Source organism: Malacoplasma muris, from assembly GCF_046774425.1.
Classification (GTDB): Bacteria; Bacillota_I; Bacilli_A; order Mycoplasmatales; family Mycoplasmoidaceae; genus Malacoplasma; species Malacoplasma muris.
On record NZ_CP177248.1, the window covers coordinates 1 to 57,671 of the forward strand.

Sequence of the window (57,671 nt, forward strand, 5' to 3'; positions counted from 1 at the left end):
TTCACTTAATGTGAATATTTTTTTATTGTAATAAATATAGAATATATAATTATTTACATGAATAATATTACTTTAAAGAATTCTTGAGAAAAATTAAAAATAGATATAAAAAGCGAATTTAATAATGCTTTTTTTTATAATAGTTTTTTGAATACAAAATTTCATAAAATTATAAATGATAAATTTTATGTAATTACTGATAGTGTTTTTTCAAAGGAAGTATTAACTAAAGATTATTTAAAAATAATTAATCATAAATTATCATTATTAACTTCTAAAACGTATAATGTTATTTTTATTTTAGATGAAGAAAAAAACTTATTAGATAAAAATATAGAAATAAAAAATAATATAAAAAACACACTAGATGATTTAGATGAAAAATTAATCTTTGAAAACTACATTGTTGGTAAATTTAACAAAAATCTATATGAAGCTGCAAATGCAATAATAGATAATAATAGTTTAAATATTAATCCTTTATTTATTTATGGATCTACAGGATTAGGAAAAACACATATTTTAAATGCTATAGCTTTTAAATATCATAATTTGTATCCAAATAAAAAAATAAAATACATATCAACTGAAGATTTTTTAAGACAGGCTTACTCTTCTATATCTCAAGGTGGTCTTGAAATAGAAGAATATAAGAACAGTTATAATGATATTGATTTATTTCTTGTTGATGATATACAATTTTTAACTAATAAAGACAAGTTAAATGAAATATTTTTTAGTATTTTTAATTATTTAAAAAAGCATAATAAAACAATAATTATGACTTCAGACAAAAGTCCTGAAACACTTAAAATTGATCAAAGAATGATATCTAGATTTAACTCTGGATTAACAATAAAAATACCATCTCCTGACATTGATACTATAAAAGAAATTATTATTGATAAAATAAATAAATCACTAAGAAAAAATCAATTTACTAGTACATCTATAAATTTTCTTGCAAATAGATTTAATACAGATATTAGAATTTTAGAAGGAATACTAAATAAAATATTATTTTATTCAATAAATAATATGGAATCAGATCAAATAATTAATGAGGAAATAATTAAAAATATATTAAATTTAGAAATTGAAAATGGATTATTAAACAATAATTATAAAATAAATCCAAATGTAATAATTGATAATATTTCACTAGCTTATGGTATAAATCCATCATTAGTTACATCAAAACAAAGAAAAAAAGAAATTGTATTTCCAAGAAAAGTCTGTATGTACGTATTAAGAGAAAAATTAAATATGTCTTATAGTGAAATTGGAAAGTATTTTTCTAATAGAGATCATTCAACTGTCATTGATTCGGTAAATACAATTTCAGAAAAAATTAAAACTGATACACAATTAAAAATTTTTATAGAAAATATAATAAAAAGAATATAGTTTTCCACATATCCACATTATTAACATACATAATAATAAATAAAATAATTTAAATAATAAAAATAATTAACATAAGGAAATAAAATGAAATTTATACTTAATAAAAAAAATATAATTGAATCTATTAAAACATGTAATTCATTAATTGATAGTAATATTATTTCACCTTTTATTCAAGGAATGTTACTTCAAGCAAAAAATAATAAAATTACTATTATAACAAGTAATGGATTTGTTTCATGTAAATCAGAAATAAAAGAAAATGTAAAAATAATAGAAGAAGGATCTGTTTTAATAAAATCAAAATTATTCGCTACAATAATAACAAAATTAAAAAACGAAGATATATTATTTGAAAAAGTTGATAATTCAGTTTTAAAAATCAAAACAGAGTCTTTTGATTCAAATATTAATATTATGGATGATGAACAATATCCAAATATAAACTTTGATTATTCTTCATGAGAAAAAATAGAATTAGAACCTATAATTTTTAAATCTATATTAACAAAAATTGTTCATTCTGTTTCTCAAAATAAAGAAAAAATAAGTATATTAAATGGGGTATTTATAGAATCTAAAGATGGTAAACTTCATATAGTAGGAACAGATTCATATAAACTTTCTTATATAACATATGATTTTGATGGTCCATCATTTAAAATTACAATTGATTCAAGCGTTTTTTATTTGCTATCTGACATAGTTGACTTCAAAGAAAATGTTCATCTATATTTATCAGATAATAATTTGATGATTAAATTAGGTAATTTTGTTTTTTCAACAAAAATTATGGATGGTGATTATCCTAATATTTATGACATTATTAAATCTCCAAGAGATAGTTGATTAGTAGTTGATAAAAAAGAAATGATGGATGCTTTAGAAAGAGGAATAGTAATTGCTATGGTTGAAAAGAAACCTATAGTAAAACTTAATATGAAAGAAGATTCTATTATTGTTAGCTTCAAAAGTATAGAACTAGGAAATTCTGATGAAATAATTAAAGTAAAAGAATTTAGTGGTTCAAATCTTTCATTAATGTTGAATGCATCATTTTTGATTTCACTACTTAAAGTGGTAGATAGTAACGAAATTAAATTAAGTATGTCAAAGGAAAATAGGCCAATGATTTTAACTGACAAAAAGGAAGAAAATTTTTTACAGTTAATTTTGCCATTGAGAAATTCATATTAAATTTTTTATTCTAGTGCTGTATATCAATAGTTTTTTAAAAAAATGAGAAAAATCATTAATTTTATTTTGTTTTTAAATGTATAATTTTAATAGTTTGTTTTTCTTATTATTGGAGTTAATTTTGAAAGAAATTTTTATAAAAACTGAATATATTAAATTAGGGCAATTTGTTAAATTTATTAATTTGATATCTAATGGCAGTGATATAAAAAGTTTTTTGCATCAAAATACTATCCAAGTTAATGGTGAAATTGAGAACAGACGCGGAAGAAAGTTATTTAACGGTGACCAAGTTAAAATACTTGGTTTAACTTATTTAATAAAGAATAATTAATAGATGGGGGTTAATATGCCAAGAGTAGCAAAAAAAGTAGAAGAAAATAAAGAAAATAATATAGCTACTACTTCTACTGTTGAAACAATTAAAAAAGAAAGAAAAACAACATCTAGAACAAAATCTTATACTTCAGATAGTATTAAAATCCTTGAAGGATTAGAGGCTGTTAGAAAAAGACCGGGTATGTATATTGGATCAACAGATTCAAAAGGTTTACATCATATGATTTGAGAAATTGTTGATAATTCAATTGATGAAGCCATGGGCGGTTTTGCTACTAAAATTGATGTTATTGTTACCAAAGAAAATTCAATTAAAGTTGCAGATGATGGTAGAGGTATTCCTGTTGAAAAACATCCTAAAACTAAAAAGTCTACTGTTGAAACAGTTTTAACAGTGTTACATGCTGGTGGAAAATTTGATAATGAATCATATAAGGTTTCTGGTGGTTTACATGGTGTTGGTGCATCTGTTGTAAATGCATTATCATCTTGCATGAAAGTTTGAGTTTATAGGGATAATAAAGAACATTTTATAGAGTTTAGAGATGGTGGTAAACCAGTTCATGAACTTAAAATAATTAATGAAAAAGCTTCAATAAAGCATGGTACTATTGTTGAATTTTTTCCTGATTATTCTATTATGGAGAAAGTTGATTTTGATCAAACAACAATAATTGACAGACTAAAGCAATTGGCATATTTAAATAAAGGAATTGTAATTAATTTCATTGATGAAAGAGATGATTATAAAGAAAAATTTCATTTTGAAGGTGGAATTAAACAATGAGTTGAAGAACTTAATAGTGAAAAAGAACCTCTAGTTCAATCTATTATTTATGACGAGAAAGAAGAAACAGTAAAAGCTGCAAACACAAATGATAAATATAGTATTAGAGTTGAAGTTGCTTTTCAATATAATAAAACTTATAACAATTCTACATTCACTTTTTGTAATAACATTAACACAACAGAAGGTGGATCACATGAAGAGGGTTTTAAATTTGCATTAGCAAAAGTTATTAATAAATTTGCTATTGAAAAGAAATTGTTAAAAGACACTGATGAAAAAATAACAAAGGAAGATGCTATTGAAGGCTTAACTGCTATTGTGTCTATTAAGCATCCTAATCCACAATATGAAGGTCAGACAAAAAGAAAACTTGGAAATAGCGAAGTAAGACCATTAGTAAATAATATAACAACTGATATATTTGAAAAATATTTACTTGAAAATCCTGATGATGCAACAATTATTATTAAAAAATGTTTGCTTGCAATGGAGGCAAGAAAGAAATCATTTGATGCAAGAGAAGCAACAAGAAGAAAATCACCATTTGAATCTAATTCATTACCTGGTAAACTTGCTGATTGTTCTACAAGAGATAGAGAGATATCTGAATTGTATATTGTCGAAGGTGATTCAGCAGGTGGTTCAGCAAAATTAGGTAGAGATAGAGTATATCAAGCTATTCTTCCTTTAAAAGGAAAAATTTTAAATGTTGAAAAAGCAAAATCAGACCGTATTTTTGGTAATGATGAAATAATAAATTTAATAACTGCAATTGGCGCAGGTGTTGGTCCTGAATTTAAATTGGATAAATTAAGATATAACAAAATTATTATTATGACTGATGCTGATGTTGATGGGGCGCATATTAGAATATTGTTATTAACATTTTTATATAGATATATGCTTCCTTTAGTTGAAAATGGTAATGTATATATTGCTCAACCTCCATTGTATAAATTTAGTGTTGGTAAGTCTGCAAAATATGCTTATGATGAAAAAACTTTAGATGATTTTAAAAAAGAAGCATCTAAAGCAAAATATACTGTTCAAAGATATAAAGGATTAGGTGAAATGAATCCAGATCAACTTTGAGAAACAACAATGGATCCTACAAATAGAGTATTGTTAAAAGTTACTATTGATGATGCATTAAAAGCTGATAAAAATTTTTCATTATTAATGGGTGATGATGTTGCACCAAGAAAAGAATTTATTGAAAAAAATGCTAAATATGTAAAGAATTTGGATATTTAATTTGTTATTGATTGAAAGAGGAGTTAATGTATGTCTACAAATAATTTTGAAAAAATAAAAGAAGTTTTATCAAAGAGTAAAATTTATGATAAATCAATAACAAAAGAAGTTGAAAATTCTTTTATGGAATATGCAATGTCAGTTATTGTTTCTCGTGCATTACCTGATGTTCGTGACGGTTTTAAACCTGTTCATAGAAGAGTTCTTTATGCTGCATATAATTTGGGGATGACACATGATAAGCCACATAAAAAATCAGCTAGACTTGTGGGTGAAGTTATTGGTAAGTTCCATCCACATGGTGATACTGCAGCTTATGAAACAATGGTGAGAATGGCACAAGATTTTTCAATGAGATATATGTTAATTGATGGGCATGGTAATTTCGGTTCTATTGATGGTGATGGTGCTGCTGCTATGAGATATACAGAAGCAAGATTATCTAAAATATCTGGAGAAATGTTAAAGTACATAGATAAAGACACAATTGATTTTGCAGATAATTATGATGGTAGTGAAAAAGAACCTGTTGTTTTGCCTGCGTTATTTCCTAATTTATTAGCTAATGGTTCTTCAGGAATTGCAGTTGGTATGGCAACAAATATACCACCTCACAATTTAGGAGAAATTATTGATGCTGTATTACATTTAGCAAAAAATAAAGATGCTACTGTATCTGAATTAAAACAATATATAAAGGGTCCAGATTTTCCAACAAATGCTGAAATTGTTGGTGAGCAAGGAATTATAAATTATTTTGAAACAGGTAGAGGGTCTGTAACAATTAGATCTAAAGCTGAAATAATAAAAAAAGATACTGGAAAGAATATTATTATAATTAAAGAAATTCCATATCTTGTTAATAAATCTTCTCTTATTGAAAAAATAGTTGAATTAGTAAGAACTGATGCAATTGAAGGAATATCTGATTTAAGAGATGAATCATCAAGAGAGGGAATAAGAATTGTAATTGAAGTTAAAAAAGAAGTTGTTCCAGAAGTCTTACTTAATAAATTGTTTAAAATGACTCCATTACAAACAAATTTTAGTGTTAATATGCTAGCTTTAGTTGATGGAGAACCAAAATTATTAAACATTAAAGAAGTACTTCAACAATATTTAAAACACCAAATAAATGTTTTGGTTAGAAAAACAAAATATGAATTAAAAAAAGCTGAAGAAAGAGAACACATTCTTGAAGGGCTTTTTATAGCAGTGAAAAATATTGATGCTGTTATTAAGATCATTAGAGAATCAAAAGATAATGATGATGCTGAAAAACAATTAATAACTAAATTTAAGTTGTCAAAAATACAATCTAGAGCAATTTTAGATATGAGATTAAGAAATTTATCTGGACTTGAAAGACAAAAAATTGAAGATGAATTAAAAGAAATAAAAAAATTAATTATTGAACTTAATAGCATTCTAAAATCAAATGATAAACAAATTACAATAATTTCAAATGAATTGTTAAACTTAAAAAAATTATATGGTGATGAAAGAAAAACAGAAATTTTATATGGTGTAAATGCATCAATCGATGAAGAAGATTTAATTCCTGTTGAAGATGTAGTTATTAGCATGTCAGCTAATAATTATTTAAAGAGAATTCCTATTGATACTTATAAATTGCAAAAAAGAGGTGGTGTTGGAGTAAAGGGAGTTAACACATATAATGATGATGCTGTTGATGATATTATTACAACAACAACTCATACTGATTTGCTATTTTTTACAGATGCAGGAAAAGTATATAGAATTAGAGCACATGAAGTTCCACTTGGTAGTAGACAAGCTAAAGGTGTGCCTGCAATTAATTTAATTAATATAGAAAAAAATGAAAAAATACTAGTTATGCTTCCAGTTGATGATTATTCAAAAGGATTTTTATTTTTAGCAACTGTTAAAGGTATTGTTAAACGTACAAGTCTTTCTGAATATAATTCTATTAGAACCAATGGTAAAATTGCTATTACATTAAGAGAAGATGATAAATTATTGTCAGCTTTTGTTACACGTGGTAAAGATGAAATTTATCTTGGAGCATCTAATGGATTACTTGCTAGATTTAATGAACAAGATGTAAGAATCATGGGAAGAACTGCAAGTGGTGTTAAAGGAATTAATATAAAGGTTGAAGCAGCTGGAAGAAATAAGAAAAAAATTGATACTCAAATAATTGTTGTTGGAGCATCATGTTCTCAAAAAGGAGACTTAATTCTTTCAATTGGTGAAAAAGGTTTAGGAAAGATTTCAGAGGCTGAAAATTATAGATTAACACGTCGTGGATCTAAAGGTGTAGTTACCCTAAGACAGAATGATAAAACTGGTAAGATGGTATTTTCATCAGCTGTTAAGGGTGATGAAGATATATTAATTGTTACAAGTTCTGGTAAAATTATTAGAACTTCATTAACAAAATTAAGAATTATTGGTAGAAGTACATCAGGTGTTACTTTAGTAAAATTACAACCAAAAGAAAAAATTGTTTCTGCTGCTTTATTTAGCCCTGATAATAATGATGAAGAAAATGATGAATAAAAGAGTTTTTATTAAACTAAACCAATAATAAAAAATAGCCATTATATGATATTATTATTTAGTATTAGTTTAGTGGTTTTGTACATATTTATAATAATAATATTGAGGAATTAATATGAAAAGAACATATCAACCAAATAAAAGAAGAAGAGCAAAAAAACATGGTTTTTTGTCTAGAAGTAAAACTTCAGATGGAAAAAATGTAATTAGAAGAAGAAGACAAAAAGGAAGACATAAATTAACTGTTTCTGATAAGTAATAGTTTCTTATGAAGAATAAATATATGCTTAAATCAAGAAAGGATTTTGATAATCTTTTTTTGAAAAAAACATCATATTATTCTTCTTTTTACATTATATATTATGCAAAAAACAATATTGGAAAACCTCGTTTTGCAATTTCTGTGAGTAAAAAACTACAAAAAAAAGCAGTTATTAGAAATATTGCTAAAAGACAAATTAAATTTATATTAACTCGATTTTGTAACTTAAATTTTGGGATTGATATAATTGTAATTGTGAAGCCAAAATTTTTTGATGTCGATTTTAAAACTAAAAAATGTGATCTTGAATCAATATTATCAAAAGTATTTAATTAGAATTTAATTCATTTTTAGAAAGGAGTAAAACTATATGTCAACTGAATCAAATATTCAAAGCTTTGTAGCTACTCCTTTTTGACAATCACAAAATGACCCTAAAGCACATAGAAAAAATGAAACAAAAAAAATACTTAAAGTAATTTTAAAATGACTTAAAATTATTATTTATGCTTTTTTAACATTAATGGGATTATGAGGTTGTTTCCAAACAATGATAGAACCTGAGACAAAAACTAATGTTCTACTTGGTCAAGGTATGGAGTTTGGTTATTTATGAGGAACAACAGGTGATTTTAGATATGATTTGTTTGGTAATTTAACAGGAGAATATTACACCTTTAGTGAATGAGGTTTTCAATATGGTCCATTTTTTGCATTTTTTGTTTGACCTGGTGCTAGATTAGTTTTGGAAATAATGTATGCTACTAGAAATTGATGAGGTGGATTAAATGCATTATTAGCGATTTTTATATTGCTATTTATTATTAGAGGAATTACTTTATTAATTTCCATTAGATCAACAGTTCAATCTGAAAGAATGTCTGAAATTCAGGGTAAAATAGCTGAAATAAATGCTAAATATAAAAATGTAAAAGACATGGCAGGCAAGCAAAAAAAGCAAATGGAAATTAATGAATTATATAAGAAATATAATATAAAACCTTTTGCAATGTTTGAACAAATATTTGTAACAATGCCAATTTTCTTAATTGTGTATCGTGTTGTCACAATTTTGAGACCAATAAAATCAGCTAGTTTATTTTCTATATGAGATCTTGGTAAGACACCATTAACTGAAATTTTGAATAATTTAGTGAATGGAGGTTGAGTATTTATATTTTTCTTATTGATAGTTGTTCCTGCACAGATAATATCTCAAAAACTACCACAATGACTTGCTAAAAAAAGAAATAATAATGCAATTGCATTAAGTGAAGAAGGTAAAAAGCAAGCAAAAAAAACACGAATGATTCAGACAGTTATGATGCTAGTTTTAGTATTTATCGTTATATCATCACCAACTGGTATTGGATTATATTGATTTTTATCTTCATTATTTTCTATTGCACAAGCTTTCATTATTCATAAGCTTATTTTGAAAAAGCGAAAAAAAGGAATTACTCTTGAAGAAAAATTAAAATATTTAGGAGTTTACTAATTTATTATGGAAAATAATCAAATTATAAAATTTTTGAAAGATAACAACTTTTTTCCATCTAAAAAATTAGGTCAAAATTTTTTGTTATCAAATGATTATAAAAATAAGATAGTTAATTTAGTTCCTATTGATAGCAATGACTTTGTTTTAGAAATTGGTCCTGGATTTGGAGCTTTAACAGATTTTATAATAAAGAAAACCCATAACCTTACTTTAATTGAATTTGATAAAAGATTATATGAATTTTTAAATAAAAAATATAATCAAATAAATATTATTAATCATGATATTTTAAAATTAAATCTGAATGAAATTTTAGATAAAAATAAATTTAATAAATCCATTGTAATTTCAAATTTACCTTATAGTATTTCTTCGCAAGTGTTAATTAATTTATTAAAAACTTCAAGAATAGATTGTATGGTATTAATGGTTCAAAAAGAGATGGCAGATAGAATAACATCTAAAGTTGGATCAACAAAATACAATGGATTTTCTATCCTAATATCTCTTTTAGCTGATGTTAAAAAAGAATTTGATGTTCCATCAACAGTTTTTTATCCAGAGCCACATGTAATATCTACAGTAATTAAGGTTATCCCAAAGAAGAAAATAGATTTTGATTTATATAAAATGGAAAAATTTCTAAAAATTTGTTTTTTAAATAAAAGAAAAAAATTAGTAAATAACTTAAAAACAAATTTTAGTAAAAAAACAATATATAATTGTTTTAATGCTCTTAATTTAGATGAAAATGTAAGGCCAGAGCAATTAGATAAAAATCAATATGTTTTATTAATGAAGGAGTTAAAATATGGAAATTAAATCTTATGCTAAGGTTAATTTATATTTGTTAGTTCATAAATATAATAAAAAAATTGGATTACATAAATTAGATAGTGTTTTGACAAAAGCAGGAAATTTATACGATACTATAAATATCTATAAAAACGAAAAAGATGACACTAGTAAAATTAGATATTTTACAGGTAGTGGTCAGTTAATAAAATTTGAGGATTGTGTTGTTAAAAGAATTTTAAATTTGTTAAATGATTTTGGAATCAAAACAAATTATAAAATTGATATATATAAAAAGATTCCTATTCAAGCAGGCTTAGGTGGAGGGTCTTCAAATGCTGCTGCTGTTGCTAAATATATATTAGATGAAAATAAAATTAAACCCACACCAAAATTATTAAGAGAAATAGTAAAAATTGGAAGTGACATTCCATTTTTCTTATCAAAATTTACTGTAGCAAGAATCACTTCTTATGGTGAAAAAGTAAAACAAATAAAATTACCTTTTAATATTGAAATTGAAATTGCTAATAATGGAATTGCTTGTAATACTAAAACAGTTTTTGATAAATATAGATCTTTAGAAAAAAAAGAAAAAATTAAAGGAGATAAACAATTGAAATTACTTAAAGAAAAAAATTTTAATGCTTTAAGAAATCAATTGCAACAAGCTTGTTTTATTGCTTATCCTGAGGTAAAGGAATTTACTGCAAGATTAAATGAAAATATTAATGGAAATAGATTTAAACTATCAGGAAGTGGAAGTACTTTGTTTAGAGTAATAGAATAAAGGAATATATTTATGTCTAATTTAATAAAAAATAAAATTATAAGAACAAGATATGCTCCAAGTCCTACAGGATTGTTCCATATTGGTGGTGCTAGAACTGCATTATTTAATTATTTATTTGCTAAAAAAAATAATGGTGATTTTGTTGTAAGAATTGAAGATACAGATATTGAAAGAAATGTTGAAGGCGGGGCTGAATCACAATTAAATAATCTTAAGTGACTTAAAATTTTTCCTGATGAGTCATTGTTAAATCCTGGAAATTATGGTCCATACAAGCAAACTGAAAAGCTCTCTAGATATAAAGATTTAGCTATTAGATTATTGGAAGAAAAAAAAGCTTATAGATGTTTTTGTTCCACTGAAAAATTAGAAATAGATAGAAAAGAAGCATTACAAAAAGGTATTACTCCTAAATATAATAGAACATGTTTGAAATTAACTGAAGAACAAATCAAAGAAAATTTAAAAAATAATTTGCCCTATTCTATTCGATTAAAGATAAATGATAAAGATGAATTTAAATGAGATGATATTGTTAGAGGACAGATTGTTGTTCCAGCTTATGCTTTAACTGATCCTGTTATATTAAAGTCTAATGGTTATCCTATGTATAATTTTGCTGTTGTGATTGACGATTATGATATGAAAATAACACATATTATAAGAGGAGAAGAACACATTTCAAATACTCCTTATCAAATTGCAATTAAAAATAGTTTAGGTTTTAAAAATGAAATTAGTTTTGGTCATTTATCATTAATAATTGATGAAACAGGTAAAAAATTATCAAAGAGAAATATTGAACTAAAACAATTCATTGAAGACTATAAAAATATGGGATTTACTCCAGAAGCAATTTGTAATTTTATGTATTTACTTGGAATGAGTGCTAATGAAAATCAAGAAATATTTGATATGGTGACTGCAATCAAAAATTTTGATATTAATAAAGTTAGTAAATCATCAACAACATTTGATTTTAAAAAAATGGAATGGATTTCTTCAGAACATTTTAAATTAATGAATGATACAATGTTTTTAGCTTTTGTTACTCCATTTATTGAAATCAATTTAAATCATCTTGAAGATAGAAAAAAAGAATGTATTCTACTATTTAAGAATCAAATTTCATATGCAAAACAAATTAATCACTTGTTAAATGAAACATTTCTAGAAAAAGTTAATTTAAAAAAGTTAATTTCTGAAAATGAAATGTTAAATGTTAAAGATAAAGATTTATTAGAATTTATAAATTTATTTAATAACAAAATTTTAGAGTCTAATGAATTTAATGAGGAATGTATAAAAACAATAATTTCTATTTTGAAAGAAGAAACAGGCAGAAATGGTAAAAATTTATTTATGCCACTAAGATTATTTGCAACACATAGGTCACATGGACCTGAATTAGCAAAAACTATATCATTATTTGGTAAAAATATTGTATTAGAAAACATCAAATTATTATTGAAAGAACTGTCAAATAAAAGTACACCAACTAATGATGCAAAAAAGAAAACAGTTACAAAGAGAAAAAGTACAGTTAAAAAATCAAAAAATAAAATATAGTAAAATGGTGACAATATGTCAAATAATAGAAAATTTAATCTGTTATTGTATGTTGATAGAGACCTAACAATAAAAGATCCTATTCATAGAGAAATTAATTTTTATAATGAAAAATGGATTTTAGATTTTATTGCAACTCCTGAATTTAAAAGATTAAAATATGTGATGCAATTGGGAGTAAGTTATAAAGTTTTTCCATCTGCAACAAATAATAGATACATGCATTCGATTGGAGCTTTTCAAGTTGCTTCAAAATTTATGAATGAATTATTTCCAAAAGTTTCTACAGCTGAGAAAAAATTATTTTTAATAACAGCATTATTACATGATATTGGTCATGGACCCTTTTCGCATGTTTTTGAGAAAATATCAAACACATCTCATGAATGCATCACAAAACAAATTATTTTAGATAGTAATTCACAAATTAATAAATTACTTATTAAAAATAATATTAAGCCTAAAGAAGTTGTTGATGTTTTAGATGGTGTGTCAAAATATGATTGAATTAATAAATTAATTTCATCAAATTTAGACATTGATAGAATTGATTATATGCTTAGAGATTCATATTTTTTAGGTACACATTATTCAACAATTGACATTGACTTTTTAATAAAAAGAACACATTTTATTGATAATGACATATATTTTGCAAGCAGCACAATAAATGTTATTGAAAGCTTTTTATTAGGAAGATATTATATACATCAAGATATATATAATAATAAGCATTCTTATATATATGAATGAGCACTAGTTTCTATTTTTTCTAGATTAAAAGAGATTAAAAACCAATTCATAAAATATAAGGAAAAAATTTATTATTATCACTTATATTCTAAAATTGTTTTAGAAAATAAATTTGAATTTGATTTAAATACATTTTTACACTTTACTGATACAACTTTTATAAGTTTTATAGATTCATTAAGAATTATGAATGATAAAATAATAAATTCATTTCTTGATGCATTTTTTAAAGAAGATGGTGTTGTATCATTAGACTATTCTAAAAGAAATCATATTGATGAAATTATAAAAGATATTACACATAAAATTGATGAAAAATATTTAATAAATGAACTATGAAAAGGTGAAAAAATTGTTTATCTTGATGATGAAAAATATCATATTAACATTATTGACACTAAAACAAATAAATTATATAAGTTTGATCATAGTAAATTTGTTCATTTTAATAATGCACGCAAAGAAAATAAAGACAAAATTATTTTAGTTAATAAAAACCTAATTATTTAGTTTAAACTTATTATTGTTAAAAAAGGATTTATCATGGAAAGACACTTAATTGAAAAAGCATATCATTGTGCTAAAGTAAATTTTAAAAAATCATATTTTACTTTTAAAGATTTATACAATATTTTAGTAAAAGAAGAACCATCTATTAAGAATTGTTCAGCAGATTTATATATTGAAATCCTTCAAGATATTAGATTTATATCTTTAGGAAAACAAAAATGAGCCCTAAGAGAAAATTTTACAGTAAATGAGATAAATAAAATAACCTCTTCAATGTTTGGACTTGATGAATATCATGAAGAAGATGCAGATCAATACATGTCTGATGTTGAAAAATATGAATTAAAATCAAAGATTGAAAAAATTGATGATGATTTAATTATTGATGATACAGAAGATGATGACAATATTAAAAAACCAAATATGAGAAAAATTGGTTCTGATGATGAAGAAGATGAAATTGAAAAAACTAATTCAATAGATTCTATAAGATCAAATTCTGAAATAGATGATGATTCAGATGATATAGATAGTGATGAAGATGATGATTCACTTGTTGGTGTCGATGATGAAGAATCAGAAGAAAATGAAGATGATGATTCACTTGATGATAATGATGAATAATTCATTATAAGTGTATTTTGTAAGGGGTAATAAGTATGTCAGTTTCTCGTTTGGTTAATGTTAAACAAATGGTTGATAAAGCAAGAATGGGTAAATATGCAATTGCTCATATCAATACTAATAATTTAGAGTGAGTTAAATCAATTTTGGATGCAGCACAATCAACAAATTCACCAATAATAATTGGTGTATCAGAAGGTGCAGTTAAATATCAATGTGGATTTAAAAATGTAGTTGATATGGTTAACAATGTTATGGAATTTATGAATATTACTGTTCCAGTTGCATTGCATTTAGATCATGGGTCATATGATGGCGCTATTAAAGCGTTGGAAGCAGGATTCAGTTCAGTTATGTTTGATGGGTCACATTATCCATTTGATGAAAATGTTAAGAAGACAAAAGAAATTATTGAGCTTGCAAAAAAATATAATGCCTCTGTTGAAGCTGAAGTTGGATCAATTGGTGGTGAAGAGGATGGTGTTATTGGTGAAGGTGAGTTGGCTAATGTTGAAGAATGTAAAGTAATGTCAACTTTAGGTATTGAAATGTTAGCTGCTGGTATTGGTAATATACATGGAATATACCCACAAAATTGAAAAGGACTTAATTTTAAGGTTTTGGAAAATATAGCTTGTTCAACAAATTCGATTCCACTTGTTCTTCATGGTGGAACTGGAATTCCTGAAGATCAAATTAAAAAAGCAATTAGTTTAGGTATTTCTAAAATTAATGTTAATACTGAATGTCAACTTGCATTTGCTAGCGCAACAAGAAAATATATTGAAGATAAAGAAGATTTGAATACTGCTAAAAAAGGTTTTGATCCTAGAAAATTATTAAAACCAGGAGCAGAAGCAATTAAAAAAACAATAATTGAAAAAATGACTTTATTTGGTTCTTTAGGCAAAGCATAATAATTAAAATGTAGCTTTTATGTTACATTTTTTATATTTCCAATTTTTATTAAGGAGAATTTATGAGTTTATCAACAGGGATAATAGGTTTACCAAATGTTGGTAAATCTACATTATTTAATGCGATTACTAATTCAAGAGTAGAAGCAGCAAATTACCCATTTGCAACTATTGAACCAAATGTTGGTATTGTTAATGTTAATGATATTAGAATGGAAAAATTATGTGAACTAATTGAACCAAATAGTATTGTTTATACTACATACAAATTTGTAGATATTGCAGGACTTGTTGCTGGGGCTTCAAAAGGTGAAGGTTTAGGAAACAAATTTTTACAAAATATTAGAGAAGTGGATTCAATATGTCATGTTGTTAGATGTTTTGATGATTCAAATATAACACATGTTAATAATAGCGTTGATCCAATTAGAGATCTTGAAATAATTAATTTGGAATTAATATTAGCAGATTTAGAGGTATTGAATAATAGAATATCAAAAATAGCAAAAAAAGCACAATCTGGAGATAAAACTTCAATCATAGAAAAAGAAATTTGTGATAAATTATTGGATTGCTTAAAGAAAGAAAAATTATTGAATACTTTAGAATTAAGTGAAGATGAAAAAAATATTATTAAGTCTTATAACTTATTAACATTAAAACCAGTAATTTATGTTGCTAATATTGATGAAAATTCTGTAATCGATATTAGTAGTAATACTCATTATAATTCTCTTTGTGAAAGAGTTGGTAAGAATAATGTAGTTCCATTATCTGTAAAATTAGAATTTGAAATATCTTTATTAGATAAAGAATCTAAAATAGAATTTATGAAAGAATATAAAATGGAACAATCTGGTTTAGACAAGCTTGTGTTTAAATCTTATACATTATTTGGACTATCTACATTCTTTACTTATGGTAAAAAAGAAGTTAGAGCATGAACTTTTAAAAATGGTATGTTAGCACCAGAATGTGCTGGAATTATTCATTCAGATTTTCAAAGAGGATTTATTAAGGCAGAAATAATCAAATATGATGACTTGATATCTTTGAAAAGTGAAAATGCTGTTAAAGAATCTGGAAAACTGAAGTTAGCAGGTAAAGATTATGTTATGCAAGATGGTGATATTTGCACATTTAGATTTAATGTTTAATTAGGGAGAATATATTATGGCAAAATTTAATGCTTTTGGAAAAGAAAAAGGATGAATTGAATTAATTTGTGGTCCAATGTTTGCTGGTAAATCAGAAGAATTATTAAGAAGATTAAAAAGACTTGAATATGCTGATGTATCCTACATTGTTTTTAAACCTATAGTAGATACTAGAAGTAAGAAAGAAATTAAGTCAAGAGATGGAAGAAGTTCTTATGCTATTGAGTTTGAACATCCATATCAAATTTTAGATTATGTTAAGAAAAATATTGTTCTTCCACAAGTTGTAGCAATTGATGAAGCCCAATTTGCAGATACATCTATAGTCGATGTTTGTGAAGCATTAGCAGATTCTGGAGTAATTGTTTACGTTGCAGCATTAGATAGAGATTTTAAAAATGAACCTTTTATGGTAACAGCAAAAATTTCTTGTTATGCTGAACATATTACAAAGTTATCTGCAGTGTGTACAGAATGCGGAGCACCTGGAACAATATCATTAAGATTAATTAATGGTATGCCTGCCCACTTTGATTCTCCTGTAGTTCAAATTGGTAATCAAGAGTCATATACAGTTAGATGTAGACATCATCATAAAGTTCCTGGTAAAGTTTATGATTTACCAATTAAGGAATTTAAGACAAGTTATAAAAAAAGCATTAAGAAATAAAAAATATTATGTTCATATTTGAACATAATACTTCCCTGAATGAAATATGAAGTGCAACATCATAATAGCACAACTTATAACTCATAACCAATAAAATGGTTATGAGTTTTTATTTTCTTTCTATATAATGTTTATTTATTTCATAACTTGATTTAAAACAAAACATTTTTCTTGGCATGAAGTTTATTCTATTTTGTAGTCTAACTACATCATCATCTGTTAATAAATCAAAGTCTGTTCCTTTTTTATATATTCTTCTAATAAGATCATTTGCATTTTCATTGCTTCACCTTTGAAATGAAGCATATGGTTCACAATAATAAATTTTGCAATTTAATCAATAGGCAAGGATTCCTATTTTATTAAACTCAATTCCATTATCTATTGTGATTGTTTTTACTTCTAAATTATTTTCTTCAACCAATTTTTTAATTGTTGAATTTATTGTAAAAGAATTTTTATTTTTGACTTTAATAATATATGTCATTCTTGTAACTCTTTCTACTAGAGTTAGCAAATTACTATATCCAGCTTTTCTTTTTCCAATAATTAAATCTGCTTCAAAATGTCCATATTCTTCTCTTTTTTCTATTTTAGAAGGTCTAGCTCAAAAAGGAAATACATATTTTTCATCAAATTTAGAAAACATACCTTTATGTCTTTTTCTTCCTTTTACATATCCTTTTCTAAGTCTATCTGATCTTTTTAATTTTCATCTATTGGATTTTATTCAATTAAAAAACCTGTCTAGAACTTGGTGTTTTGACACAAGGATAATTTTTTTAATATAATGACAAGTTGCTTCAACTCCATGATCTATTTTTCTAAATTTATCTAAAAATAAATCTGTAAAGCTTTTGAATCTATCAAGATAAAAAGCATGAGAATTTCATTTTCTATTTAAGTATTTTTTGTGAGTATTATTAGAATTATATATTCCACAAGATTCATTTATTTTTAATTCTCTTGATATTGTAGATCTATGTTCATTCAATTCTTTTGCAATTGAATTTAAAGATCTTCTTTCTTGGTAGAACATAAATTCAATTAATGCTCTTTCTTTTTCTGATAAATGGTTGTATAACATAGTGGGTGTCTCGTTGTTATGGAAAACTAAGGGCACCTTTTTCTTTTGTCCTATTTTTGTAAACAAAAAAAATGAAGTGCACATATATTTTACAATATGTGTTGCACTTCGTATTTCAATCGAGCGTATTATGTTCATATTTGAACATAATACTTTTTACTTACTATATTTATTTTGTTCCAAACAATCTATCTCCAGCATCTCCTAATCCTGGAACAATATAACATTTGTCATTTAATTTTTCATCTAATGAAGCAATATAAATATTAATGTCCTTATGATCTTTTAGAATTTTATTAAGACCTTCTGGTGCTGCAACTAAACACATAAATGATATAGATTTAGGGTTAAATGATTTAACAATTTTTATTGCTTCACTTGCTGACCCCCCAGTTGCTAACATAGGGTCTAAAATAATAGCATTACTATCTTTTAAACAATCTGGCATTTTACAATAGTATTGTTTTGGCAATGCAGTAGATTCATCTCTGTATAAACCAATATGTCCAATGCTTGCTGTTGGAATTAATTGTTTTAGTCCATCAACCATTCCAAGGCCTGCTCTTAATATGGGAATTAATACTACCTTATCTTTTAATTTTTGACCAACAGTTTTTGCTACAGGAGTTTCTATTTCTATATCTATCATTTCAAAATTTTTTGTAACCTCGTAGGCCATTAATTGACTAATTTCATTCAAATTATCTCTAAACTTTGTTGATTGAGTTTCTATTTTTCTCATTCTAGTTAGTTTATCCTTAATTAAAGGATGATTGAAAACTTTTACCATGTTGTATCCTCCAAATCCATATTAATTTTATACTTTATTATTATATATATGACTTTAAATTAAATATTTATGTGAAAATAAATATACATTTTTTGTTAAAAATATATTAACTTATATGGTATTATAATGAAACATATAAAATATTTGTTTGTTTGTGTTCTTTAAATTGAAAAAGAAAGAGTTATTATGTGAACGATTATTAAGTCTGTTTTGAGATTTTTTAAAAATAGTAAATTATCAATAATAGGTTTATTTCTATTAATATTTTTCTCTTCTTCTATTTTCACTCTTTTAAATAGCACAACAACAAATTTACAAAGATCATATAATAATATTTCAACAAATGGAAATTTACATGATTTTGTTATCAATGAGCATTTTTCTTTAGGGTATGCCAACTATAATGCAAAGTATTTATCAAAGTCTACTTCTACTGAAAATAATCCAGATGGTACTACAACTACAAAATATTATCTAACTTATCAATTTTATCCATCAGGTGTGGTTTATACTGATGCAAATAATATTGATTATTCAAAAATAGATTGAACTAACTCTTATTTAAATGTTTTTGAAAAGGAGAGAAACATTCAATCTTATATTGATAATTATTTAATATTTCAGAATCAATTTGAAGTCACAAAGGATGATTATGATAAAATACCTACTACTTCTGACAAATTACCAGATTATGTACTCAATTTTATAAATACAAAAAAAGTTAATTTAACAAATTATACCAATAGTGCAATTGTTAAGATTTTTGATGATACTTTAACAAAAGATGAAAAATTACCAATTGAGTTTAGAAGATTTAAATCTTTAGATGTTAATAATACTCAGCAAAAAATATTTTTTAAAGTAGTTGAAAGTTCGCCTCAATATACAATTGATAAAGTAGTTTATTACTCTGGTAATCAATTATCAGATTCAACAAATTATTATAATTATTTTTTTGATGGTTTAACTCAAGAGATGCTTGGTGCTAATGCAACAGAGCAAGACAAAAATCTTATAAATCAAAGAACAAGAGATTTGGTAAATTATTTGTCTAGAAGCAAATGAACTCAATTAAACACTAGCAATCAATTTATTAATTTTGACAAATATATAAAAACAGCTTCTAATGACTTTAATCCATATTTTTCAGAAATACCAAATGACACAAATAATACACAATTAACTACACAGTTAAAAAATGCACAAAAAAAATTAAAAGCATTTGTTGACTCTGTTTTAAAACCAAATTATAGTGGTTCTTATTCTATAATTAATAAAAATTATCAAGTTAGGTTTAGTTTTGAGGACTTAGGAATTCCAGTATCTGGATATATAGATGATTTTTCTTCATATCAAATGGTTATATCTCCATATTATGCTGAAAAATTAGGTAAGAGTCCTATTGATATTGAAGATTGAAAAAAACATACTAGTGATTCACAAGAAGATTTTATTCAATATATAAGAGGATTGCCGGATAATAATAAAGTAAAAATAGATGAAATTGAATATGTAGTAGTTGGTACTGGTGTATCTCCAGATTTCATGTATCCAATTTTAACATTTGAAAATCTTGTTCCTAATAAGGAAAAAGAACAAGTAGTTTATGCTAATCCAAATGGCTATGAAAAAATATATGATGCATTTAGAGGAAATAATACAGAAAATTTTGTTGTTGGTAAATTTATAGGTAATTTGAATAAACAACAAAAAACACAAATTTTAGATAAGATTAATGAAGTGTCTAAAAAATACATGTCATGACCTGCTAATATTGATGCTGCTTATTTCTTTGATAGCACTAAAAATACTTTAACACCTGCATCATTAAGAGTGCAGTTTATACCTCAAACTGTTCAAGTTACAAATGTTGTTTCATTATTTATGACATCATTTGTATTATTGCTTTCAATATTTGTATCAATAATTATTATTAAGAGATTTATTGAAACAAATAGAAATAGTTTAGGAATTATGCAAGCTAGTGGTTATAGAAAAAGAGAAATTATTGGAGCTATTAATTTCTTGGTTTCTATTCCTACAGTATTAGCTTCAATATTAGGATATATATTAGGATTTTTATTACAAAGTAGTGCAATAAAAGTTCTTGGAAATTTCTGAACTATTCCTACAAGTTTTGCTTCATTTTCATTTATATATTTAGTACTTATAGTTTTAGGTTTATCACTATTATTCTTATTAGTATCAACACTATTTGCATGGTTATCATTGCGTGGTGAAACATCTGAGTTTATGAAAGATGATGCTAAATATAAAATGAGTAGAATTTCTAGAATAATGAAATATCCATTCATGAAATTTAATATAATTATTAGATTTAGAGCAGCTATTGCTTTTTCTTCACTATGAAGATTAATTGCTTTATCAATAATGTCTGCATTTTTAATGTTATCTTTAACATTTTCGTTTGCAGTTTTAAATAAGTACGATGCTGCTGCTAAAGATTCATTTGCTCCAAGAAATTATATATATCAAATGAATTTGATTACTCCAACTGTGCAAGGTGGACAATATTATGCTGTACCATATGATAATCAAGGTATGACTTTAAAAAATAACATTTACTTTAATACAAGTATTTATAATAATGAAGACATTACAGCAAACGTTAATGACTATAGTTATGTTGGATATCAAAATGAAGGTATATATCAAAATGCAGCTAATAATGATCCAATTCTATTAAAATATATGAATGAATTAGGGAATTATCAATTAGTTTCTGCCAAAGATAACAATGACATGAATAGTGATATTTTATATACTAAAAACAAAACATCATCAAAAGCTTTTATTGATCATTATTTAGGGATTGGTAGTATTTCAACAAATCCATGAGCATTAGCTGAAAGCATGATGCCACCTAATAATGCAAATTATGCTAATAAACATTATAATAGCTTATTAGGTAATGCTTATAATGATACAACTAGTAAATTAATGATTAAATTTAAAAATGATGTACATGCAATAGAGCGTACTTATGCAGATACATTAAAATATTTTACAAAAGAAAGTGATGGTAATTCATCATCATCATTTTTAGATGGTGGTTATAAATCTTCAGTAGATGAAAATGGAACTGAAATTAAAATACCAACATATAGAGAGTTTGATACATCAAAAACTGCAGATATAGCAAGTATTAGACCTGAATTTTTAATATTTTTATATCATTTATATACAAATCCAAAATATAAAAATGATTTATATAGTATTAACTATAATAAATTAGTTATTAATCCAACTGATGAACCATATACCTATATGGATTTCAATATTAAAAAAGTTAATGGTTTTGAAAAGGATATTGTAGACAATTTAATTGCTACTGGAATATCACAAAATTCACTAAGATTAGATTTAAAAGATTCAAGTGGTAATAAAATTAATGATACTTTATTAGCCACAGATTGTTATCCATTAATAATTAATGAATTTGCTAGAAAAAAATATTCATTAGAAATTGGTGATGAAATTCAAGTTGAAGTTTCAAATAGTGTTGATAGATATTCAAGATCATTGCATGGCATCGACAGTAAAGTAACAGCTACTTTAAAAGTTGTGGCAGTTGCAGCTACATATCAAGGTAGTGAATTCTTTATAAGTCAATATGATGCAAATAAAATTTTAGGATTAGATATTAATAATTTTAAAGCAATTGTTCCAACAAGTCCTGAAATGATATCTAGTGAAATTAAGTATAATTTAACTGATGGAACTACTTTACCAACTAAGAATGAATTTATCACTAATAGAAGTGGATTTAATGGAATATTTACTATAGATCAAAATGAATTAGTTGAAATCACAAATGGTGTTTCATTATATTCACCAAGTGGATTGTATCCAGCTATTGACAAATTTAGTTCTTCGCCGACATTAATAAGTGTTATTGAAAGCACAAATAATACAACAAATGTATCTAATAAAACATTAATTTCACAAATATTAGGCAGCAATGAAATTGCAAATAAAAGTACAAATGAAATAATTCAACAAATAGCACAAATATTTGGAGAAAGTACTCAATTTACAATTGTATCTGAAGCAACTTCTCGTAATGCATTATTAAGTGTGTTCACAAGTGTTACAAATACAACATCTAATATTCAAAATATTGTTTTATCTATAATAATAATTGTTTCATTAATTATTGTTGTAATTATTTCTGGAATAATTATTAATGATTCTATTAAACTTGCAGCAATTTTAAAATGTCTAGGATTGCGTGATAGTAAAAATGCCTTAACATTTTTATCTGTATACTTGCCTGTATTATTATTAGGGTTATTGATTGCAGTTCCATTTAGTTATTTAATAAATACTATTTATGTAAATGTTATCTTTAGCTTTGCTGGAATATTACTTACTATTCCAATGATATGATGACATTATCTATTATCAACATTTGCAATAATTGTTATTTTCTTATTATCATATTGAATTGCATGATTTAGAATTCATAATATGAATTTACCACAGGCAATTAAGTAGGTGTTTTATGAATGATAAAAATAAAAAAAATACAAAAGATTCTTTGAAAAAAAGACAAATACAGCAAGAAAAAACTAAAAAAATTTATGCTGTAAATGATTTTGGTAATGAACTTACTAAAAAGGATATTAAGAAAATAATAAATGACAATAAACCACATAAGGGTCAAAAACAAGTTAATAACACTGAAGGAAATATTATAGAATTAACTAATGTTGAAAAAACATTTACTAATGGTTATATTGCTAATCATGTTTTAAAAGACATTAATATCACTATTAAAGAAGGACAATTTGTTGTTATCTTGGGTAAAAGTGGTAGTGGTAAAACAACACTAATGAATATACTATCGGGATTATCAAGAGCAAGTTGTGGTAGCACAATTGTTGCAAACACTAATTTGATTAATCTTACAAATAGTGAACTTACACTTTTTAGAAGATCAAACATAGGTTACATATTTCAAGAATATGGTTTACTTGGTACATTAACAGTTTATGAAAATGTCTTAACTGGCTTTAATTTAAATAAGAAAAATAGAGATAAAAAAATTGTTGATGAAATTATAGATATGGTTGGTTTAACTTTATATAAAAATAAATTTCCAAGTGAACTTTCTGGAGGTCAGCAACAACGTGTTGCAATTGCAAGAGCAGTTGCTAAAAATCCAAAAATTATTTTTGGTGATGAACCTACTGGAGCTGTAGATTCACAAATGAGTAAAAAAATATTAACTCTTCTTAAAAAAATTAATAAAGAAAATAACACTACTATAGTAATAATTACTCATGATAAAAATATAGCTAAAATTGCAGACCTTGTATTTATTATTTCAGATGGTCAAATCAAAGAAACTATAGTTAATAAGAAATCTTTAGATGTAAAAGATTTGTAAATAAAAAAATCCATAAATTAATTATGGATTTTTTTATTTAATAAATATTTAAAATTATTATGTTACTTAGTTATTTATAAGTATAGTAATATATTGTAAAAAGGATTTTTTATGTATTTAATTGGCAATGGTATAGATATTCATAGGATTGAAAAACAAAGCGATAAAACTATTCAAAAATTAGGTGGTGTTGAATTTAATTTAGACTACAAGGTAATTGCGCACTCTGATGGCGATATTATATTACATTCTATAAGTGATGCAATTCTTGGAGCATTAGCACTTGGAGATATTGGAAATTATTTCAAAGATACTGATGCTAAAAATAAAGGAATTAATTCTAAAATCATTTTAAAAAAATGTTTGTCTTTAATGCATAACAATAAATATAAAATTTCTAATATAGATATAACAGTAATTTCAGAACATATTATTTTTGCAGATCATAAAGAAGCTATTGTGAATAAATTGAAAGATCTTTTAAATTGTAGTCATGTTTCTTTTAAAGCAACTAGATGAGAAGAGAATAAATTATTTATCCAATGTAATTCATCTATATTATTAAAAAAATATTAATATTAACATAATTGTTTTTTTGTGGTTTAATGGTAGTATTAATATTTAACTTTTGTTAAGTATATTTTTGCTATAGTTTCCTTTTATTTATTTAGAAATAAATTTTAATAAAATTTATATTTTTTACTTTAATTTTATTTTTTTGTTGTTAAAATTGAAACTTGAAAACCATTCTTTATGGATTTCATAAAATAAATTGAAAGGATTTTAATTATATAAATATATGAAAGCAAAGCGATATTTGTGAAAGACTATTATTGGTTCTTTTATGGTAATAACACCAGCCATTGCATTAACAAGTTGTGGATCATCAACAAGTACAACTAAAAGTTTTGCAGAACTTGTTGTTTCTGATGATACATCAGTTTTAAAAGATAAAGCTTTTAATGAAAATACATATTCTGGTTGACAACGTTTTATGGTTTCAAGTGAAGTTAATAATGAAGGAGCTAATCCTAATAAATATACTAAAGAAGTATTTAATATGCCAGATATTAATTCTAATAGTAAAGATTTAGATTTAGCTAAAGGCTATTGAAGAAGACCTGGTGGTTCTAGAGAAAATACTTATAGACAGATATTTAATGGTGGTGCTAATTTAATTATTGCACCTGGTTTTAATCAAAAAGAATCAGTAGAAATAGTCGCAAATCAAAACAAAGATAAGGGATTTATTTTGCTAGATAGTAATGTAGATACAAAAAAAGGTAATTTTACAAATGTTGCTTCTTTTACATTTAGAGCTGAACAATCAGGCTTTTTAGCTGGAATTGCAACAGCAGAATTTCTAAATGCTAACAAAGAAATTTTTAAAACAGGACAAGATGATGATGGGAAATTAAAAGTTGGTGGATTTGTAGGACTAGCTTTTCCATCAACAGTTGATTTTTTAGTTGGATTTCAATCAGGGATAATTGCATATAATCTTAGTGTAGAAAACAGTAAAAATACTACAAACAAAAAGGAAAAAGTTGAATGAGTGAGTTTAGGACCTAATATTTCAGATTATTCATCAGGAAGTTTTGGTACAGGTCAAGGTGATATTAAGTCAAAACAACTATTAATTACAGAAAAAGTAGATGCAATTATTCCAATTGCTGGACCACAAACATATGATGCAATTTCTGTAATTACTGGACATTTAAATAGACCTGCAATTGTTATTGGAGTAGATTCTGAACAAGAAAATAACTCTCAGTTACAAAAAGAATTAACTGATAAACAGTTAAATAATATGACATTAAAAGATTCTAATGGTAATCCATTAGGAAACAAAAATATAATACAGTTTTCAGCAATTAAAAAATTAGATGAAGCAGTATATAAAACACTAATTGCAATATTTAATGAAAAAGATCCAAATAATGCAAATTATAAAAACACAGTTAATCTTTTTTCTAATGATTCTGGAAATGATAAAAATCCAATTCAAGGTTTTGGATATAACAACATAGGCACTTTATCTAATGGTACTGTTGGTATATCAAAAGCAGGTTTAGAATGAATTAAGCTATTCAATCAAAGTTGGGTTAATCAGGATAATAGTCTTAATCTGAGTGAGTTATATAAAAATGAAGCATATGTAAAATTAGAAACTAGTGGCTTGTTATATAATGATAATTTATATAAATTAACTAATATAAATGAACTAATAGATAATAAAGCAGTAAATGCAATTGGTCTTATTGATAGTACAAATAGAGTAGTTAGTGAATTAAAAAACAATAACCCTCCTGCAACACTAAATAAAAATACTGATTCTCAATCTTTAAATGGTTCTATATGATCTTTGGAAAAAGGTAAAGTAAAAAATAGTAATACAGAACTACAAGAACTAAAAAAATATAGTATCTAATTTTCAAAAATATAAAATTTATATAAGTATAAATTTTATATTTTTTGTTATAATCCTAAAAACATTTTTAACTTTTTATTAATGTTTGAAATAAAAGAAGAAAAATTAGTGAAAAAAATAAAGAAATTATTAAGAACAAGCTTGTTAGTAGCTATAGCACCAATATCATTATTATTAATTACAAGTTGTAGTAATGATGGTAGTCCAACTAAAAGTTTTGCAGAATTAGTTGTATAAGATGACACTGCTACATTAAAAGACAAATCTTTTAGTCAAACAACATATAATGGATGATATCAATTTGTGACTTCATCTAAAGTAACAAATAAATTTTCTAATACAAATGAATATAATAAAGAGACTTTTGATATGCCAGATATTAATTCTAATAATAGAGATTTAGAGTTAGGAAAAGGTTATTGAACAAGACCAGTCAATTATAATAGAGAAAATACTTTTAGACAAATATTTAATGGTGGAGTAAATTTGATTATTGCACCAGGATTTAATCATAAAGATGCTGTAGAAAAAGTTGCCAGTCAAATGAAAGATAAAGGGTTTATTTTGTTGGATTCTGATGTCGATGCAACAAAGGGTGATTTTATAAATGTAGCATCATTTACATTTAGGGCTGAGCAATCAGGGTTTTTAACTGGTATTGCAACAGCTGAATTTTTAAATATGAATAAAGAAATTTTTGCCAATATAAGATAAAGGAGATAATGAATTAAAAGTTGGTGGTTTTGTAGGACAAGCAATTCCTACAACTACAGACTTTTTAGCTGGTTTCCAATCTGGAATTATTGTATATAATATAAAAATTAATAATGAAAATCCAAAACAAAAAATGTCTATAAAGTGGGCAAATTTAGGTAATGATATTTCAAGTTTATTCATCTAACAGTTTTAGTGCAGGAGAAGGGCGCAAATTGCTTTAGAATTATTAATTAAAGAGGAAGTTGATGCAATTATTCCAATTGCTGGACCACAAACTAGAGATGTTATTTCAATTATTTTAGAAAATAATAAGCCAGCAATTGTTATTGGTGTTGAATCAGAGCAAGAAACAAATGATGATGTACAAAATCAACTACAAAAAAGCACTTAGGGGATAAAGTATTAAAAAATGTTAATGGTGAACCTTTAGGAAATTCCAATATATTACAATTTTCAGCAATTAAAAAATTAGATGAAGCAGTATATAGAGTATTAGTTTCTATATTCAATGAGAATAATCCAAATAATGTGTTAGAGGAGAACAATAATAATATTTCAGTGCATGGATTTGGATATAATAATTTTGAAACATTAGCAAATGAAACAATTGGTGTATCAAAAGCAGTACTAGAATGAATTAAATTATTTAATGAAAATTAAGTTACAAGTTCTATTGATATTTTGTTATTTAATCCAGATGGCGGAACATATGATAATTTTGTCTCTAATTTATTAGAGAATAAGGGATTAATGTATTTAGATGATATTTCTATTATAAAAAATATATCAGAATTAGATAATAAGAATTATGTTTCATCAAAGGTATTTCCTTATGACGATAATAGGGTTAGTTAGTCAATTGTTAGATAAGAGTCCAAAACCAAGTTTAAATAAAAAAGAAAAATCAATTTCTTTAAGTGGTTCAATTTGATCTCTTCAAAAAGGAAAATTAAAATCTCAAAATTGCTATTCATTAGAACCAAAAAAATACTCAGTTTATTAAATTAGATTTGTTTTTTTAAAAAATGATAGTGAAAAGTACAATTTTTATAGTTTAATTATTATAACTATATTTGGCATTATTGCTAAATATTCTTTTGTTTTGATAATGATTATTATCATTTTTTTGTTTTATAAAAAATTTTTTATATTTTTGAATTTATTTATTTTTTTGTAGTTAAAATAAAATTGAAAGTCATTATTTTAGTGGTTTTCAAATATTTGTAGGAAGAATGAATAAATATGAAAATTAAAAAACATTTATGAAAATTTGGATTAGGAGCAATTGCTGTTGCAATTCCTTCAATTGCATTAACAAGTTGTGGAACTACTATTTCTAGTAAAACATTTGCTGAACTAGTTGTTTCAGATGACACATCAACATTAAAAGACAAATCTTTTAGTGAGACAACATATAATGGTTGAAGAAACTTTATGATTGAAAGTAGTGTAACAAATCAATATGGTATTCCAGATCATTATACAAAAGAAACTTTGGATATGCCAGATATTAATTCTAATAGTAAAGATTTAGATTTAGCTAAAGGCTATTGAAGAAGACCTGGCGGAACTAGAGAAAATACTTTTAGACAGATATTTAATGGTGGGGCAAATTTAATTATTGCACCAGGATTTAACCATAAAGAAGCTGTAGAAAAAGTTGCTAGCCAAATGAAAGACAAAGGATTTATTTTATTAGATTCTAATGTAGATGCAACAAAAGGTGATTTTACAAATGTAGCATCATTCACATTTAGGGCTGAGCAATCAGGATTTTTAGCCGGCATTGCAACAGCTGAATTTTTAAATACTAATGCTGATGTTTTTACAACAGGACAAGGAGATGATGGAAAATTAAAAGTTGGTGGATTTGTAGGACAAGCATTTCCATCAACAACAGATTTTTTAGCTGGATTTCAGCATGGAATAATTTCTTATAATCTTAGCATTAATAAAACTACTTCTAAAAATAGTGCTGCAACAACAAAGAAAGAAGTTGAATGAGTTGGTTTGGGGAATATTATAGGAAATTATGCAGTGGGAAATTTTGGCCCTGGACAAGGAGTACAAATATCTCAAAAACTTATAAATGATGGTAAAGTTGATGCAATTATTCCAATTGCTGGACCACAAACATCTGATGCAATTGGTGTTGTTACTTCAGGTAAAAGACCTGTAATTGTTATTGGTGTTGACTCAGAACAAGAAAAAATTACAGAATTAAATAAACCTTTAATTGGACAATTAGGAGGAAAAGCATTAAAAAATTTTGATGGTAAAAATATTGACAATCCACAAGTAATGCAATTTTCAGCAGTTAAAAAATTAGATGAAGCAGTTTATAAAACATTAGTTGCAATATTTAATGAGGCAGATCCAAACAATCAAAATTACAATAATACAACTAATCCAGCATCTAATGACTCAACAAATGTGGAAACAGACAAAGCTCCAGTTCAAGGGTTTGGATATAATAATATAGGTACATTATCTAATGGAACTGTAGGTGTATCAGAAGCTGGTTTAGAATGAGTTAAATCATTTAATTCAACATGATTTGGTGCTGATGGCAATCTTAATTTGGAAGAATTATATAAAGATGAAGCATATAAAAAATTAGAATCTAGCGGTTTATTATATAATCATAATTTATCTAATTTAACAGATATAAATACATTAGATGATAGTAAAGCAGTGCAGGCACCACAATTTATTGATAATACAAATAGAGTAGTTAGTGCATTACCAAATAATAATCCTCCTGCTACTCCAAATAAAAAAGAAGGTTCTACATCATTGAATGGTTCTATTTGATCGCTTAAAAAAGGTGAATTAAAACAAAAACCTGAATCTACTGAACCAAAAAAATACACAATTTAATTGTTAATATATTTAAATAAGAATTTATCATTGATAGATTCTTATTTTTTAATATTTTGTCAAAAAATAAAAAATTTTAAAAAATAACAATAATTTACTTTATACTTTTTTATATATGAGTTGTGAGGGTTTATGCCAAAAAAACTACCTTCTTTTGAAGAAAATAAAAAGCAAGATAATGAGAAACATAAAGATCATGACTTGGTAACAGAAATGAATGTTAATTCTGATATAGCAATTAAGCTTTCTCATATTACTAAAACATTCTTAAATGGTGCAGTAAAAGCTAATACTGATATTAGTTTTGAAATAAAAAGAAATGATGTTCATGCATTAATAGGTGAAAATGGTGCTGGTAAGTCAACATTAACATCAATTATTTTTGGTTTATATGAGCAGGATTCTGGTGAAATTTTTATTAATGGAGAGAAAGTTAAATTTAAATCAGCAGCAGATGCTAGAAGGCACAAAATTGGAATGGTTCATCAACATTTCAAATTAGTTGAAAATTACAATGTTATTGATAATATCATTCTTGGTGTTGAACCATCTAAATTTGGTTTTATAAATTATTTTCAAGCTAGAAAAAAACTTAAAGAATTAATTGCTAAATATAATTTCAATATTAGGCTTAATGACAAAATAAGTGCACTAAGTGTTGGGCAACAACAAAAAGTTGAAATATTAAAATTGTTATTTATAGATGCAGATATATTAATTTTTGATGAACCAACAGCAGTTTTATCAGATATTGAAATTAAATCATTTTTACAAATGATTCTTGATTTTAAGTCTATGGGGAAGACAATAATTATCATTTCACATAAACTTAATGAAATAAAAGAAGTAGCAGATAATGCAACAGTTATTAGACATGGTAAAGTAGTTGGTCATTATAATGTTAAAAAATCAACAGTTAAACAATTAGCTGAAGCAATGGTTGGTAGAACGTTAAAAGAAATTCATAATACTGGTTCTACAAAATTTGGAGATGTGATTGTTAAAGTGAATAATCTTCCATTAGCATTGTTAAAAAACCCTAATGCAAGAGTTGGTATACATAAAACAACCCAATGGTTATTAACTAAATTGCATTGATCTTCTGTTACATTTGAAATTAGAAAGTTTTTTATAAATAATTTTGTTTGTTTGCCAAAATTTTGATGAGAGACACTTTTATATAAAACTAATATTTTAAAAGAAGAGCCAGTACTAAACTATAAATATGGAAAACAAGATAAATTAGATTTTGAAAATGAAAATATTTCATTAGAAATTAGAGCTGGAGAAATATTTGCAATAGCTGGTGTTGAAGGTAATGGTCAATCTCAGTTTGTAGAATATATATCTGGATTGAAAAAAGCACCATATGGAACAGTATTTATTAAAAGACCTGTTAAGGAAAATAAATACAAAAATAAGAATGAAAAATTGGATAAAAAACTTTATGAAATAAGAACAAACTCTTTTGTTAGTTGAATGTTAAAGTTTACTAATAATGATCATTTGTTGATAGATGATTACATTGATGTAAGTTATAAACCAATTTTAAAGAAGTATAAATGAGGTTTGTCATTTATACCAGAGGATAGACACAAACATGGTTTATTTTTAGATGAAAGTATAGCATTTAATACTGTTTCAAATCAAATGTATAAATGAAGTTACAATAAAGTTGGTTTTATGGATTTTGGATCTATAAATCATAATGCATTAAAAGTTATTAATGACTTTGATGTTAGAGGTGTTGCTTCTTTACAAGATCATGCAAGAGGATTATCTGGTGGTAATCAACAGAAATTAATTGTTGGTAGAGAAATGAATAAAAACACTGATTTCATAATTTTTACTCAACCAACAAGAGGATTAGATTTGGGAGCAATCGAATATATACATTCTAGAATTCTTAAATCTAAAGAAGAAGGCAAAGCAATTTTATTAATATCATATGAGTTAGATGAAATTTTATCTTTAGCTGATACAATAGCAGTTTTTAATAAAAATAAAATTTCTGGTATGGGAAGTAAAAAGGAAATGACTAGAGAAAAAATAGCTGAATGTATGGTTTCAGATAGTATAGCAAAATCAGAAGAAATAAAAAAAGGAGTGGATAATGTCTAATTTAGAACAAAACACAGTTAATGTAAATAAGAAATTTTCTTTCTCTGATTTTACTAAATTATTTTCACAAACTATTCAAATAAAAAGTCAACAAGTTTTCTATAGCAAAAATGTTCGTAGATCAACTAAAAATACAATATTTATTGTTATTTTTATATTAATTGCTTTTTTTCTTTCTTTTTTGATAATGTCACTTAGTAGTGGAGTAGGTATCGATTCATATCTTAGTCAAATGTTTTCAAATATATCAACATCCACAAATACTTGAGTGATTGATGCAAGCATTTTAGGAATTGCAGGATTATCCTTCTTGTTTGCTCATAAATCTGGGCTCTTTAATATTGGAATAAGTGGTCAAATGTTAGCAGGTGGATTAGCTGTTGTTGGATTATCAAAAACATTAACTGAATCAAATTCTCCAATACTATCAGCTGATGCTGGAAACACTGGTGTGATTTTGTCATTAATAGTTGCAATGGCTTCTGGTGCATTAGTTGCTTTAGTTACTGGTATATTAAAAAACTTTTTTAGGATAAATGAAGTAGTTAGTGCAATCATGATAAATTGAATAGTGTTCTATTTAGCAAAATTTTTAATTACTAAAGGTTCGATAGGAGCAGGAGCTGGGTCTCTTGCTGGTGGTAATATTGGTAATTCTCTTGAAATACACTCAAATTTAAGTTTACATGACCCAATGGGAAATGGTATGGTTGGTGCAATTATATTACTAGTTGTTTTAGCAGTAATAATTTATGTAGTATTTAGATTTACAACATATGGTAAAAAAATATCATCTATTGGAAAATCGCAAAGTGCAGGAGTTTATTCAGGATATTATACAAAATCATTGCAATTATCTGCATTTGTTATTTCTGGAGCAATTTCTGGAGTTTTAGCAGTAGTAGTTTTTGCATCAAAAGATCAATTGAATATTCCAAGTTCATCAGTTGGTTCATCTAGTATGGTACCTGTTGAAGGATTTAATGGAATTGCTATATCTCTTGTAGCATTTTCTCATCCTATTCTTGTTATTCCAATTTCATTTTTATTTTCCTTACCACAAGTCACATTAGAAAGTTTAGCAACTGGTATAAGTAGTTTGACATTATCTTTATCAATGTATGCTGTTGCAATTTTTGTAATAATTTATAGAATACAGCCTATTAATTTTATAAAGAAACTTTTGATTAAAAAAGAAAAATGTAAATCATCTTATTATGTCAATCAGTATAGTGATGATAAGAATAATTATGTTAATGGTGTAAGAAAAGAGATAGCATCAAGAAACATTAATATATTTGTTAAAAAGCAAGAAAATCAAAATTTAAATTTTAAAAGTAAATTAAACAATAACTTATTAGACATATTATCTATTAATGAAGAATATTTTGATAATATTAAAAAATTAAAAAATAACTTTTCTGAATCAAAAAAATCATTTAACACAAACATAATAACAAATGAAGGAGGTAAATAATTTATGGATGCTAATTCACTATTTATTTTTTTCTGTGTATTTATGTTAGGTGCAGCTAGTGGTTATTTTTCAGAGCGTGTTGGGATTGTAAATATTGGTATTAATGGAATGATGATTTTTGGAGCAATGATGTATTGTGTCTTTGGTGCATTGTTTAATGGCTCTTCTGTGAACAGTTCAGCTAATGGGAATTTAGGAGATAGTTATTTTATAGTTGCTATATTACTTGCTGGTTTTTCAACAGTCATAATGGGTTTATTCTTTGGTTTTTCAACAATTTATTTAAAAACTGATCATGTTATTGCAGGTACATCAATTAATTTATTAGGTGCTGGTATTGGTTTATCTTTAACTAATAAATTAGGTGAGCAATTATTAGGTGGTGCAACAAATTTATCAAATCCATTCCAACACATTTGAGATTTATCATCAACAGCAGGTGCTCTAAAAGGATCAATATTATTCTTAGGTTTATTTGTAGTACTTATAATTGTTATATTTATGATAATTTTTAAATTTACTAAATTTGGTCTTAGATATAAATCAATTGGTGAAAATCCAAATGCTGCAGATTCGCAAGGTATAAAAGTTTCAAGATATCAATGAATTGGAATGATTATTTCATCTATCTTAGCTGGTATGGCTGGTGCTATATTTATGTATAGTTCATTTAATAAACCATTTTATGGTGAAGTTGATGGATTAGGATTTATGACTCTTGCTATTATGATTACAGGATCATGAAAATTACCTTTAATATTAATTGTATCTATTGGCTTCTCAGCATTATACACTTATGGAAGTCAACCAAATCCAAATAATATAAGTCCAAATATATTAAAAATGATTCCATATATTGTAACAATAGGATTCTTAATTCTCTTCTCTAAAAGAATGCAAGGACCAAAATTTGCTGGTCAACATTTTGATAAATCGAGAAGATAAAATAAAAAACCCATTAAGGGTTTTTTTTATTTGTTCTATAAAAATATCTATCAGCGATATTATTGTTTATTATTAACAAAAGTGGTCCATAAATAATAATAAATATAACCCCAAATTTTAATAAATTAAATGCACTATACAAACCAAATATTCCATTTCAATATGTATTTATGTATATCAAATAAGGATTTGGTCCTTGACTTTGATATCACTTTTCAGCTTCAATAAAAGATGGAATTGGTATAACATTATAAATTCATCAATATAATGGAGTAAATATTAAACCATTAAGTAATGAACCTAGAAACATTAACAATATTAAAGTTATCAGTAATGTTAATGATAGTTTAATAGATGTTTTTTTAATTTTTTTAAATATTATAAAATATCATAAATATACTAATAGTATTATTATCACATTAATTACTATAATAAATATTGGACCGACCCAAAGACCAGTGCCCATCCAAATAAATGCTGCAAGTCCACAAACAATACCTGCAAATAGAGCTCAAAATATATTACATATAAAAATTATTGGAACAATAAAAACTAATGATAAATCTAGTGTTAAAAAATCTCCTAAAAAAGTTATTTTAATGTAATTAGTTGCAAATGACACAAGTATTGATATTGCTAAAAAACAACTTGTTATTGCCATTGCTCTAATTTGTTTTGTTTTTTCAGATATTTTATTTTGGGTAATATTTGAATTAGATGTATTAAAACTATTTTTTTCCATATAAATCCTTTTGCATTTTAATATTGTATAATATTCTTGTTACATTTATAATTATTTTATTTATGATAATGAAAATTATTTTAGTAAAATAATTTTCATGTTAAGAAAGGCATTTTTGTGGATTTAAAAAAAATAAAAATATTTTCAATAAGTATTTTTGTAGCATCAATATTATTGATAGCCACTTTTTTTGGTCTAAAAGCTTTAGTAGAGTATATTGCAACTAAAGTGCCAAAAGATTTTACAATAGATAGTTATAATTCAGCAAAAAATGCTTGAATTGCATTATCAATAATATTTGCTGTAATTATTGTCATATCATGATTATCATTAATAATACAAACCTGTAGAATAGATGATCCAGCTGAGGCGCACTTTTTTATTTGAATGTCCATTTTTTCATTTGTGCCATTATTTTCTCTTGTTATTGTTTTTAGAGTTTCTCATCTTTTATATAAAGAAAGAAATGAAAAATTAACAACCTTAGTAAGTGAACTTGAAGAAGAAGAGCAAATAGAAATAGAGCAATATGAAAATCAAGAAGTGATTAATGATTTAAATTATAATGTTTCAGAAGAAAATTATGATTTTATTCAAGACAATGAATTAGTGTATGATGATTTTCCTAAAAATAAATCTAAAAAGAAAAATAAAAAAGATTTATCTTCTAAAGAAGATAAAGATAAAAAAAATGATAATGATGCTATTGATTTAAGTGATAAATCTAAAACATCTAATAAAAAGGAAAATTTTACAAAATCATTTAATAGAGAAAAGTATTTAAGTCTAAAGGGAACAAATTATTCTAAAGAAAAAAAGGAAGGTAAAAAGAAAATTTCTAATGGAAAATGAAATAAATTGATTGCCTTAGTTGATCAATTAGAAAATAATGAAATTTCTGAGAAAAACTTTTATAAAGAAAAAAGTAAATTACTTTCAAATTAATAAAGACAACCATTACATTAAATGTAAGAGGTTGTTTTTATTATTTGTAAAAATTAAATGTTATTTATAATATTTATAAATAATATGTATAATATATTTACTGTTGTTATTTATAATATTTATAAATAACAATTATATTTTTTTAAGGATTGAAAATGAGAAAAGTTAAAAATATTATAATGAAAATAACAATAGCAGCATCTGCTATCGCAATGCCTGCAGTAGCATTAACAAGTTGTAGCACATCATGAAATACAAATCATATTATTTCTACATTCTACAATGCATATGACATGTTAACTGCTTTAGGAATAACTCCATATGGGCAAACAATAGCAAATTCTACACTAAAGTTAAATTATTGACCATATATGAATAGCTATGTTGATGAAAGTAAAACTAAATTTGGTACTTTTACAAGTAGTACTAGTGAACCAAATTTAAAAGCACTTGCATCAATGGAAATTGACACATTAGTTACAAATGAGTGAGACAGAACTAATGAACCAACATACAAAAAAACAGGATTTATAAACTTTATTGCTTACACATCAATGGCTGATTCAGCTGCTGCTAAATATTCTGAAACTGCTCCTGCTGGTACATTTGAGTGATATGACTATAAAGAAGGGTTATTTAGTTATAGAAATGCTTTTACTATGTTGGCAAAAGATTTAGATAAAAGATTTTTACCAAATACAAATATTATTGAGGGTCAACAGTCAGCATTTAACTCATATGAAGAAAGAGCAAATAATATAATCAATGCTGATAAAGAAGTAATGAAGGATTTAAGAGCACAATTTCAAGCTTCAACATTAAAGGATAAATATATTGGAATTTTTGCAGGTCAGGGGGGAAGTGGTTCTATAACACCTGTAGAATCTATAACAGCCATTCAAGATCCGTTTATTTATCCTGAAATGTATGGACCAGAAACATCTGACATTGGTATGGGTGCTAAATTCCCAAAACCTAATACAATTAGTGAAACTGATGCAATTAAATTTGCTGATAATGGAGGATCTTTAGCAGCAATAAAAGCCAAAGATGCTGGAACATTAAAAAATGCTTTTGGTAGTAAATTTGATAAAATAATTTTTATTAAATCTCCAGATCAATTATATAATGACACTATTACACTTAATGGCCAATTAAATCAATTAAAAGACTACTTAAAAACGACTCCTACTGAAACAACTATTACACAAGATCAAGCAAATAAAAATAAAACTAATGTTAAAGATATTGTTATTGTAGAATATGAAGATTGATATCCAACAACATGAGGGGTTCTTGGTAAAAAACATGTAGTAAAGGAAATGCTAAAAGTCTTCAACTTATTTTTGGAAAATGAAAATAATACTACAACAAAAAATACTGCAACAACTACAACTTTTAGTTATCCTGATAATAAAAGTTGAAATCAATATAAAGTAGATCAATTACAATCTCCAAATAAAAAGTAAAATTTATATAAAAAAATATGAAATATAATAATGAAATGCATCATAATTGTAAAACTATAGGGTTTAAAAAGAAATTTGTTAATTATACAAATACTTCAAAATACAAAGTATTATGTTTATTAACTTTTTTCTTGCTTTTTATTTTTCTTTATTTTTTTACCGTAATCTTTAATGGCATATCTTTTGAAACACATCCAACTAATTGAATAAGATATCAATCATTGCTTAGAACTTCATCTTCTGCTATTGTTGGGTTTGGTTTAGCAGTTGCAGGATGTGGAATGCAAGGTGTTACTAGAAATGATTTATCTGGACCAACAACTATGGGGTTATTGCCAGCATCAACATTTGGAATTATAGTTGCACAGGCTTTAGGCTTAAATCAAGTTTACTTCATATTTATATTTGGTTTATTATTTTGTATTTTAATATTAATGATAAATTTTTTATCAACTAAAATAAAAGGATATCAATCAAATAATTTTAAGACAATATTAGTTGGTTTAATTTTAGGTGCTTTATTAACAAGTCTTGGAATATTAGTTAAAACTATTTTTCCAATTGTTACTGAAAATATAGTTATGTGAATTGGTGGAACTACATCAAACTATACATGAGAAAGATTTTATTATGCAGCACCTTCTATATTAATTGGTGTAATTCTTATATTATTAGTTCAAAATAAATTAAATATAATTGAAAAAGATTTGTCACTGGCTGTTAGTTTAGGAATTAATATTAAATTTGTTTATTGAATTGTTGGTATAGCTTGTGTATTAATTTCTGTTTCATCAATTCTATTAATAGGTTCTGTTGTGATAATTGGTATTGTCATTCCACATATTTGTAGAATGATTTTAAGAACTAGAGATTATAGATGGCTTATACTAACATCAGGATTTTTAACAGCAGCAATTTTAGAATTTGCCACATTAATGGATGTGATGTTTCAATTAGGAATTACTTTATTTACAGTTGTTATCTTTGTACCTATTTTTATCTTCTTAGCCGTGAGAAATAAAGGAGGGAAAAAATAGTGAAAAGTTATAATAATTTAATTTTAAAAAATAAATATTTTTTAAAAGCTAATAGAAAATTTCTTTTAAATTTCTGTTGATCTATTCTTATATCTTTAATTGCTATTTTTTCATTATTTTTAATTGTAATGATTGATGATAAGGGTTTTAATTTCAATTTATTATTTTTATCTTATAAATATATATTAATTAAAATTCCTATAGTAGCTTTTTGTTTGGGTGTATCTAGCTTTTTAATACAACATTCTTCTGGAAATAGAATGGCCGACACTTCAGTATTAGGTTTAGGAAATATCAATTCATTATTTGTTATTTTGTTAGTACTATTTTTATTAGATAATACAAATATAGATTCTCAAAATTTGTACAATACTTTATTACCTTTTGTATTTATTTTTGGTTCAATATTTGCTTCCTTGATATTATTCTTTTTGAGTTCAAAAAAGGGAAATCAAATAAGTAAAAAATTTATTATTGTTGGTATACTAATTAATTTTTTTATAATAGGTTTATCAACAGCTTTTAGTAGTTTGTTAACTTCTGGTGAATCACAATTAATAAGTAGATTTGTTCATGGTAATTTATCTCCAATAACTGGATCACCATATTTTTTGGTATGTGGTGTAATGACAGTAATTTTGCTTATATGAATTATTTTAATATCTAATAAATTTAAAATTGTATCAACAAATCATATTATTGCAAAAGAATTGGGAATTAATAGCAATTCTATTACCATGCAAATACTTATTATTAGTGGCGGATTAACAGGTATAGCATATGCATTATGTGGTAATTTAGTTTTTTTAGGATTGGTAGCAGGGAATATTGCTACATCAATATTCAAAAAAAATATTAAATTTGGTGTTTGATGTTCATTTACTTCTTCAATAGTTATTTTATCTTTGACTTTTTGAATTTTTGAAAGCATAATTCCAAGTGCACTGAATTATCAAATACCTGCTATTGATACAGTAAATGTAGTTTCTGTAATATGTATCCCTTATTTTTTATATTTAATGTTTAAGGAGTAAATATGAATAATTCTATAAAAAATGAACCTATTTTTAAAATTGAAAATATTACTCTTAGATATAATAAAAATGATGATATAGTTAAAAATTTATCTTTAGATATTTATAGAGGAGAATTTGTATCTATAATTGGTCCTAATGGTAGTGGTAAATCAACAGTATTAAGAGCAATGGCTAAAATTTTGAAGCCAAAAAAAGGAAACATTTTCTATAATGGTAGAGAGATCAATTTAACATTTAAAAAATATTTATATGAAAAAATTACAAAATTATATAAAATCCCAATTTCTTTAGTTACTGATGAGTGGTCTATTATAAATGAAAAAGAAGAACAAAAAATAGAAGATAATTTTCTTAAACAATCTTATTATTTTGCAAAGATGTGAGAAAAAGCAAAAAAACTAGGATTTAATGTTGGTGATTTAATTATTTCCCAAGATAAGTTACCTTTTAATAAAATATTAGAAAAGACAATGAAATTTGCAAGAACTAATGGAATAAATTTAATAAAAGATGTATATTTTAAAAAATCTTTTATTGAAACAGATATTGATAAATTAACAGAATTAAAAAAAATAAATATTGAACAATATCAAATTACTATTTTAAATAACTATGCATTTAGATTTAATCCAAAAGAAAATGAATTAATTTTTTCTAATAAAGTGTATAAGAATAAATATGTGAATAAAATATCAAATTATTTAAGATCTAAAAAAATAAATATTGATAAAAATTATTTTATGACTGATAAAAATAATTTTTTAGACTATTGTTTTATTAATCATCCATATGTTATTTGTTCATTAAAAAGATTACTAAAATGAAAAAAGTTTTTTCATTTAGATAATAATATTCCTTTATATTCTTTTAATGATTTATTTTATTCATCTAAAGAATATGCAAAATATGTTTCTTTTGTCCCACAAATTACTAATTTCCCTCATGAAGTGACAGTAGAAGAATTTGTTAAAATGGGTAGATATCCCTACAACAAAATATTAAGTATATTTGATAATGAACTTGATAAAAAAATAATTAACAATGCTTTAGAAAATGTTAATTTATTAGATTTAAAAGATAAATATATAGATGATCTTTCAGGAGGGCAAAAACAACGAGCTATTATAGCGTTAGCCCTTGCACAAGATACAGATACAATTTTATTGGATGAACCTACTAATCATCTAGATATTAAACATCAATTAGAAATAATCCACTTGTTACATGATTTAAATCATAAATTGAACAAAACAATAATTTTAGTTATTCACGATATAAATCATGGTATGAAATTTTCAGACAAAATAGCTATTATGAATCATGGCAAAATTGTAAGTTATGGACCAACAAATAAAATAATTAATAAAAAAATTATAAAAGATGTTTTTGGTGTGGATGCTAAAGTTGAACTATCGCAAAATAAGAAAATAATTACTGATTATTGAATTGATGATTTAGATTTATTAAAGAATTATCATGAAAAAGATGAATATAAATAATGTTAAATTATTATATATTCATCTTTTTTAAAATATGGTTATAGTATAAAAGTATGATTTATAATTTCAGGAAGCAAATATGATAAATAAAAAAATTTTATTAATAGTTGGATCTTTAAGAAAAGATTCATTCAATAAACAACTTGCAATTTTTATACAAGAATTTTTAAATCAATATGTTAGTACTGAAATATTGGACTACAAAGAATTACCACTTTTTAATCAGGATATTGAATTTCCAACGCCGCAAATCGTTAAAGAAATTAGAGAAAAGTTTGCATTGGCAGATGTGATTTGATTTTTTACTCCAGAATACAATGGACATGTATCTGGTGTTTTAAAAAATTTATTAGATTGATTATCAAGGCCAATTAGTCAAAATGAATTTGGCATTCCAAATACAACATTTAATAAACCAATAACCATGAGTGGTGCTGCTGGAAAAATGAAGTCAATTGGCTCTATAAAAAATTTAAAAGAAATTTCTTCAGCAATGAAAATGATTCCTATTGATATTGATGAAGTGGGAATTGCATTAAGTCCAGAATCTTTTCAAACAAATAAATTAAATTTGACAAATGATGATAAAAATAGATTATTAAATCAAGCAAAGGCATTACTTTCATATATTAATAATTTAGTAAAATATGATTAATAGAAATATAGGAGTTAATTTGAAAAAGAAAGCAATATTTACACTAAGTTTAATTGGAGCTTTTGTTTTACCAGTAGTAACAATGATACCAATTTGTTTATATTTAATTAATAATAAATTTTCAAATGGTTCTATTTCTGATGGACCTAGTCAAGATAAACCTGTTAATCCTGGTAATCCAAATATTCCTGATGTGCCTAGTAATCCAGATGGAAGTATTAAATATGAAAATAAAGTTAATCCCATAACTGATGGTTCATATGCATTTTCTACATATGATAAAATTAATGATTCAATAAATTACTCTATTGGTCCAACCAATGTACCTCCATCATCTGGAGTAGAAAGTGCAATTAATCTCACTAGAGGTTATTTATATAGTGATTTACAAGCATCGCAAGCTAAAAGAACTTTAGGGGTAAATTTTTTACATAGTATAGGAATTAATTCTGGGACTGCATGAATTTTAGACTATAAATTAACTAATGACAATTCTTATCCTCTAACATGATATTTTGGAACAAATGCTCATGTTTTAGACAACTTAAAAGTTCCTAATGATACTATTACACCTGAAAGATATGAAAAAAATGATTCAACTTATAATACACAATTTGTTGAATTTCTTACTTTAAATGATTTTACACTAGATCAAGAAATGGGAAATAGTTCTGGAAAATATTATACTAGAACAAAGATAAATCCTATTGATGGAAATAATAACACCCGAGCTAAAACTATTTTTATAGGTAATGATTATTTGAAAACATCACCAAGTATGTATTCAAAAACTGAAAGATGACAAAAATATGAAGAGTATGCTGACTTCGCTGTGATGGAATTTACATTTGATAATGTTGAGCAAGCAAGACTTATTACTCATAATTATGCTGATAATACAGACAATCAATTCAAATATAAAAAGGAAAGTCTATTAGTAAAACAAGAAAATATAAAAAGTGATAATTATTCTATTGTTGGATTTCCAGCTGTTATAAATAATCCTTATCTATCAACAATTGCTATTAATAGACCAGCACCTGTTCCATTAGAACAAAAAAGAATTGGATCAAATTTAGGAACAAGTCCTTATTATAATTCTTATTATGATAAAAAAGGAGCTTTTGATGCAGCACTTAGTTTGTCATATTTTGGTTATAGTTATGAAATAAGTAAATCAGAATTCATAGAAGAGTATTATTTGTCATGAGGATTAATGTATCCTTGTGATTATTCACATTTATCTGCTGGTTCATCAGGTTCTTTATTTATTGATCTAGAAGGATATGCTTTAGGGGTGTACTTTGCAAGTGATGAAAGAGCTTCAATGGGTTTAGTTCAAGCTTTATATTCTGAAGGATTTGATTATCAAGGTAGCTTTGGTAGATATAATCTTGAAGGATATGATCTTATTGATGGTGGTTTTCCAAACCAAAAAAAATCATATAGAGATGGTTTAATTCAGTTATATGGGAATAATAATGAATTTAAAACTAATCTTTATCCAAATGGAATTAATAGATAATTTCTTTTTAAACAACAAACTTTAAAAACATGCCATATCACAAAAATTGAATTTTGATTCAAAAATTTTTTATTAGTTGTGGAATTTGTTTTTTCGAAATGATAGAATTTATACATAGACTGTGCATATTTCAATACTGTATGTCTATGTATTAGTAATCTGCATTTTGAAGTAGGAGATCAGATATGTCAAAATTTGACAATAAGCAAAAAAATAAAGAAAAAGATAATGAATTAAAAGAATTATTTAGCAATGTAGAACATACATGTAATTGTGAATTAAGAAAATCTAACTCATGTGATACTGAATCAATTGATTTTTCTTGTGATTCTTCTAATGATGAAATTGAGTTACAACCTTTATTATTAGACAATGATATAAATTCAATTGATAATGAAATAATTGATAATTCTATTGATGAAAAAGATGAAACTTTTGTAACAAATGAATTTGAAGTTATTGAAGAACTTTCTGATGATAATAATAAAATTAATTTAGAAGATTTAACTGATGACATAAATGAATCATTTGATTTTGATTTCAAGAATTTAAATGAAATACCAGATTTAAATTTGGATGGGTTTAATGAAATTGAATTGAGTGTAAAATTCAAGAAAACAAATAGTAAAAATAATAATAAAAAATGTTGTAGTCAACAAGAAAAAGAGGAATGTATGTCAAATAGTTTTTTAGATGATTTTAATAAAGAAAATGAAATTAATAAAGAAAATGAAGAATCAGATAATGAAAAAGTTTTTATTGAAGAAATAAAAACAGAAAATAATTCTGAAAAAGATTTAAATAAATTAGAAAATATGCAATTGTTAGATAATTTAGACATTGAATTATTTGATGAAACAGCTGTAGTTGATAATCAATATTTGAATGATTTTGTTCTTGATGATAGTTCATTAGAAACAAATGATACAGGATCATTAGATGGTGAATTTTTTAATGGTAACTTTAGTTTAGATAACATAAATACTAGTTATGATATTGAAATAAATCAACCAACATTTAATGAGCAATCAAGTGTTATTGTTGGTGATTCATTAAATAATGAAGAATGTAATAATTTATACGATATTGAAATAAATGAACAAGGTTTTAATGAGGAATCATATTTTGAAAACATTTCATCATTAAAAAATGAAAGTTTTGATTTTTCTGAACAAAAAGATGAAATTCCAAGTGTTGAAAATCATGAATTTGTTTCAATGGAAGGTATCATTTTAAAGAGCCAAGAATATAAAGAAAATTTAAATAATAAAAAAGATATTATAGTTGACTCAAACGAACAAGTAATTTTTGATGATTCTGATAGTGTTAATTTTGATGTAACTAAACTTCAAGAAGATAATGAAGAAAAACAAGTAATTTTTGATGAAACTATTTTAAATTCAGATAAGGAAATTCCTAGTTTAGTTAATACTTTTGATAGTGATAAAAAAGATTTATTTGATTTTGATTTTGTTCAAGAAAAAATGTCAAATACAGATGAAATAAAAATTAGTTTAGATGAATTAAAAGATAATAACAATTCTAAAGATGATTCTTCAATTGAAGAAAAGGAAGAAGAACTAATTAATATTGAAGTTCCTTCTTTTGAGACTTTTGATATTAACAATATGGATAATCAAGAAACAAACAATCAAGAAGATATATTGGAATTAATTAACTTTAATAATGACGACAATGATGAAGAAAGTCAATCTATTACTTTTCAATCATCTTTTCCATCAATAAATGTTGATGATGAAGTAAATTCATTAATGAACATCGAAGACATTGAAGTTACATCTCCAGTTAAAGGTGATTTTGATTCTACAGAATTAAGAATTGATGATATTACTATTGAATATGTCCCAGAAGATGATGAAGAAGAATTTTTGTTATTAGATAATGAATTGGTAAAAAAAGAAGAAGAAGATATTAATAGTGAAACTATAGTAGATAATAATATAGTTGATGAAGAATGTTTCACAATAGATAATGAATTACCAGAAGAAATAACTAACAATGAAGTTGTAATTGATGATGAATATAAATATGCACCAATTATTGATACAACAGATGAAGTGCAACCATTAGATTATTCATCATATACAGTAGCAAGTTATATCCAACCAGAAGTTTTTGAAGAAAAAGTAGAAACTGTGTTTGAAGACTATAGTAATATTGACTCAATAGTTGAAAAAGAATTACCATCTTGATCTACAAAACAAGATAAATTATTTGAAGAAACGCCTCAATGACATCAAGATGAATTTGATACTTCAGCATTGAATAGTGATAAAGAATTCATTGTTAAGAATGAGTTATATCCATCAGTTGAAGAACAAATTAGAAAAATGAAAAGACCTAATCTTTTTAGAAAATATACTGTAGCAACAGCTGCTAATATGGTTATTTTAAAATCAATTGATAGATTGTTAACTATGACAAATTCAGTTATTGAAAGACAAGGTACGAAAAGAAAATAACAATTTAAACAAGCATTAATTGCTTGTTTTTTTATTGCCATAGAATATTAAAATATCTTATTTCTAATTTTAAAAGGGTTATTTTTAATTTTTTCATGTAACTATACATAAGTAATATATTAATTAATATCAACCTTAAAAAGTGCTCAAAAATGTAAAATTTAATTATTTTATAATACTTTTAAATCAATTTTATTATTATGTTATATTAATATCGCACTAGTATAAAAAATATATTAGTTTTATAAAAAAGAAAGGAAAAATAAATATGAAATTTGAAGAAAAAAAGATTGTTGATCTTGATAAAGAAGTAGCAATTAAAGATATACGAATATTTTTGGGTGAATATAATGGTTTTCAAAGATATGATGTGTATAAACATCCTTTTGCTAAAGTAATTGAAAGATCTATGCGTCAAGCATTTTGAACACCTGAAGAAATTAGTATGATAGCTGATAGAGAAAATTTTAAAGATTTACCAGATCATATAAAAGAAGTTGTTATAAATAATTTGTTATTTCAAACCTTTATGGATAGTGTTCAAAATAGAGGATTAGATAGTTGTATGTCAGAACTTGTCTCATCCAGTGAATGAGAAGCTGTATTTAAATCACAGGCATATTTTGAATTAATACATTCATTGTCTTATTCACATATACTAAGAGAAATGTTCCCATCCAATGCTACTGAGATATTTAATAGAATTTATAAAATACCTCAGATAAAACATAGAACAGATAAAGAAATTGAAGCATATTCAATTATCAAAGGTTATATTGAAGGGAAAATAAAATTAACTGATGAAGATGCTAAAAAGAAAATTTTAATTTTATTAGTACACATTTTCTTTTTAGAAGGTTTAAAATTTTACATATCATTCATGGTAACATATATGGTTAATAATGCATATCAAGACGCTATTCCTGGAGTAACAAAAATTATTAAATTAATTAATTTTGATGAAGATATGCATGTTGCTGTTGTTGGTGGTTTAATCAATATTTTAAAGAAAATACCTGAAGAAGGCTTTAGTCATTTATTTAAAGAAAGATGATTTGAAGAAACAACATATCAAATTGTTAAAGATATTGTTAAAGATGAACTTGCATGAGGAGATTATCTATTAAGTTTTGGACCTATTCCATCATTAACTAAAGAAGTGTTTAAAAACTTTATGGAATATTATGCAAATGATAGATTAAGAAGAATAGGTTTAGACCCATTATATAAAGATGTTAGAAAAACTGATATTGTTGATTGATTTAATACATATAAAGATATTAATAAAGATAATACTGCTCAACAAGAAGCAACAGCTTTAAATTACAACATTGGTACAATGGAAATGGATTATGCTGATAAAGATCTTGAAAAATTATTAAAAGAATTATTTATTAGAGAGGCTAAATAGTGGATTCTAATAGAGTAAAATTATCAATTTTGGAAAATTCTGAATTAATAAATATAAGAGATAAAGAATATGATCCAAATGAGATAATTGTTATTAAAAGAGATGGTAGAGAAGAAAAATACATGCCAGAAAAAATGAAAAAGGTATGTATGTGAGCATGTGATAATAAAGAAATATTTGCAAATTTATTATTGGATTCTACAAAGATTAAACTATATAATAAGATAAAAATTAGTGATGTATATGATGAATTAATTAAAACAGCTGTTAATAATATTAGTAGAATTTATCCACAATATGAAATGATAGCTGCAAAGTTATATTTATTAAAAATTTATCATGATGCATGACATATTAAAGATAAGACTAAGTATCCTGATTATTTAGAAGTTGTTAAAAAAGGATTATCATATTCTGTTTATAAAAAAGAAGTTTTTGAGTCCTATACAGAAGATGAGATAAATGAATTATCTAAAATAATTAATATTGATAATGATCATTTATTTACATATAAATCTTTATATACTTTTTATTCTAAATATTGTTTAAACTATACTAAGAATAAAAAACTAGAACTTCCACAGCATGCATATATGAGAATTGCTTTAACTTTGTTTTATAAAGAACCAAAAAATATTAGATTAGATTTAGTTAAAAAATTTTATAAATATGTTTCAGAACATTACTTTACATTGGCTACTCCAATTATGTTAAATGCTGGTACATTAAAGCAACAATTATCAAGTTGTGTTTTATCAAAAATGGGAGATGATGCTCATAGCATAATGGATGCAATAAAAGATATTGCAATATATTCAAAATATAAAGGTGGTAATGCAATAGATGTATCTGAAATTAGGTCAAGTGGAAGTTACATTTTGGGTAATAATGGATTTTCGTCTGGACCTGTACCATTTTTAAAAATAATTGAATCTACAATCAAAGCATTTAACCAAGGTGCTACAAGACCTGGAGTTTGTTGTATTTATTTTCAATGATGACATGCAAATTTTGAAGAGCTTGTTGTTTTAAAAAATAACAGTGGTACTGAAGAAAATAGAGCAAGACAATTAAAATATTCTGTAAAAATTAATGATTTATTAATAAAAAGAGTTTTATCAAATAAAGATGTTAGTTTATTTAATCCAAATGATGTTCCGAATTTAATTGGTAAATTTGGAAAAGAATTTGAGGAAGAATATATAAAATATGAAGAAAATAAATCTATTAAAAAGAAGATTGTTCCTGCTAGAAAAGTAATGGAAATGTTGTTGAAGGAACGTGCTGAAACAGGAAATATTTATATGTTTCATGAGGAAAATGTTAATGAAACATCAATGTTAAATAGATATATAAATTCATCTAACTTATGTTGTGAAATAGTACTTCCATCTAGAGAATCTAAACTATTATGTGAATCTTCTAATATGAATATGGAAACAGGAAATATTAAAATATCTAAAGAATATTCTGCTGGTGAAATTTCATTATGTAATTTAGCTTCTATTAATTTAGCTAAATGATGCTTTGAAGAAATAAAAAAACAACAAGATATTATTGATATTGTTGTAAGAGGAATGGATAATACAATTGATATTGCTGATTATCCTGTTCAAGAAGGTAGAATAACTAATAAAAATTATCGTTATTTAGGTATTGGTGTTTTAAATTATGCAAATTATTTAGCACTTAAAAAAATAACAATAGATACTAAAGAAGCATTAGAAGAGACACATAAGTTGTTTGATAATTGAAGTTTTATGATTATAAATGCATCACTTAAATTAGCTAAAGAAAAAGGTAGATATATTAAGTTTGCTGAATCAAAATGAGCAAAAGGACAACTACCTTTGTTTGTTGCAAATAAAAAAGCATTAAAATTAACAGATTACCAACCTGATTTAAATAGATGAAAGCAACTAGCTTCACAAATAAGACAATATGGTTTGAGAAATGCTCAACTTATGGCTATTGCTCCAACAGCAACAAGTGGCAAGGCAATTAATGCTACTGAAAGCATTGAACCTATACAACACTTCTTTTATAAAGAAGATGGAAAAATTAATTTGCCTACTTTAGTTCCAAATATTAGAAAAAATTCTAATTACTATAAAATAGCAACTGATTGTAATCAATATGCTTTATTAAAACTTGCTGCAATTAGACAAATATATTTGGATCAGGCACAATCAATAAACTCATATTTCAAAAAAATTACATCATTAACAGATTTTACTTTATATCATATATATGGATTTGAATTGGGAATTAAAACTTATTATTACTGTAAAACAGAAAAAGATGTAATAGAAGATATATGTGAAAGTTGTACATAATTTAGTTTATATTTAATTGAAACATTGGAATGTAAGAATACATTTCAATGTTTTTTAATTAATTATCCTTATTCTTGCAATTGCATATATTTAGATATATATTTTATGCATAATAACTTATAAAGGATGTATTAATGAAAAAGAAAATAAACAAAAGTTTGTTATTTAGCTCACTTGCTTTATTTTCATCTATCACAACACCATTATTAACATCTTGTAAAAGTACTTTAGATTATAATAATGGAAATGTAATTGATGACAATACTAACATTAATAATATGGTTGGTGTATTACCAGAAGAATTTCAAGACATGAAAAATTCTATTGATAATAATTATATTCATCTTAATGTTGTTAATAATTTAATAACATATAAGGATTATCAATTATCAAGTGTTGATGAAAATGGCAATTATAGATATATTAATGAAAGAGGTTCATTAATAGATCATACTTTACAAGGTCAATCATTGATAAATAAAGATGAATTTTTAAAAAAATTTAATTATTATGAATATGTTAATAACTATAATTTATCTATTGAAGGTGACCAATTTAGTAAAAAAATAGTTATGCCAAATAAAGAATTATTCAAAAAAGATATTTATCACTCTATTTTTCAATTATATAGTTCTAACAATAAATCTTTTGATATAGAAATTATCAATAACAATTTAGTATATGAATCAACAAATAATTTAGTAAATAATAAAAAAGATGATTACATTGAATTCGATTTTACTTTTAAATTTATCAATATTAAAAATGAAGTCAGAACAATCACAATTTTTGATAAAAAAATTGAATTATTACCCAATGCCCCATTATTATTCTCAATTAAAGCAAATAGACAAAAAATTCAAAATGTTATAAACGTTTTTAATAATAAGTATTTTTTTGGCTGACATCTTAATTATGTTGAAGCATACATTAATGATAATAATTTTTATCAAGGTAAATTTAATCCAACAAATGCATCTAGTAGTTTTGCTTATCCAATGGAATTTTTGAATTTAACAGACAATACCAATTTTACACTGGTAGATGAAAATGCAAAATCATTTTTAAATAATTTAGATGAATCATTAATTAAGGATAATATAGAATCAGAAATATTAAAATATTCTATTTTAATTGCTAAAATCCTTCCTGAACTATCTTTTGTTTTTAAATCACTAGATTCCAATCCTTCATTAGGTAAATTTTTATATGATTTATCAAACCCATTTTACAATATTTTGTCTGAATTAAATTTCCTGCCAAAAGAAGTTTTAAATATTTCAAAAGAATTATTAAAAAGTTTTTACACTGGTAAAGGTGTTGTAGATATATTGTATGAAAATAGAGATAGTATTTCTAATTTGTTAAAATTTTTACTAAAAGATGTTCTATGAAATTTAACTGATTTGGTTGATTTAGTGCTAGCAAAAATAAAACCCAACATGACATATGATGAGGTTTTAGGATTAAAGAAAACAATAAATATGTTTCTTAGTGATGATAATGATCCTCTAAAAATATTTATTCTAAAACTAATTGATGTTATGCTTGGCGAATATCAAAATGAAATTTTAGTGAAAGAAGGTAATCCATATATATTGGATTTAATTGATTGAATTTTAATCGAAAATTTTGATTCACTAAATAATATTTTAAATAAATTTAATATAAAAATTGATGTTAATGCATTTAGAGCAATTATTAATATTTATAGTGAGCTAACAGTTAGAGAAAAGGATATAAATGGGAAAACTGATTTATCAAAAGGAAATGTTAATTTTGCAGAACCTGTTTTAGAAAAATTATTTAAAATGCAAATTTTAGATAATGGTGAAACAAAATGATGATTTATGGATAATTTGATTATTATATTAAATGGATTTGGAATTAATATTGGTACTGATAGTACAAATATGATTTATAGTATTTTAAATCAAATATATTCAAATGAGTTGAATAAAAAACACTTTATTATTGAAAATTTGAAAATAGCTATAAAAGAAATATCTAATGCTTTAAATTATTTATCAAATTCATCAAATTATAAAGTGGTTACTGAATATAGTAAAGTTGAAGGAAAAGATATAAAATACGATGATATTAAACATACTTTAAACTTTAATTTAAAATTAAAAATTATATTTATCAATTCTTATACTTTTAATATTAATAATATTTTAAATTTTCTACCTTCTGATATATTTTTAGAGTTGTCAAAGTTATTAAATAAAGATTCAATTGAGCTATCAGTTCTTGGATCTGCTAATACTGTTGGGCAATATGTCAGACTTAATCTTGAAAGACTATTATTTGCTTTATTTCCAAAAAATATAACAATTTTAGAAAATGATAGTTTTGTTATGGAAATAACACCAGATAATGGAAAATTATTATATTCACAAAAAGAAATTAATAAAACTTGATATCATGGATTTAGTACAATTTTTAAAATTACAAATTATTTTGAACAGGCTGATGTAAATAATGGAATTGTTACAAGTACACTAAGTTCTTCATTATTAAAAGAATATTATAATGAAACAAATAATGTTGAAAATAATATTATGAATAAATATCAAGGCACAAAAAATTTAGGTGCTTATATTAAATATGAATCAGGAAGTAACAAACAAACTGCACAAAATAAAGAAATAGGAGTTAATCTAATTTCTAAAATAGTTGCTAATAAAATTACAACATCATACGTTTTTGAAGGGTGTGATGTTTCAAAAATTGCTAATCAACAAAATGATGCATATTACTATAATAAAACTTTTAAATGATTAGATATAGATTTAACTCATGAAATTATTAATGTAAGTAATAATATTCAATTTAAAAGCATAAAATTTGATGAATATAAAAATATGATTCAATATAATGACTTACCAACCACATATAATTATAAATATGTATCATCTGCAAATGGTGATTTACAATTAGATATTATTAATAGTCAATATGCTACATTATCAAATGAGAATAAACAAACAATTATAAATGATTTATTTTCATTGGGTAATGGAATTGATTTGAAAAATACACAAATAAGTATTAATCCACTGATTAATTTTGGTTTTACTAAAACAATTAATTTAGGCGTAAAATTACAAACAAAAAATAATGATGGTTCAATTAAAGAGACTGATTTAACTTCTCTGGCTGAAATATTTTTAAAAACCAAATTAAATATAGAATTATCAGTTGATTTTTTTGCTTATCAAGTTAATGTTTTATTGCCAGAATATGTATTAGATTTAAATCAATCAAATGCTAATAGTTTTAGCAATAAGTTTACAAAAATAATTTTTGCTCCAAGAATTGCAATTAAAATCCCATCTATATAAACCAAGAGAAAATGATGTTTTCATTCGCTGATAATTTTTGTTATAAAAAGTAACTAATAAATACATTATTTTATACATGTTAAGAGAAATTATTTATCTTGATTTGTATTAAAATAATGTATTATTAATGTAATGATAATTCATTTTAAAATAAATAATTACTTTTGATTGGTGGGATATGAGTAAGATAAATGTGCAAAGAATTTATAATGATATTAAAAAAATTAAAGGTGAAGAAAAGGCTAAAGAATTTATTTATAATATGAGTAATGAACTACAATCATTTCATATGAGATTGAAAAATATTATGGAAGTTTTAATCAGTAAATATCATCATAGATTATCACAGGATACACTAAATAAATTAAAAGAAATTAATGAATTGTGTGGTGTGTCTGAAAGAGTAAATATTAAGAATAATAATTTTACTGATAATGTTTCAAATAAAAAAAGAGACATTAATAATTTTACTTCTGAACTTACTAATAAGTTAGACGAAATTTATTTCAATAATAATGAAAATAATATAGAATATGATAAAACTGAGATATCAAACTTTGATGATGATTTATGAATTCCTAAAGAGTTAATGGATGTTTCAGATGCAATTAATGAAAAAACACAAGAACTGAATTTGTCATTTTTAAATGGAATTAAGTCTGCAGATATTTTGGACAATAATAGTGTGTTAGAGATAATTAATAAAGAAAATGATGATGTTTATTTATTAAATGGTAAAGAGATTTCTGATGAAGAATTTATGAGAGCATTAAAAGCAAAAATGTAGGATTTTATGAATGAAATTCAAATTATTTTAAGTAAAAAAGATGAACATATTTTTAATGAAATAGTTTCCAATAAATTAAACAATAATCAATATGATTATAAAGACAACACTCTTTCGTATATTTCAATTTTTTCAGATGTAGTTATTAACAAAGAATGTATACTATCTTCTAATGTAGATAAATATTTATTAGAAAAAATTTTAACTAGTGTTTTTGCAGAAACTAATAATGATGTAAAAGAATTTTTTTATGACTCAACTTTGATAAATGATAAATTTTTAAATGATTTATTAAAAGAATATATAAATTTTATTTTTGAAAATATTGATGTATATGGATACATTAAGGGAACAATATGATTTTTTATATCTAAAATATGTAATTTATGTAGTGAAAAAAACAGAAAAAATTGTTTTATTTTTTATATTAATTTGTTAAATAATATTTTAATGTTTTATGGTTATTATATTGATTGACATAAAAAATATAAAAATTCTACAGTTGGCTTTTGATCTCAATTTTTTGAATTAGCAATTAGTGTTAATGATGATTTAATTAAAAATAAATTTATAAATAATTATATTAATCATTTAAATTTAAATATTATGGATCCTATATATTTTGATAATGGAAAAAATAATAATAATTTGAATATGAAAAACATCTACATTACATTTATATTTAGTGATATTAATTTGAATTTACTTTTTAATGAATATCAAAATAAAATAAAAAAAATAGACAGAGTTTTGATGTCTATTTTTAATGAAATGGATTTTTAAATTAAAGTATATTATCTTTCAGATTCAGCTTTATCAATTCATTTATTAATATCTCTTATAACTTCTTTGTTTTTATTAATAAGTCTATTTCTTTGATAAATATAGAATTTTTCCCCACTAATTTGGTCTATAATAGCAATTATTTCATTATACTCATCCATATTATAAAATCTTGATGCATTATTTGATGATTCAACTAGTTCTCTAGCTTCATCAAAAGAAATTTTAAATTTGTCTTCAAAATCATAAATTAGTTGATCTCTCAAATTTTCAAGATATTCAACTTTTTTTGAAGATTCAATATTTTTTTTAAGAGATGAATCATTTGCTCTTTCAAAATATCTAATTGTTTCTTTTGAAGAATTGATTTCATTTTCTTTTCTATATAAATCATCTCAATTTCTAGATTTAATTAACATTTTGTTATCCCACTAAATTTTTTTGAATTAATATACTACTTAATAATATATGAAAGAAAAATGAATGTAAAGATGGAAAAGCTAAAATATAGAATATTAATGTTAAAAAAATATAGAATATTAATGTTAAATTTAATAAATATTATTTTAAATTCTAAAAATTTCATACATGTATTTATAAATTTATAAAATTGAAAAAAATTTCTTTATTTGTGGATTTTTGTTGAACCAATGTATATTATTATATTGCTTTGGTGTTATATTCATTTTTTGTTTATTGCTATTTTCTCTATTGTGAATGTTTCCAAAGCCAAGACTCCTCTCAAGTCTTGTTAATATTAGTGTAATCTTTTTTCTTTATTTTATATGCACTAATATTAGAAGGGCTTTTTATTTCATTATCTATATATTTTCTATAATATTTTTTTAGTCCTTAATTTTATTTTTTATTATAGTTTTTGTATAGACTCCTTTTTTTATTCTGTTTTTATTCTCAATAAAAAGCCTATTGTGAAAAGACTTACATTTAATTAATGTAAGTTTTTTTATTTTCAAAAATCATGATATCTTTTAAAATTATATATGTTATAAATTTAATATTTTGTTGAGGGTTAATGTATGGAATTGAGAAAAGTTATAACAAGTGAAAGTGTTGGTGCAGGTCATCCTGATAAAATTTGTGATCAAATATCTGATTATATTTTAGATGAATGTTTAAAACAAGATAGACAATCAAGAGTTGCATGCGAGGTAATGGCTGCTAATAGATTGATAGTTATTGGTGGAGAAATTTCAACAAGAGGATATATAGACATTGTACAGTGTGCATGAAATGTTTTAATGCCTTTAGGATATAATGAAAATGATTTTACTATTATTTCTAATGTAAATTCACAATCTTCAGATATTTTTCAATCAGTTTTTAAGAATGATGGTGAAATTGGGGCAGGAGATCAAGGAATTGTTTATGGATATGCAACAAATGAATGCAATAATTATATGCCTTTGTCAATAAATATTGCAAATGATTTAGTTAAAGCTTGTGAACTTTTAAGAAATAGTGTTTTTCAAATGAGTAAAATTTTAAAATCTGATATGAAATCACAAGTTAGTATTGATTATACAGATGAAAATAATATTAGAATTGATACTATGCTAATGAGTGTGCAACATTTTGAAAATATTGACACATCTATTATTAATAAAATTATTTCAAAGTTAATGGAAGATGTTGCTAAAAAATACAATATGAATTTAGATTTTAATAAAATAATAAATCCATCAGGTAGGTTTGTCATTGGTGGTCCAATTGGTGATGCAGGATTAACAGGAAGAAAAATTATGGCAGATACTTATGGTGGAATTGCAAAACATGGTGGTGGAGCTTTTAGTGGTAAAGATGGTTCAAAAGTTGATAGAAGTGGAGCATATTTAGCAAGATATATTGCAAAAAATATTGTTGCTGCAAAACTTGCAGATAAATGTGAAATTCAATTGGCATATTCAATTGGTATGCCAAGACCAATTGCTTGTTATATTGAAACATTTGGAACTAATAAAATAGATGAATCTATTATTTATAATGCAGTAATAAATGAATTTAATTTTGACGTTAAAGAAGTTATTAATCATTTTGATTTGCAATCACCGATATTTTTCCCATTGTCAAAATATGGACATTTTGGTAGAGAAGATTTGGATACTAAGTGAGAAATGTTAGATAAAGTTGAAGTTTTAAGAAAGTATTTATAGTTTTATAAAACTTACATTTTTTTAAAAAAAATAATATAATCAAAATATGTTATCAGGCGGTGCCTTTATTGAGGCTGAGAAATACGCTAATAACCTGATCTAGTTAGCACTAGCGGAGGGAAAGATAATATATAATGAAATATTAATATATTAACTGTACCTCTATATACTTTATATATAGAGGTTTTTTATATTCCTGATAACTGAAAGGAATAATATATGAAACAAATATTTTGTACATTAACTATTGCTGCATCTTTAGTGTCACCAATAGTTTCAACATCATGCTCTACTAGCAATAGTTTTGTGTTCTTTTTATCAGAACCTATTAATAAGGGTGACCCAAATAAATTTGTAAATTCTATAAAAAAGAATTTGAATGAATTAGATACAAATAAAAAATTTTCTAACTTAAATATTACCTATAAAATTAGTAGCAATGATTTGGCAAAAAAACAATCACTAGAAAATGGTAGTGGTTCATTTTCCTTTTTAAAAGTT

49 protein-coding genes, 1 pseudogene and 1 riboswitch (1 of these 51 running past the window's edge) are annotated in these 57,671 nt (G+C 24.5%); of the genes and pseudogenes, 43 read left to right on the forward strand and 7 right to left on the reverse strand.

The window, feature by feature from the left end; all coding sequences use genetic code 4:
* Positions 1 to 57: 57 nt before the first annotated feature.
* From dnaA to ACLFO7_RS00080, 16 genes and pseudogenes are all read left to right on the forward strand, one after another.
* Positions 58 to 1,407 (forward strand): chromosomal replication initiator protein DnaA, encoded by a 1,350-nt coding sequence (gene dnaA, locus ACLFO7_RS00005; RefSeq protein ID WP_412032298.1) that lies wholly within the window; start codon positions 58 to 60, stop codon positions 1,405 to 1,407.
* Positions 1,408 to 1,491: 84 nt separating this feature from the next.
* Complete coding sequence (dnaN, locus tag ACLFO7_RS00010) at positions 1,492 to 2,604, forward strand: DNA polymerase III subunit beta (protein ID WP_412032299.1); 1,113 nt, start codon at positions 1,492 to 1,494, stop codon at positions 2,602 to 2,604.
* A 121-nt stretch (positions 2,605 to 2,725) separates the two neighbouring features.
* The gene (locus ACLFO7_RS00015) at positions 2,726 to 2,938 is read left to right on the forward strand and encodes an RNA-binding S4 domain-containing protein (RefSeq protein WP_412032300.1); all 213 of its coding nucleotides are present in this window, start codon (positions 2,726 to 2,728) and stop codon (positions 2,936 to 2,938) included.
* A gap of 15 nt (positions 2,939 to 2,953) precedes the next feature.
* Positions 2,954 to 4,987: a DNA topoisomerase (ATP-hydrolyzing) subunit B gene (gyrB, locus tag ACLFO7_RS00020; RefSeq protein ID WP_412032301.1), complete on the forward strand. Its 2,034-nt coding sequence runs from the start codon at positions 2,954 to 2,956 to the stop codon at positions 4,985 to 4,987.
* 30 nt (positions 4,988 to 5,017) lie between these two features.
* On the forward strand, positions 5,018 to 7,531 hold the full coding sequence (gene gyrA, locus ACLFO7_RS00025; protein WP_412032302.1) for a DNA topoisomerase (ATP-hydrolyzing) subunit A: 2,514 nt from the start codon (positions 5,018 to 5,020) through the stop codon (positions 7,529 to 7,531).
* 115 nt (positions 7,532 to 7,646) lie between these two features.
* Positions 7,647 to 7,790: a 50S ribosomal protein L34 gene (rpmH, locus tag ACLFO7_RS00030; protein WP_412032303.1), complete on the forward strand. Its 144-nt coding sequence runs from the start codon at positions 7,647 to 7,649 to the stop codon at positions 7,788 to 7,790.
* 9 nt (positions 7,791 to 7,799) lie between these two features.
* Positions 7,800 to 8,129, forward strand: a complete 330-nt coding sequence (gene rnpA, locus ACLFO7_RS00035) for a ribonuclease P protein component (RefSeq protein WP_412032304.1) — start codon at positions 7,800 to 7,802, stop codon at positions 8,127 to 8,129.
* Between the two features lie 34 nt (positions 8,130 to 8,163).
* Positions 8,164 to 9,291, forward strand: a complete 1,128-nt coding sequence (gene yidC / locus ACLFO7_RS00040) for a membrane protein insertase YidC (RefSeq protein ID WP_412032305.1) — start codon at positions 8,164 to 8,166, stop codon at positions 9,289 to 9,291.
* 6 nt (positions 9,292 to 9,297) lie between these two features.
* Positions 9,298 to 10,116, forward strand: a complete 819-nt coding sequence (gene rsmA / locus ACLFO7_RS00045; protein ID WP_412032306.1) for a 16S rRNA (adenine(1518)-N(6)/adenine(1519)-N(6))-dimethyltransferase RsmA — start codon at positions 9,298 to 9,300, stop codon at positions 10,114 to 10,116.
* Positions 10,106 to 10,879, forward strand: a complete 774-nt coding sequence (locus tag ACLFO7_RS00050) for a hypothetical protein (protein ID WP_412032307.1) — start codon at positions 10,106 to 10,108, stop codon at positions 10,877 to 10,879. The genes rsmA and ACLFO7_RS00050 overlap by 11 nt, the downstream gene beginning before the upstream one ends.
* Before the next feature lie 12 nt (positions 10,880 to 10,891).
* Positions 10,892 to 12,361 (forward strand): annotated as a pseudogene (gltX, locus tag ACLFO7_RS00055) (glutamate--tRNA ligase); the annotation flags it as partial.
* 105 nt (positions 12,362 to 12,466) lie between these two features.
* Entirely contained in the window at positions 12,467 to 13,714 is a 1,248-nt protein-coding gene (locus tag ACLFO7_RS00060) for an HD domain-containing protein (RefSeq protein ID WP_412032308.1), read from the forward strand.
* Positions 13,715 to 13,747: 33 nt separating this feature from the next.
* Positions 13,748 to 14,338, forward strand: coding sequence for a DNA-directed RNA polymerase subunit delta (gene rpoE / locus ACLFO7_RS00065; RefSeq protein ID WP_412032309.1), 591 nt, complete (start codon positions 13,748 to 13,750; stop codon positions 14,336 to 14,338).
* Positions 14,339 to 14,373: 35 nt separating this feature from the next.
* Complete coding sequence (gene fba / locus ACLFO7_RS00070) at positions 14,374 to 15,255, forward strand: class II fructose-1,6-bisphosphate aldolase (protein ID WP_412032310.1); 882 nt, start codon at positions 14,374 to 14,376, stop codon at positions 15,253 to 15,255.
* A 62-nt stretch (positions 15,256 to 15,317) separates the two neighbouring features.
* Positions 15,318 to 16,412 carry a redox-regulated ATPase YchF gene (ychF, locus tag ACLFO7_RS00075; RefSeq protein ID WP_412032311.1) on the forward strand — a complete coding sequence of 365 codons (1,095 nt, stop codon included), beginning with the start codon at positions 15,318 to 15,320 and terminating at the stop codon, positions 16,410 to 16,412.
* A gap of 16 nt (positions 16,413 to 16,428) precedes the next feature.
* Positions 16,429 to 17,082 carry a thymidine kinase gene (locus tag ACLFO7_RS00080; RefSeq protein WP_412032312.1) on the forward strand — a complete coding sequence of 218 codons (654 nt, stop codon included), beginning with the start codon at positions 16,429 to 16,431 and terminating at the stop codon, positions 17,080 to 17,082.
* A 109-nt stretch (positions 17,083 to 17,191) separates the two neighbouring features.
* Here the strand turns inward: ACLFO7_RS00080 and ACLFO7_RS00085 are convergent, their stop codons facing one another.
* Both ACLFO7_RS00085 and upp read right to left on the reverse strand, forming a co-directional pair.
* Entirely contained in the window at positions 17,192 to 18,169 is a 978-nt protein-coding gene (locus tag ACLFO7_RS00085; RefSeq protein ID WP_412032313.1) for an IS30 family transposase, read from the reverse strand.
* A gap of 169 nt (positions 18,170 to 18,338) precedes the next feature.
* Positions 18,339 to 18,959, reverse strand: a complete 621-nt coding sequence (gene upp / locus ACLFO7_RS00090) for a uracil phosphoribosyltransferase (protein WP_412032314.1) — start codon at positions 18,957 to 18,959, stop codon at positions 18,339 to 18,341.
* A gap of 186 nt (positions 18,960 to 19,145) precedes the next feature.
* Between upp and ACLFO7_RS00095 the strand changes: the two genes are divergently transcribed.
* The 4 genes from ACLFO7_RS00095 to ACLFO7_RS00110 all read left to right on the forward strand — a co-directional run bounded on the left by ACLFO7_RS00095 (position 19,146) and on the right by ACLFO7_RS00110 (position 26,803).
* Entirely contained in the window at positions 19,146 to 23,477 is a 4,332-nt protein-coding gene (locus ACLFO7_RS00095) for an ABC transporter permease (protein WP_412032315.1), read from the forward strand.
* A gap of 7 nt (positions 23,478 to 23,484) precedes the next feature.
* Positions 23,485 to 24,372, forward strand: coding sequence for an ABC transporter ATP-binding protein (locus ACLFO7_RS00100; protein ID WP_412032316.1), 888 nt, complete (start codon positions 23,485 to 23,487; stop codon positions 24,370 to 24,372).
* Positions 24,373 to 24,483: 111 nt separating this feature from the next.
* The gene (gene ispF, locus ACLFO7_RS00105; RefSeq protein WP_412032317.1) at positions 24,484 to 24,948 is read left to right on the forward strand and encodes a 2-C-methyl-D-erythritol 2,4-cyclodiphosphate synthase; all 465 of its coding nucleotides are present in this window, start codon (positions 24,484 to 24,486) and stop codon (positions 24,946 to 24,948) included.
* 223 nt (positions 24,949 to 25,171) lie between these two features.
* On the forward strand, positions 25,172 to 26,803 hold the full coding sequence (locus ACLFO7_RS00110; RefSeq protein WP_412032318.1) for a BMP family ABC transporter substrate-binding protein: 1,632 nt from the start codon (positions 25,172 to 25,174) through the stop codon (positions 26,801 to 26,803).
* A 47-nt stretch (positions 26,804 to 26,850) separates the two neighbouring features.
* On the opposite strand, the gene ACLFO7_RS00115 is transcribed toward ACLFO7_RS00110, so the two are convergent.
* Positions 26,851 to 27,066, reverse strand: coding sequence for a hypothetical protein (locus ACLFO7_RS00115; protein WP_412032319.1), 216 nt, complete (start codon positions 27,064 to 27,066; stop codon positions 26,851 to 26,853).
* A gap of 40 nt (positions 27,067 to 27,106) precedes the next feature.
* Here ACLFO7_RS00115 and ACLFO7_RS00120 point away from each other — a divergent pair, with 40 nt between their 5' ends.
* On the forward strand, positions 27,107 to 27,517 hold the full coding sequence (locus tag ACLFO7_RS00120) for a BMP family ABC transporter substrate-binding protein (RefSeq protein WP_412032320.1): 411 nt from the start codon (positions 27,107 to 27,109) through the stop codon (positions 27,515 to 27,517).
* Here ACLFO7_RS00120 and ACLFO7_RS00125 read toward each other — a convergent pair.
* Both ACLFO7_RS00125 and ACLFO7_RS00130 read right to left on the reverse strand, forming a co-directional pair.
* Positions 27,479 to 27,700, reverse strand: a complete 222-nt coding sequence (locus tag ACLFO7_RS00125; protein WP_412032321.1) for a hypothetical protein — start codon at positions 27,698 to 27,700, stop codon at positions 27,479 to 27,481. The two genes, ACLFO7_RS00120 and ACLFO7_RS00125, sit on opposite strands and share 39 nt — an antisense overlap.
* A 9-nt stretch (positions 27,701 to 27,709) precedes the next feature.
* A complete protein-coding gene (locus ACLFO7_RS00130; protein ID WP_412032322.1) occupies positions 27,710 to 27,907 on the reverse strand; it encodes a hypothetical protein in 198 nt (65 codons plus the stop codon).
* Between the two features lie 141 nt (positions 27,908 to 28,048).
* Between ACLFO7_RS00130 and ACLFO7_RS00135 the strand changes: the two genes are divergently transcribed.
* The 7 genes from ACLFO7_RS00135 (at position 28,049) to ACLFO7_RS00165 (ending at position 34,943) form a co-directional block, all read left to right on the forward strand.
* The gene (locus ACLFO7_RS00135; RefSeq protein WP_412032323.1) at positions 28,049 to 28,180 is read left to right on the forward strand and encodes a hypothetical protein; all 132 of its coding nucleotides are present in this window, start codon (positions 28,049 to 28,051) and stop codon (positions 28,178 to 28,180) included.
* Positions 28,181 to 28,201: 21 nt separating this feature from the next.
* Entirely contained in the window at positions 28,202 to 28,375 is a 174-nt protein-coding gene (locus ACLFO7_RS00140) for a hypothetical protein (RefSeq protein ID WP_412032324.1), read from the forward strand.
* On the forward strand, positions 28,353 to 28,523 hold the full coding sequence (locus ACLFO7_RS00145; RefSeq protein WP_412032325.1) for a hypothetical protein: 171 nt from the start codon (positions 28,353 to 28,355) through the stop codon (positions 28,521 to 28,523). The genes ACLFO7_RS00140 and ACLFO7_RS00145 overlap by 23 nt, the downstream gene beginning before the upstream one ends.
* A 239-nt stretch (positions 28,524 to 28,762) precedes the next feature.
* Positions 28,763 to 30,400 (forward strand): BMP family lipoprotein, encoded by a 1,638-nt coding sequence (locus tag ACLFO7_RS00150; protein WP_412032326.1) that lies wholly within the window; start codon positions 28,763 to 28,765, stop codon positions 30,398 to 30,400.
* A 132-nt stretch (positions 30,401 to 30,532) separates the two neighbouring features.
* Entirely contained in the window at positions 30,533 to 32,521 is a 1,989-nt protein-coding gene (locus ACLFO7_RS00155; RefSeq protein ID WP_412032327.1) for an ABC transporter ATP-binding protein, read from the forward strand.
* A complete protein-coding gene (locus ACLFO7_RS00160; protein ID WP_412032328.1) occupies positions 32,514 to 33,998 on the forward strand; it encodes an ABC transporter permease in 1,485 nt (494 codons plus the stop codon). The genes ACLFO7_RS00155 and ACLFO7_RS00160 overlap by 8 nt, the downstream gene beginning before the upstream one ends.
* Positions 33,999 to 34,001: 3 nt before the next feature.
* Positions 34,002 to 34,943 carry an ABC transporter permease gene (locus tag ACLFO7_RS00165; RefSeq protein WP_412032329.1) on the forward strand — a complete coding sequence of 314 codons (942 nt, stop codon included), beginning with the start codon at positions 34,002 to 34,004 and terminating at the stop codon, positions 34,941 to 34,943.
* A gap of 13 nt (positions 34,944 to 34,956) precedes the next feature.
* Here ACLFO7_RS00165 and ACLFO7_RS00170 read toward each other — a convergent pair whose 3' ends face one another.
* A complete protein-coding gene (locus tag ACLFO7_RS00170) occupies positions 34,957 to 35,685 on the reverse strand; it encodes an MPN527 family putative ECF transporter permease subunit (RefSeq protein ID WP_412032330.1) in 729 nt (242 codons plus the stop codon).
* A gap of 117 nt (positions 35,686 to 35,802) precedes the next feature.
* Between ACLFO7_RS00170 and ACLFO7_RS00175 the strand changes: the two genes are divergently transcribed.
* The 13 genes from ACLFO7_RS00175 to ACLFO7_RS00235 all read left to right on the forward strand — a co-directional run bounded on the left by ACLFO7_RS00175 (position 35,803) and on the right by ACLFO7_RS00235 (position 54,999).
* Positions 35,803 to 36,630 (forward strand): hypothetical protein, encoded by an 828-nt coding sequence (locus ACLFO7_RS00175; protein ID WP_412032331.1) that lies wholly within the window; start codon positions 35,803 to 35,805, stop codon positions 36,628 to 36,630.
* Between the two features lie 155 nt (positions 36,631 to 36,785).
* The gene (locus ACLFO7_RS00180) at positions 36,786 to 38,099 is read left to right on the forward strand and encodes a hypothetical protein (protein ID WP_412032332.1); all 1,314 of its coding nucleotides are present in this window, start codon (positions 36,786 to 36,788) and stop codon (positions 38,097 to 38,099) included.
* 17 nt (positions 38,100 to 38,116) lie between these two features.
* Positions 38,117 to 39,136: an iron ABC transporter permease gene (locus tag ACLFO7_RS00185; protein WP_412032333.1), complete on the forward strand. Its 1,020-nt coding sequence runs from the start codon at positions 38,117 to 38,119 to the stop codon at positions 39,134 to 39,136.
* Complete coding sequence (locus tag ACLFO7_RS00190) at positions 39,136 to 40,170, forward strand: iron chelate uptake ABC transporter family permease subunit (protein ID WP_412032334.1); 1,035 nt, start codon at positions 39,136 to 39,138, stop codon at positions 40,168 to 40,170. The genes ACLFO7_RS00185 and ACLFO7_RS00190 overlap by 1 nt, the downstream gene beginning before the upstream one ends.
* 2 nt (positions 40,171 to 40,172) lie before the next feature.
* Positions 40,173 to 41,672 carry an ATP-binding cassette domain-containing protein gene (locus tag ACLFO7_RS00195; protein ID WP_412032335.1) on the forward strand — a complete coding sequence of 500 codons (1,500 nt, stop codon included), beginning with the start codon at positions 40,173 to 40,175 and terminating at the stop codon, positions 41,670 to 41,672.
* A 79-nt stretch (positions 41,673 to 41,751) separates the two neighbouring features.
* Positions 41,752 to 42,327 (forward strand): NADPH-dependent FMN reductase, encoded by a 576-nt coding sequence (locus ACLFO7_RS00200; protein ID WP_412032336.1) that lies wholly within the window; start codon positions 41,752 to 41,754, stop codon positions 42,325 to 42,327.
* Positions 42,328 to 42,346: 19 nt separating this feature from the next.
* Entirely contained in the window at positions 42,347 to 43,852 is a 1,506-nt protein-coding gene (locus ACLFO7_RS00205) for an MIP family Ig-specific serine endopeptidase (RefSeq protein ID WP_412032337.1), read from the forward strand.
* Positions 43,853 to 44,037: 185 nt separating this feature from the next.
* A complete protein-coding gene (locus tag ACLFO7_RS00210; RefSeq protein WP_412032338.1) occupies positions 44,038 to 46,335 on the forward strand; it encodes a hypothetical protein in 2,298 nt (765 codons plus the stop codon).
* A 268-nt stretch (positions 46,336 to 46,603) separates the two neighbouring features.
* Positions 46,604 to 47,746, forward strand: coding sequence for a ribonucleotide-diphosphate reductase subunit beta (locus ACLFO7_RS00215; RefSeq protein WP_412032339.1), 1,143 nt, complete (start codon positions 46,604 to 46,606; stop codon positions 47,744 to 47,746).
* A complete protein-coding gene (locus ACLFO7_RS00220; RefSeq protein ID WP_412032340.1) occupies positions 47,746 to 50,082 on the forward strand; it encodes a ribonucleoside-diphosphate reductase subunit alpha in 2,337 nt (778 codons plus the stop codon). Before ACLFO7_RS00215 ends, ACLFO7_RS00220 begins: the two co-directional genes overlap by 1 nt.
* Positions 50,083 to 50,216: 134 nt before the next feature.
* Entirely contained in the window at positions 50,217 to 53,429 is a 3,213-nt protein-coding gene (locus ACLFO7_RS00225; RefSeq protein WP_412032341.1) for a hypothetical protein, read from the forward strand.
* A 178-nt stretch (positions 53,430 to 53,607) separates the two neighbouring features.
* On the forward strand, positions 53,608 to 54,216 hold the full coding sequence (locus ACLFO7_RS00230; protein ID WP_412032342.1) for a hypothetical protein: 609 nt from the start codon (positions 53,608 to 53,610) through the stop codon (positions 54,214 to 54,216).
* Positions 54,217 to 54,222: 6 nt separating this feature from the next.
* Entirely contained in the window at positions 54,223 to 54,999 is a 777-nt protein-coding gene (locus ACLFO7_RS00235) for a hypothetical protein (protein ID WP_412032343.1), read from the forward strand.
* An 11-nt stretch (positions 55,000 to 55,010) separates the two neighbouring features.
* Here ACLFO7_RS00235 and ACLFO7_RS00240 read toward each other — a convergent pair whose 3' ends face one another.
* The gene (locus ACLFO7_RS00240) at positions 55,011 to 55,418 is read right to left on the reverse strand and encodes a hypothetical protein (RefSeq protein WP_412032344.1); all 408 of its coding nucleotides are present in this window, start codon (positions 55,416 to 55,418) and stop codon (positions 55,011 to 55,013) included.
* Between the two features lie 618 nt (positions 55,419 to 56,036).
* Between ACLFO7_RS00240 and metK the strand changes: the two genes are divergently transcribed.
* Both metK and cypl read left to right on the forward strand, forming a co-directional pair.
* A complete protein-coding gene (gene metK / locus ACLFO7_RS00245) occupies positions 56,037 to 57,170 on the forward strand; it encodes a methionine adenosyltransferase (protein ID WP_412032345.1) in 1,134 nt (377 codons plus the stop codon).
* 45 nt (positions 57,171 to 57,215) lie between these two features.
* A riboswitch (TPP riboswitch) is annotated at positions 57,216 to 57,309 on the forward strand.
* Positions 57,310 to 57,389: 80 nt separating this feature from the next.
* Positions 57,390 to 57,671, forward strand: the 5' portion of a protein-coding gene (cypl, locus tag ACLFO7_RS00250) for an ABC transporter thiamine pyrophosphate-binding lipoprotein p37/Cypl (RefSeq protein WP_412032346.1). Its footprint extends 849 nt past the window's final position; 282 of the gene's 1,131 nt are visible here — the first part of the coding sequence; the start codon lies at positions 57,390 to 57,392; its stop codon lies beyond the right edge, outside the window.